Annotated in this window: 57 protein-coding genes (2 of these 57 cut by a window edge); 32 read left to right on the top strand and 25 right to left on the bottom strand. The window is 47.0% G+C overall.

Going from position 1 to position 57671, the window contains the following annotated elements; genetic code table 11:
* A protein-coding gene (locus tag EJO50_RS07065) for a phasin family protein (RefSeq protein WP_125972782.1) crosses the window boundary here: on the bottom strand, positions 1 to 506 show its 5' portion. The gene continues 64 nt to the left of window position 1, outside the view; only the first 506 of its 570 coding nucleotides appear in the window; the start codon lies at positions 504 to 506; its stop codon lies off the left edge, out of view.
* A 209-nt stretch (positions 507 to 715) separates the two neighbouring features.
* Between EJO50_RS07065 and phaR the strand changes: the two genes are divergently transcribed.
* The 3 genes from phaR to EJO50_RS07050 all read left to right on the top strand — a co-directional run bounded on the left by phaR (position 716) and on the right by EJO50_RS07050 (position 3022).
* Positions 716 to 1369 (top strand): polyhydroxyalkanoate synthesis repressor PhaR, encoded by a 654-nt coding sequence (gene phaR / locus EJO50_RS07060; protein ID WP_125972780.1) that lies wholly within the window; start codon positions 716 to 718, stop codon positions 1367 to 1369.
* A 113-nt stretch (positions 1370 to 1482) separates the two neighbouring features.
* A complete protein-coding gene (gene tcdA / locus EJO50_RS07055) occupies positions 1483 to 2283 on the top strand; it encodes a tRNA cyclic N6-threonylcarbamoyladenosine(37) synthase TcdA (RefSeq protein WP_125972778.1) in 801 nt (266 codons plus the stop codon).
* A 118-nt stretch (positions 2284 to 2401) separates the two neighbouring features.
* Positions 2402 to 3022, top strand: a complete 621-nt coding sequence (locus tag EJO50_RS07050; protein ID WP_125972776.1) for a hypothetical protein — start codon at positions 2402 to 2404, stop codon at positions 3020 to 3022.
* Between the two features lie 114 nt (positions 3023 to 3136).
* Here the strand turns inward: EJO50_RS07050 and arfB are convergent, their stop codons facing one another.
* From arfB to fnr, 4 genes are all read right to left on the bottom strand, one after another.
* A complete protein-coding gene (arfB, locus tag EJO50_RS07045) occupies positions 3137 to 3544 on the bottom strand; it encodes an alternative ribosome rescue aminoacyl-tRNA hydrolase ArfB (protein ID WP_125972774.1) in 408 nt (135 codons plus the stop codon).
* 109 nt (positions 3545 to 3653) lie between these two features.
* Positions 3654 to 6440, bottom strand: coding sequence for a DNA translocase FtsK (locus tag EJO50_RS07040; RefSeq protein ID WP_125972772.1), 2787 nt, complete (start codon positions 6438 to 6440; stop codon positions 3654 to 3656).
* Positions 6441 to 6657: 217 nt separating this feature from the next.
* Complete coding sequence (locus EJO50_RS07035; protein WP_125972770.1) at positions 6658 to 7353, bottom strand: hypothetical protein; 696 nt, start codon at positions 7351 to 7353, stop codon at positions 6658 to 6660.
* Positions 7354 to 7360: 7 nt separating this feature from the next.
* Positions 7361 to 8110, bottom strand: a complete 750-nt coding sequence (gene fnr / locus EJO50_RS07030) for a fumarate/nitrate reduction transcriptional regulator Fnr (protein WP_125972768.1) — start codon at positions 8108 to 8110, stop codon at positions 7361 to 7363.
* A gap of 132 nt (positions 8111 to 8242) precedes the next feature.
* Here fnr and hemN point away from each other — a divergent pair, with 132 nt between their 5' ends.
* The 8 genes from hemN (at position 8243) to EJO50_RS06990 (ending at position 17374) form a co-directional block, all read left to right on the top strand.
* Entirely contained in the window at positions 8243 to 9646 is a 1404-nt protein-coding gene (hemN, locus tag EJO50_RS07025) for an oxygen-independent coproporphyrinogen III oxidase (protein WP_125972766.1), read from the top strand.
* Positions 9647 to 9651: 5 nt separating this feature from the next.
* The gene (locus tag EJO50_RS07020) at positions 9652 to 10311 is read left to right on the top strand and encodes a sulfite exporter TauE/SafE family protein (protein WP_125972764.1); all 660 of its coding nucleotides are present in this window, start codon (positions 9652 to 9654) and stop codon (positions 10309 to 10311) included.
* A 119-nt stretch (positions 10312 to 10430) separates the two neighbouring features.
* On the top strand, positions 10431 to 10799 hold the full coding sequence (locus EJO50_RS07015) for a response regulator (RefSeq protein ID WP_125972762.1): 369 nt from the start codon (positions 10431 to 10433) through the stop codon (positions 10797 to 10799).
* A complete protein-coding gene (locus EJO50_RS07010) occupies positions 10796 to 11413 on the top strand; it encodes a chemotaxis protein CheC (RefSeq protein ID WP_125972760.1) in 618 nt (205 codons plus the stop codon). The genes EJO50_RS07015 and EJO50_RS07010 overlap by 4 nt, the downstream gene beginning before the upstream one ends.
* Complete coding sequence (locus EJO50_RS07005; protein ID WP_125972758.1) at positions 11413 to 12366, top strand: GGDEF domain-containing protein; 954 nt, start codon at positions 11413 to 11415, stop codon at positions 12364 to 12366. The genes EJO50_RS07010 and EJO50_RS07005 overlap by 1 nt, the downstream gene beginning before the upstream one ends.
* A gap of 196 nt (positions 12367 to 12562) precedes the next feature.
* Entirely contained in the window at positions 12563 to 14485 is a 1923-nt protein-coding gene (locus EJO50_RS07000; protein ID WP_125972756.1) for a PrkA family serine protein kinase, read from the top strand.
* Positions 14486 to 14561: 76 nt separating this feature from the next.
* Positions 14562 to 15839, top strand: a complete 1278-nt coding sequence (locus tag EJO50_RS06995) for a YeaH/YhbH family protein (protein WP_125972754.1) — start codon at positions 14562 to 14564, stop codon at positions 15837 to 15839.
* A complete protein-coding gene (locus EJO50_RS06990; protein ID WP_125972752.1) occupies positions 15836 to 17374 on the top strand; it encodes a SpoVR family protein in 1539 nt (512 codons plus the stop codon). Before EJO50_RS06995 ends, EJO50_RS06990 begins: the two co-directional genes overlap by 4 nt.
* Before the next feature lie 67 nt (positions 17375 to 17441).
* Here the strand turns inward: EJO50_RS06990 and rplI are convergent, their stop codons facing one another.
* From rplI to fdxA, 5 genes are all read right to left on the bottom strand, one after another.
* Positions 17442 to 17891, bottom strand: coding sequence for a 50S ribosomal protein L9 (gene rplI / locus EJO50_RS06985; protein WP_125972750.1), 450 nt, complete (start codon positions 17889 to 17891; stop codon positions 17442 to 17444).
* Positions 17892 to 17906: 15 nt separating this feature from the next.
* A complete protein-coding gene (gene rpsR, locus EJO50_RS06980; RefSeq protein ID WP_046351876.1) occupies positions 17907 to 18134 on the bottom strand; it encodes a 30S ribosomal protein S18 in 228 nt (75 codons plus the stop codon).
* Between the two features lie 8 nt (positions 18135 to 18142).
* Positions 18143 to 18448, bottom strand: a complete 306-nt coding sequence (gene priB / locus EJO50_RS06975; protein ID WP_164521447.1) for a primosomal replication protein N — start codon at positions 18446 to 18448, stop codon at positions 18143 to 18145.
* Positions 18449 to 18505: 57 nt separating this feature from the next.
* A complete protein-coding gene (gene rpsF / locus EJO50_RS06970) occupies positions 18506 to 18874 on the bottom strand; it encodes a 30S ribosomal protein S6 (protein WP_125972746.1) in 369 nt (122 codons plus the stop codon).
* A 119-nt stretch (positions 18875 to 18993) separates the two neighbouring features.
* Positions 18994 to 19317, bottom strand: a complete 324-nt coding sequence (gene fdxA / locus EJO50_RS06965) for a ferredoxin FdxA (RefSeq protein WP_125972744.1) — start codon at positions 19315 to 19317, stop codon at positions 18994 to 18996.
* Between the two features lie 870 nt (positions 19318 to 20187).
* Between fdxA and EJO50_RS06960 the strand changes: the two genes are divergently transcribed.
* From EJO50_RS06960 to EJO50_RS06905, 12 genes are all read left to right on the top strand, one after another.
* Positions 20188 to 23055 carry a motility hub landmark protein FimV gene (locus EJO50_RS06960; protein WP_206434471.1) on the top strand — a complete coding sequence of 956 codons (2868 nt, stop codon included), beginning with the start codon at positions 20188 to 20190 and terminating at the stop codon, positions 23053 to 23055.
* Positions 23052 to 23678: a CbiQ family ECF transporter T component gene (locus EJO50_RS06955; RefSeq protein ID WP_125972742.1), complete on the top strand. Its 627-nt coding sequence runs from the start codon at positions 23052 to 23054 to the stop codon at positions 23676 to 23678. Before EJO50_RS06960 ends, EJO50_RS06955 begins: the two co-directional genes overlap by 4 nt.
* Positions 23678 to 24460 carry a tRNA pseudouridine(38-40) synthase TruA gene (gene truA / locus EJO50_RS06950; RefSeq protein ID WP_125972740.1) on the top strand — a complete coding sequence of 261 codons (783 nt, stop codon included), beginning with the start codon at positions 23678 to 23680 and terminating at the stop codon, positions 24458 to 24460. The genes EJO50_RS06955 and truA overlap by 1 nt, the downstream gene beginning before the upstream one ends.
* Positions 24461 to 24471: 11 nt before the next feature.
* Positions 24472 to 25101, top strand: a complete 630-nt coding sequence (locus tag EJO50_RS06945) for a phosphoribosylanthranilate isomerase (RefSeq protein WP_125972738.1) — start codon at positions 24472 to 24474, stop codon at positions 25099 to 25101.
* Positions 25098 to 26327, top strand: a complete 1230-nt coding sequence (gene trpB, locus EJO50_RS06940; RefSeq protein WP_125972736.1) for a tryptophan synthase subunit beta — start codon at positions 25098 to 25100, stop codon at positions 26325 to 26327. Before EJO50_RS06945 ends, trpB begins: the two co-directional genes overlap by 4 nt.
* 2 nt (positions 26328 to 26329) lie before the next feature.
* Complete coding sequence (gene trpA, locus EJO50_RS06935; RefSeq protein WP_125972734.1) at positions 26330 to 27148, top strand: tryptophan synthase subunit alpha; 819 nt, start codon at positions 26330 to 26332, stop codon at positions 27146 to 27148.
* A 79-nt stretch (positions 27149 to 27227) separates the two neighbouring features.
* On the top strand, positions 27228 to 28094 hold the full coding sequence (gene accD / locus EJO50_RS06930; RefSeq protein WP_125972732.1) for an acetyl-CoA carboxylase, carboxyltransferase subunit beta: 867 nt from the start codon (positions 27228 to 27230) through the stop codon (positions 28092 to 28094).
* A gap of 5 nt (positions 28095 to 28099) precedes the next feature.
* Positions 28100 to 29377 (top strand): bifunctional tetrahydrofolate synthase/dihydrofolate synthase, encoded by a 1278-nt coding sequence (folC, locus tag EJO50_RS06925; RefSeq protein ID WP_125972730.1) that lies wholly within the window; start codon positions 28100 to 28102, stop codon positions 29375 to 29377.
* A 2-nt stretch (positions 29378 to 29379) separates the two neighbouring features.
* Positions 29380 to 30162: an SPOR domain-containing protein gene (locus EJO50_RS06920; RefSeq protein ID WP_125972728.1), complete on the top strand. Its 783-nt coding sequence runs from the start codon at positions 29380 to 29382 to the stop codon at positions 30160 to 30162.
* Between the two features lie 8 nt (positions 30163 to 30170).
* Positions 30171 to 30662, top strand: coding sequence for a CvpA family protein (locus EJO50_RS06915; protein WP_125972726.1), 492 nt, complete (start codon positions 30171 to 30173; stop codon positions 30660 to 30662).
* A gap of 141 nt (positions 30663 to 30803) precedes the next feature.
* Positions 30804 to 32345, top strand: coding sequence for an amidophosphoribosyltransferase (gene purF / locus EJO50_RS06910; protein WP_125972724.1), 1542 nt, complete (start codon positions 30804 to 30806; stop codon positions 32343 to 32345).
* 448 nt (positions 32346 to 32793) lie between these two features.
* A complete protein-coding gene (locus tag EJO50_RS06905) occupies positions 32794 to 33969 on the top strand; it encodes an O-succinylhomoserine sulfhydrylase (RefSeq protein ID WP_125972722.1) in 1176 nt (391 codons plus the stop codon).
* A 220-nt stretch (positions 33970 to 34189) separates the two neighbouring features.
* Here EJO50_RS06905 and EJO50_RS06900 read toward each other — a convergent pair whose 3' ends face one another.
* From EJO50_RS06900 to EJO50_RS06875, 6 genes are all read right to left on the bottom strand, one after another.
* Positions 34190 to 35074, bottom strand: a complete 885-nt coding sequence (locus tag EJO50_RS06900; RefSeq protein ID WP_125972720.1) for a hypothetical protein — start codon at positions 35072 to 35074, stop codon at positions 34190 to 34192.
* A gap of 824 nt (positions 35075 to 35898) precedes the next feature.
* Positions 35899 to 36711, bottom strand: coding sequence for a crotonase/enoyl-CoA hydratase family protein (locus tag EJO50_RS06895; protein ID WP_125972718.1), 813 nt, complete (start codon positions 36709 to 36711; stop codon positions 35899 to 35901).
* Positions 36712 to 36765: 54 nt separating this feature from the next.
* Complete coding sequence (locus EJO50_RS06890; protein ID WP_206434470.1) at positions 36766 to 37263, bottom strand: DUF4442 domain-containing protein; 498 nt, start codon at positions 37261 to 37263, stop codon at positions 36766 to 36768.
* A 189-nt stretch (positions 37264 to 37452) separates the two neighbouring features.
* Entirely contained in the window at positions 37453 to 38253 is an 801-nt protein-coding gene (locus tag EJO50_RS06885; protein ID WP_125972716.1) for a helix-turn-helix transcriptional regulator, read from the bottom strand.
* Between the two features lie 76 nt (positions 38254 to 38329).
* A complete protein-coding gene (locus EJO50_RS06880) occupies positions 38330 to 38857 on the bottom strand; it encodes a YbhB/YbcL family Raf kinase inhibitor-like protein (protein WP_125972714.1) in 528 nt (175 codons plus the stop codon).
* A 260-nt stretch (positions 38858 to 39117) separates the two neighbouring features.
* The gene (locus EJO50_RS06875; RefSeq protein ID WP_125972712.1) at positions 39118 to 40035 is read right to left on the bottom strand and encodes a LysR family transcriptional regulator ArgP; all 918 of its coding nucleotides are present in this window, start codon (positions 40033 to 40035) and stop codon (positions 39118 to 39120) included.
* Positions 40036 to 40176: 141 nt separating this feature from the next.
* On the opposite strand from EJO50_RS06875, the gene EJO50_RS06870 reads away from it, so the two are divergent.
* The gene (locus EJO50_RS06870; protein WP_125972710.1) at positions 40177 to 40674 is read left to right on the top strand and encodes a GNAT family N-acetyltransferase; all 498 of its coding nucleotides are present in this window, start codon (positions 40177 to 40179) and stop codon (positions 40672 to 40674) included.
* 73 nt (positions 40675 to 40747) lie between these two features.
* Here EJO50_RS06870 and EJO50_RS06865 read toward each other — a convergent pair whose 3' ends face one another.
* The 4 genes from EJO50_RS06865 to EJO50_RS06850 form a co-directional block, all read right to left on the bottom strand.
* On the bottom strand, positions 40748 to 40942 hold the full coding sequence (locus tag EJO50_RS06865; RefSeq protein WP_125972708.1) for a hypothetical protein: 195 nt from the start codon (positions 40940 to 40942) through the stop codon (positions 40748 to 40750).
* Between the two features lie 245 nt (positions 40943 to 41187).
* The gene (locus EJO50_RS06860) at positions 41188 to 42189 is read right to left on the bottom strand and encodes a nucleoid-associated protein (RefSeq protein ID WP_125972706.1); all 1002 of its coding nucleotides are present in this window, start codon (positions 42187 to 42189) and stop codon (positions 41188 to 41190) included.
* Positions 42190 to 42223: 34 nt separating this feature from the next.
* On the bottom strand, positions 42224 to 42754 hold the full coding sequence (locus EJO50_RS06855; protein ID WP_125972704.1) for a flavodoxin domain-containing protein: 531 nt from the start codon (positions 42752 to 42754) through the stop codon (positions 42224 to 42226).
* 51 nt (positions 42755 to 42805) lie between these two features.
* Positions 42806 to 43225, bottom strand: coding sequence for a YkgJ family cysteine cluster protein (locus EJO50_RS06850; RefSeq protein ID WP_125972702.1), 420 nt, complete (start codon positions 43223 to 43225; stop codon positions 42806 to 42808).
* 216 nt (positions 43226 to 43441) lie between these two features.
* Between EJO50_RS06850 and EJO50_RS06845 the strand changes: the two genes are divergently transcribed.
* On the top strand, positions 43442 to 43714 hold the full coding sequence (locus EJO50_RS06845) for a hypothetical protein (protein WP_125972700.1): 273 nt from the start codon (positions 43442 to 43444) through the stop codon (positions 43712 to 43714).
* 133 nt (positions 43715 to 43847) lie between these two features.
* Complete coding sequence (locus EJO50_RS06840) at positions 43848 to 45185, top strand: Fic family protein (protein WP_125972698.1); 1338 nt, start codon at positions 43848 to 43850, stop codon at positions 45183 to 45185.
* 49 nt (positions 45186 to 45234) lie between these two features.
* Here the strand turns inward: EJO50_RS06840 and ettA are convergent, their stop codons facing one another.
* The 5 genes from ettA to phbB form a co-directional block, all read right to left on the bottom strand.
* Positions 45235 to 46905: an energy-dependent translational throttle protein EttA gene (ettA, locus tag EJO50_RS06835; protein ID WP_125972696.1), complete on the bottom strand. Its 1671-nt coding sequence runs from the start codon at positions 46903 to 46905 to the stop codon at positions 45235 to 45237.
* 323 nt (positions 46906 to 47228) lie between these two features.
* Positions 47229 to 48029, bottom strand: coding sequence for a hypothetical protein (locus EJO50_RS06830; protein ID WP_125972694.1), 801 nt, complete (start codon positions 48027 to 48029; stop codon positions 47229 to 47231).
* Between the two features lie 111 nt (positions 48030 to 48140).
* Positions 48141 to 48707: a hypothetical protein gene (locus EJO50_RS06825; protein ID WP_206434469.1), complete on the bottom strand. Its 567-nt coding sequence runs from the start codon at positions 48705 to 48707 to the stop codon at positions 48141 to 48143.
* A gap of 177 nt (positions 48708 to 48884) precedes the next feature.
* Positions 48885 to 49232 (bottom strand): hypothetical protein, encoded by a 348-nt coding sequence (locus tag EJO50_RS17425; RefSeq protein WP_125972692.1) that lies wholly within the window; start codon positions 49230 to 49232, stop codon positions 48885 to 48887.
* 870 nt (positions 49233 to 50102) lie between these two features.
* Complete coding sequence (phbB, locus tag EJO50_RS06815; protein WP_125972690.1) at positions 50103 to 50837, bottom strand: acetoacetyl-CoA reductase; 735 nt, start codon at positions 50835 to 50837, stop codon at positions 50103 to 50105.
* A gap of 322 nt (positions 50838 to 51159) precedes the next feature.
* Here phbB and EJO50_RS06810 point away from each other — a divergent pair, with 322 nt between their 5' ends.
* From EJO50_RS06810 to EJO50_RS06785, 6 genes are all read left to right on the top strand, one after another.
* A complete protein-coding gene (locus tag EJO50_RS06810) occupies positions 51160 to 52023 on the top strand; it encodes an SDR family NAD(P)-dependent oxidoreductase (RefSeq protein WP_125972688.1) in 864 nt (287 codons plus the stop codon).
* A 221-nt stretch (positions 52024 to 52244) separates the two neighbouring features.
* Positions 52245 to 53897 (top strand): CTP synthase, encoded by a 1653-nt coding sequence (gene pyrG / locus EJO50_RS06805; RefSeq protein WP_125972686.1) that lies wholly within the window; start codon positions 52245 to 52247, stop codon positions 53895 to 53897.
* Positions 53898 to 53970: 73 nt separating this feature from the next.
* On the top strand, positions 53971 to 54810 hold the full coding sequence (kdsA, locus tag EJO50_RS06800; protein WP_125972684.1) for a 3-deoxy-8-phosphooctulonate synthase: 840 nt from the start codon (positions 53971 to 53973) through the stop codon (positions 54808 to 54810).
* Between the two features lie 197 nt (positions 54811 to 55007).
* A complete protein-coding gene (eno, locus tag EJO50_RS06795; protein WP_125972682.1) occupies positions 55008 to 56303 on the top strand; it encodes a phosphopyruvate hydratase in 1296 nt (431 codons plus the stop codon).
* 107 nt (positions 56304 to 56410) lie between these two features.
* Positions 56411 to 56743, top strand: a complete 333-nt coding sequence (ftsB, locus tag EJO50_RS06790; protein WP_125972680.1) for a cell division protein FtsB — start codon at positions 56411 to 56413, stop codon at positions 56741 to 56743.
* A gap of 86 nt (positions 56744 to 56829) precedes the next feature.
* On the top strand, positions 56830 to 57671 hold the 5' portion of the coding sequence (locus tag EJO50_RS06785) for an aminotransferase-like domain-containing protein (RefSeq protein ID WP_125972678.1). Its footprint extends 619 nt past the window's final position; only the first 842 of its 1461 coding nucleotides appear in the window; the start codon lies at positions 56830 to 56832; its stop codon lies beyond the right edge, outside the window.

Raw genomic sequence — 57671 nt, 5'->3', positions numbered from 1 at the left:
GCAGTACCTGCGGCTTTAACAGAAGCGTCTGCAAAGTCAGCAACCTGTTTTGCCGCTTTGGTCAGGCTGTCTACAGCCGCTGCAGTGGCTTGCAGCGTAGACTTTACAGCAGCAACAGCAACGTCGGTGCCTGCCGGGGCGGATTTTACAAACTGGTCTAAACCAGAAACAACGTGTTTATTGAAAGCAGTAGTGCGCTCTTCAACCAGTTGTGAAACCTCGGCTTGCGCTTGTGAAGCAATTTCGTAAAGGCTGCGGGAATAATTTGTTGCTTGCTCGATCGATGATTCGGTCAGTTTTTGACGTAATGTTAATGCTTCTTGAGCATCTTTTACTGTAACCAGTGCATTTGCATTTTTAGCACTGGTTTCTAAATTGTTTTTTGCAACTTCAACTTGCAGCTTCAAGATCCGTTCGGCAGAATCGATGGAAATGCGCGCGAAGCGCAATGCCACTTCAACTTGCTCGGTAGCGAACGCGGAAAATTGCTGTTGTGTCGTAGTCATTTTCAAGGATCCTTTTTGGTCTATTGAATTAGAGTTTTAACAAGCGATTTGTACGCCGCTTTACTTATGATGCAGTGCACAATCAGCACTTATTCTGGAAGAGGATAAAGCACTTGTCAAATAAATTGTGCACCGCAACATGTTGCATGAAAAGATAGTCAGGACTATCCTCATCTCACAACAATATATATACACACGAGGCAGCAGCTATGAGCGTGGAAAAACGCGTGATCAAGAAGTATCCGAACCGCCGCTTGTATGACACGGCCACCAGCTGTTATATCACTCTGGTCGATATAAAACAGTTGGTTCTGGATAATATTGATATCCAAATTGTGGATGCTAAAGGGGGGGAGGACATCACCCGCAGTGTGCTGCTACAAGTGATAATGGAAGAAGAAGCTGGCGGAATGCCTATGTTTTCTTATGATGTGCTGACACAAATCATTCGGTTCTATGGGAATGCCATGCAAGGTGTGATGGGTAATTACCTGGAAAAAAACATGCAACTCTTTGCAGAAATGCAAGCTCGCTTACAGACACAGGCTAAATCTGTGATTACGGGTGAAAACCCGATGCTTTCAAATGCCAATTTGTGGGGTGACTTTATGAAGTTTCAGGGCCCTGGCATGCAAAATATGATGAATAATTACCTTGAAAGCAGTACTTCAATGTTTGTGGATATGCAACAACAGTTGCAGGACCGAGCCCGGCATTTATTTACCGGTATGGCAATGCCAGGCTATGGAAAAGAAGGCACTGCGGCACCTGAAGATGAATTACAGCCAACAGCTCCTCCTGTTTCCCCGGAAGAAGTGGTTGTTGTTAAGCCCGCATCTCGCCGGCGTGCTGCAAAAAGTTGATTCATATTGATTCATGCCGATGAACACAGCGCCCAAAGGGGCGCTTTTTCATTGGGCTCAGGTAAAATAGTGATCTATTTATATGAAGCAAAATATTTGTAAAAGGCTGAATTTTGGAAACATCTTTTGAACGTCGTTTTGGCGGAATTGCCCGCTTATACGGAATACCCGCATTAGAGCGTTTTAGGCTGGCTCATGTTTGTGTGGTGGGAGTGGGTGGAGTGGGCTCCTGGGCTGCCGAGGCCCTGGCACGCTCGGGTGTTGGCCATATCACTCTGATTGATTTAGATGATATTTGTGTTTCAAATACCAATCGTCAATTGCCTGCGTTGGATGGCAATTATGGGCAGATGAAAGTGGCCGCACTAGCTGAGCGGATTAGAAAAATCAACCCAGAATGTGTTGTGGATAATATTGAAGATTTTGTTAGCGTTGATAATTTTGATGAAACGCTGGGACGGGGTTACGACGCAATTATTGATGCTATTGATTCGGTTAAAACCAAGGCCGCGATGATTGCCTGGTGTAAGCGTCGAAAAATTCGATTGGTAACAACAGGCGGAGCAGGCGGGCAGCGTGACCCAACGCAGATTGTCGTGGCTGACTTATCCAAAACGATTAATGATCCGCTGGCAGCTAAAGTGCGCTCTATTTTGCGCCGTGAATATGGCTTTGCTCAGCAGGGTAAAAAAATGGGGGTAGAGTGTGTGTATTCTACTGAGCAGCTGGTTTACCCACAGCCTGACGGGAGCGTGTGCGGACAAAAGTCCGATCAGGCAGCGCTGGGTTTGGGGTGCGAAGGCGGTTTTGGTGCGTCAGTTGCAGTGACGGGCTGCTTTGGTTTTGTCGCTGCGGCGCAGGTGTTAAAACACTTGGCAAAACCTGTTGCTACAGATTGTGACATGCCTATTTAGTGATGCAGGATATTTGGTAAAGGTGGGCGTTGCCCGAATGGTTGTTTTATGAAAGAGTGATTTAACGATTTATGTAATATTCATTTTAAGTAATCATACTTTCAAATGATGGGGGCATATGCTTGGAATTTCCGGGCTTGGATGTGTAGGCTTTAATCCTTTTAATTATCCAAGGGTGAGTAGGCAGAATCGTTTTGCTTTAATTAAAAAAGTGAAAAATGAAATTTCACCTTATCTGCCTAAGGTGACGATCTGTGATCGCCCGTTTGTAAATGTAAACGGTGTAATACAATATAGTTATGGGTTGGATAGAGTGGCTATTCGTCAGCGCCGGGTTGCGCTTGCAAAACTGTATGGCCTTTCATTATCAGAAGCGTCATCTGATAATCGATTTATTATTGATTTAGCCAGAAAAGTATTGGGAACAGAGGGAATGCCGGGGCAATGTGCAGAAATGGCATCAATTTCTGCTTTAAAGTTGAAAAATATTGCAGCTGCAGCAGGGCTTTTCGTTTATACATGTCAGCTGCCGGATTGTAATCATACAATTACATTATTATCGAATACATTGTATAAGCCGTATGAAAAAATAAATTGGGCCAGAGAGTCAAGTTCAATTGTTGTGGATCTATGGCAGGGGGCTTTATCGCAAGATAAAGGTGATGCTCTTGTTTCTTATGCAGCTCAAAATGGATATACAAAATCCAGGCCACGTGCCTATATTCAGTGCAAAGTTTAAAATAATATTTTTTGTGCCAAATAAAGATGCCAGGGCAGCAAATTAAAGTGGTTCTATTATTTAGGATGATCAATACTTGATTGTTATGCTTCGGGTATTTTCTATTAAATTAACTTAATCACTTACTCTGCCCCTTAGTGCCTTAATGTTTCCACGCTTGTTTTTGCTATCCAGCCGTCTGGTTTGTGATCCTTTGGTGGGGCGGGTGGCTTTGCGCGGGGTGGCGACGGTAGCGACACTTTCGATTAGTTCAAACAAACGTAAAATACCATCCGCACGGTTTTGCTCCTGGCTGCGATATTGCTGCGCCTTAATGACCACCACCCCTTCTTTACTAATGCGTTGGTCCCCAAGCGCCAATAGGCGCTCTTTTAGTGGCAGAGGAAGCGATGAGGCGGTGATGTTAAAGCGTAAATGCACCGCACTTGAAACCTTATTCACATTTTGCCCGCCCGAGCCTTGAGCGCGAATGGCGGTGAATTCCATTTCGGTGTCGGGAATGTTAAAACGGATTGTCAGCATTTTGAATGACTACTCATAAAGAAGCTCAAGCTTGATCTTATTGTGTTTTCTCAGTAAACCTCCGTGCCCTTTGTGTTATTCGTGGCTCAGAATTCGGTTTTCTGCATGATCACGATTCCATCGCAGGCGGTGCCAGGACCGTGCGGTTGCCATTGCTTTCCATCTGGCTGACGATGCCGGAGTTTTCCATTTGATCGATCAGTCTTGCCGCGCGGTTATAGCCAATTCTAAGCTGGCGCTGTACGGCCGAGATGGAGGCGCGGCGGCTTTTGAGGACCAAAGCCACGGCTTCATCGTAAAGTGGATCGCTCTCGCTGCCTTCATTATTGTTGTTGATATTTGAGGCGCTGGCTTCTGCATCAAACCCGCCATTTAGCACGCCATCAATATAACGCGGTTCACCAAATTGCTTGAGGTGCTCTACCACCCGGTGCACTTCATTATCATCAACAAAAGCACCGTGAATGCGCTGCGGGTAGCCAGAGCCGGGCGGCAGGAATAGCATATCACCTTGGCCGAGCAGCGCTTCTGCGCCCATCTGATCAAGAATAGTGCGGCTATCAATCTTGCTGGAGACCTGAAACGCCAGGCGGGTCGGGATATTAGCTTTAATTAAGCCCGTAATCACATCCACCGAGGGGCGTTGAGTGGCCAGAACCAGATGAATCCCTGCAGCTCTGGCCTTTTGTGCCAGGCGGGCAATCAGCTCTTCAATTTTTTTGCCGGCTACCATCATCAAATCGGCAAATTCGTCGACGACCACCACAATAAACGGTAAATGCTCCAGGGCTTCCGGCTCGTCTGGTGTTAATGAAAATGGATTGGTCAGCCGCTCGCCACGTTGCTCGGCCTCACGAACCTTCTGGTTAAAGCCAGCCAGATTGCGCACACCAAAGGTGCTGAGTAAGCGATAGCGTTTTTCCATTTCAGCGACGCACCAGTTCAAGGCATTGGCGGCCAGCTTCATGTCGGTGACCACCGGTGCCAGCAGGTGAGGGATGCCATCGTAAACCGATAATTCCAGCATCTTTGGGTCGACCATAATAAAGCGCACTTCCTCGGGTGTGGCTTTATACAGCAGGGATAAAATCATCGCGTTTACGCCGACTGATTTACCCGAGCCCGTGGTTCCTGCCACCAGCATATGTGGCGCTTTGGCCAGATCGGTCACAATCGGCGCGCCGGTAATGTCTTTACCCAGCGCAATGGTGAGCTTACTTTGATTTTGTTGATAAACATCGGAGGATAATATTTCGGATAAGCGAATCATTTGCCGGGTGGGATTGGGTAATTCCAGCCCCATGCAGGTTTTGCCCGGAATGGTTTCCACCACCCGAATTGAAACAAGGCCCAGCGCACGCGCCATATCTTTCATTAGGTTGACAATTTGCGCGCCGCGCACGCCAACAGCGGGTTCAATTTCGTAACGGGTAATTACCGGGCCTGCGTAGGCATCCAATACCGATGCTTTAACCCGAAATTCGGCCAGTTTTTCTTCAATTAGAATGCCACGGTCTAACAAATCGTCCTGGCTGATGGTTTCAATTTCCGGGGCTGGCGGGTGTAGCAGGCTAAGCGTTGGCATAAAGTCGTCGCTATAGTGCACAGGCTCTGCAGGAGGTAATGGTGCAGGAGCGGGAGGCTTGGACCAGGTAAGCGGGGCTGAAGGCTGTAGTCCTGCGACGGGTTCTTGTTCAAGGGAAGCCGTTATTGGCTCGACCGGGTAGGCGGCAACTTTTGCTTTGGGTAATTCAAGGCGTGGCTCGGGTAATTCTGGAAAGGGCTCGGAGATGGTGGATTCGATCACCTCAGACTCAATAATGGGCTGTAAGGTGATGGTTTCACCGGGCTCCCAGGTTGTTTCAGCAGAAGGCTCGATCCGTATCTTGGCAAGGGCTGGTCTCGTAGCAGCACTTGGTGGGTCTTCATTTAAAGTAGGCTCAATGCGTGGAGCTGGTTCGGGTTTAGTCTCTAGCTGAAATAGGCGCGGGCTGGATTTAATATTATTGTTGGTTTTGGGGCTGCGGCCAGTCACTGGTGCAGCTTCGGGGGCTTTACCATGAATATGCAGTAAACGCTGATGAATTTCTTCACTGGCAATGAGGGGTAAAGCCGCTGGCGCCGCAGGAGGTGGCTGCTCGATATGGCGTTTTACCCTGTGATCACTTTGCAAGTGCTGTTTAATTTGCGGTAAATCAATGAGTGGCAAAGGGGGGGCAGCGGTGGTGGCAGGCTGGCTTTTAAGGTGAGAGAAGAGCTCCTCCCGGCAAATAGCTTGTGAGTTTTGCGTTGTTGTTTCAATAGATTTAAGAGAGGCAGATTTAAGCAGATTGACTACCGGGCGTCTTGCCACAATGGGCATGGCAGGGGCGGTGGGCGTGGCTCTATCGTGTTCTGGTGTTTTTACTGCTGGTAAAGTAGACACCGCCGGAGAGCCAATAGATTCATCCCAATCCTCTTCTGCGGGCTCTTCAGTTTCATCCAGATGCACGGGATCAAACTGGGCCTTGATACTATCAATAATAGCTTTCGCACCGGTTTCTATCGCCAAGCCCGTTTTTTCCAGAATGACACTCCAGGGGGCCTGGCGCCAAAGCGGAACACCCAAGCCCAAACCAATGGCAAATAAGAGCGCTGATAAAATGGCTGAATAGCTTAATAAGCTTTGCCCTGCTGCTAACGTGCTGAGCGCAACAGTGAAACCAAGGTATTCAGTTGCAGACTGCTTTTGCTGTTTCCAGGCTCGCTCTAAAGCAAAAAATGCGCACAACCAGGCGGCGAGGGCAATATGACGGTTAAAGCCTAACAGTGCGATCAAAATAAACGCAGGGCAAAGCCAGGCTAAACGGGCTGTTTGCAATAAGTGATTGATTCGGGATATGAATCGAATTGACATGTTTTACAAATCCAAGACAGCAAAAATAAGCAGACTCGGCATTATCCGCTTCCTTGGGAAGAACGCCAATCAGCAAAAAGGCCAGAGCTTGGTGTAACTTGTCGTGGTGGTACGAGTTAAAAGCACACCCGTTCTATATAGGGCGGGCATTTTGTATGCGAATGCCTGTGATTTAGCTTATTTGATTGGCGTTTATATGGGACAGATATTGATTTGTTTATGGTTGATTTTTGCAATTTAAAAGTTGTATTAATAGCTGGGCCAGCGCAGCAGCAGGTTCCTGGTTCTCAGCCAGATCAAACAGGGTAAGCTGATGATGGAAGGCTTGATGGCTTCTGTTGTTTGCTAATACTGAATATGCTTTGCAAAGCGCGGCAATTTCCTGTGATTGCGTGGCCTGTAATTTAGCGAATGCATTTAAATCTACTTTAGAAGAGGGCTTGCCATCGGGGGAGATGATTTTCCAGCTCTCAATAAGTGGTTGCATCATAGCGTGTTGCAATAGCGCCAGAAAGCTTGCTGCACCCGCACCTCCGGCATGAAGCCAGCTATTGCGTCCTGCTGGTGCCAGAGCGTCGATAAGTGGTGCGGCGACTTTCAGTGCGGCCTGTGTGCCACTGGCTGCAATCATCCAGCCTAGCTGGGTGGCATACTGAGGTTCTCCAGTGAGGGACAGATCAATATGATGCCAGCCTTGTGTTTCGGCCCAGCGTGCACAGTGTAAATAATCTTCTAAGTTTTGATGTCCGGCAGAAATAAGCAGACCTTTTATGGCGAGTGCAGGAATCTTTGCCTGCATATCGAGCGGGAGCAGCATGAGTTGTGGTAGTTGTAAAGGAGTAAGCCGGGATTGCAATGACTCTAAAATGGCCGCAGGGGCTAAAAACAGAACTGGGCCATTTAAAAGGGTCATGGGAGGCTTATTGTTGGCTGTTATTGATGAGTTGCTTTAGCGCATCGGAGTCAATAATTTCAATCAGGCGGTTCTGTACTTTAATCAGGCCATTCTCTTGAAACTTGGAAAGTGAGCGGCTTACGGTTTCTAGTTTTAATCCCAGATAACTGCCGATTTCTTCCCGTGTCATCCGTAAATGAAAACTGCTGGCAGAATAGCCACGAATTGCAAAACGCTGTGACAGGTTCAGTAAGAAGGCGGCGATGCGCTCTTCTGCCTTCATGTTGCCGAGTAACAACATTACGCCATGATCACGGACAATCTCACGGCTCATGAGTTTATAAAAATGATGTTGCAAGACCGGGATGCGGCGACTTAATTCTTCCATATCAGAGAAGGGCAACTCGCAAACTTCGCTGTCTTCCAGAGCAATGGCATCGCAAGTGTGCAGATCAGAGCTGATAGCATCCATGCCCATTAGCTCACCTGCCATATGAAAACCTGTTACCTGTTCGCGGCCATCTTCTGAAATGACACTGGCTTTGAAAAAGCCCAGGCGGATCGCGTAAAGGGAGCGAAAAGGCTCACCAGCGCGGTAGAGAGCCTCACCCCGCTTGATGGGTTTGGCTTGAGTAATTAAGGCATCAAGCTCGCGCATTTCTTCCGCTGAAAGACCGATCGGCAGGCATAACTCACGCAAGCTGCAATTGATACAGCTTTGGCGAAGATGCTTAAGGCTAAGATCACGTAATGGGATGTGAGATGTCGTTGTCATGAGGCGTTTCAATTCATGTTCTCGATATCACGTAGTAAGCACAATTTCTTGTGTAGACTTTGATATCGATCAAGGTTATGAAAAATGAATCTGGGCAAGCTGCACCGATACAATAAAAAGGATGAAACTAGGATGCTCCAGGATAATGTTGCTGTATTACAGCCACTTGATTTTGATCGAAATTTAATTAGCCAGCACAATGGGAAAGGCCCAAGGTACACATCCTACCCCACTGCGGATCGATTTGCTGTAATGGATGCACATACTTACGAGCAAAGTGTACTGCAACAACAGCCGGGCACTCGGATCAAGCCCCTTTCCCTGTATTTTCACCTGCCATTTTGCAATACTATCTGCTATTACTGCGCCTGTAATAAAGTGATCACCAAGGATCAAAGTAAAGCAGATCAATACCTCGATTATCTCCTTAAAGAGGTAAAGTTACAGTCGGCATTATTAACTAAGCGTGGCACGGTTTCCCAGTTGCATTTTGGCGGCGGGACACCTACGTTTTTGAATGACTTGCAATTGAGCAGGTTAATGGAGGGGATTCGCACCCATTTCGATTTAAAGGCTGACGGTGAGTTTTCGATTGAAATTGACCCTCGCAAGGTGAGTGCAGCGACAGTAGCGCATCTAGGAAGTATTGGTTTTAACCGTATGAGCGTAGGGATCCAGGATTTTAATTTAGAAGTTCAGCAGGCGGTTAACCGTGTGCAAAGTGAAGAAGAAACGCGTATTGTGATTGATGCTGCCAGAGCAAATGGTTTTAAATCGGTAAGCATTGATCTTATCTATGGTTTGCCACATCAAAGCCAGGCCAGCATGTATCAAACTATAGAGAAGGTGCTCACCTTACGGCCTGATCGGCTGGCCTTGTATAGTTATGCTCATTTGCCCGAACGGTTTATGCCGCAAAGACGGATTGATGCTGGGCAATTACCCTCAACTGAGGGTAAACTCGATATTCTGCAAAGCAGTGTGAATCAGCTACTGGCTGCAGGTTATGTATATATTGGCATGGATCATTTCTCCCTACCTGATGATGCTTTGGCTATTGCTCAGAGACGCGGGCAATTGCATCGTAATTTCCAGGGTTATTCTACTCACGCCGATTGTGACCTGATGGCTTTTGGTGTGTCGGCAATTGGCAAAGTCGCCAATTGTTTTGCGCAAAATGTAAAAGATTTAGATACGTATTATCAGTATTTAGATGCGGACCGCTTGCCTGTTGATCGCGGTTTGTTAATGGGGCACGATGATTTTTTACGTGGCTCGGTAATTCAATCACTTATGTGCCAGTTCGAACTTGGTTTTCGGTCAGTTGAAGTATCTTATTTAATTGATTTTAAAAGTTATTTTTCAGATGAGTTGAAATTGCTTGCCCCCTATCAGGACGATGGTTTGCTTGTGCTGAGGGATGATTCAATCACGATTACTGCGAAGGGGCGTTTTCTGGTTCGTTCTATTGCAATGGTTTTTGACCGGTATTTACGTCATGCCGCACCTGCAGGGCGCTATTCTAAGTTGATATAAATTGAATGCTTGAATTTGATCTTTTTGCATTATTTCTTGCTGGTCTATTAGGCGGCGGGCATTGTGTCGGAATGTGTGGTGGCATTGTTGCTGCATTTAGTTTGCAACTTCCGGATGGTGCCCGTTGGCATTACCACTTTGGGTTTAATTTTGGGCGCTTATTGGGCTATTGCCTGATTGGCATGCTTGCAGGGCTACTCGGCTCTTTATCCGTGCTGCTTGCCTTGCAGGGGGTTAAGAGTGGCTTATCTATCCTGGCTAATTTGCTGCTGATTTTATTGGGCAGTTATATGGCAGGCTGGTCTTCACAGATTCTTTTTCTGGAAAAAGCAGGGCGTCCGTTATGGAGTAAGATTCAGCCTTATATGAGGCTGTTTTTACCCGTTAAACGTTGGTCAGATACGCTCATTGTTGGCGCACTCTGGGGGTGGCTGCCCTGTGGTTTGGTTTATACCGCGTCATTAAATGCTCTTGCAAGCGCTAGCCCTTGGCATGGTGGGCTGATTATGCTGTCTTTTGGTTTAGGCACTCTCCCCAATTTATTATTGATGTCTGTATTTTCTGAGCAGCTACGGCATCTGTTCAAAAATAAGTATTTACGCTGGTTTTTTGGTGGTAGTTTGATGCTGTTGGGGTTTTATAGATTGATTCAGCTTATTGTTTGAATATAAATCAGTGTTTTGATCGCGATAGATATAAAAAATTGAAGTCATTGATGTTTTTTAAAAATAATTCGTGTGCTTTAGGTGTAGTGTCTGTTTATAAAAAAGGATTTCCCAGAAAAATGCCTACCCCCATTTTGGTTGTTGATGATTCAGCTATGGCCAGAAAAATGCTGATTAGAGCCTTGCCTGCTAACTGGGATATTGAAATTACTCATGCGTGTAATGGAATTGAAGCACTGGCTGCATATCGCAAGGGCAAAGCCGATGTGATGTTTCTGGATTTAACTATGCCGTTAATGGATGGGTATTCTGTATTGGAAGTCTTGCAAAAAGAGGGGTTAAATAGCTATGTAGTAGTAGTCTCGGCAGATATTCAGCCACTTGCACGTGAGCGTGTACGGCAATTGGGGGCTGCGGCTTTTGTTCAAAAACCAGTGAAAGCTTCTGATATTGAGATTATTTTGCGTGAATATGGAATTGCTTTATGAATGAAGAATTGTTCTTGACTGAAGAGCAAACGGATGCTCTGCAAGAAATTACCAATATTGCAATGGGTCGTGCAGGTGCGCAATTAGCTCAAATTCTAGATACTTTTATTAAATTATCCGTTCCTCGTATTAATATTATCCAAGCTTCTTCCGTGTCCAGTAATATTTTGAATATGATTGGCTCCAAAAATGCAGCAACAGCAATTCGTCAGTCGTTTAATGGTTCTTTATCAGGGGAGGCCATGGTGGTTTATGACCAGCATGGTTGTAGAAATCTTGCCGATTTGATGGGGTATGATGGTGTTATTGACCGAGCTTCAGAGCGTGAATTACTTTTGGATGTCGGTAATGTGCTGGTGGGGGCCTGTTTAAACGGCGTGGCTGATTTATTAGGCGCATCCCTCGTTTATTCGGCACCGACGATTATGGCAGAAAATGTTGAGGTTGATAAACTTATCAATATCAAGCAAGTTACCTGGAATTATGCTCTGCTGGTTGAAGTTCACTTTACTTTAGAGATTCGTGATTTTACTTGCCATTTGCTTACATTGATGCCGGAAGAGTCTATTTTACGATTGCAACTGGCAATTGATGCGTTTATGGAAAAAATATAATGCAACAAAAACTGTGTGATTTTATTGTTAATGAAGTGAATGTTGGTATTTTCTCGCTGGATAAGAGTCATCGTATTTTACTTTGGAATCGTTTTATGGTTCAGCATAGCGGTATTCGTGCTGAGCAGGCGATTGGTGCGAATTTATTTGAGTTGTTTCCTGAATTACCACAAAAATGGTTAAGTAAAAAAATTGAAAGTGTTTTTGTATTAAAAAATTTTGCTTTTACCTCTTGGGAGCAAAGACCCTATTTATTTAAGTTTTCATATCATCGTCCTATTACCGGGGGGATGGATTTTATGCAGCAAAACACTACTTTTATGCCTGTACGTAATGAATCGGGAGAAGTAGATGCGGTCATTGTTAATTTGTTTGACGTTACTGATAATGCGATCGCCCAAAACCTATTACAAAATGCGATGGGAAAGCTTGAAGAGTTTTCTAACCGCGATGGTTTAACAGGAATTTATAATCGCCGCTATCTTGATATGCGCTTCACTCAAGAGCTAGAGCGGATGTCTCGTTATCAGGCTGCTTTTTTCACGGTTATTTTATTTGATCTGGATCGCTTTAAGCTGGTGAATGATCGGTATGGGCATATTGCCGGGGATGAAGTATTGCGGGTGGTTGCCTCACGTGTGCTGACTATTTTGCGTGATACCGATATATTTGGCCGCTATGGCGGTGAAGAGTTTTTGCTCTTGTTACCACAAACTGATTTAGCCGGTGCGGAAATAGCCGCAGAGCGTATTCGGGAAATATTGTGTTCATCACCCGTACAGGTTGGGGAAACTAAAATTCAGATATCAGCCAGCCTGGGAGTATCTGCGTGTCATTCTGGCTGCAGTAACCCACAGCAGGTGATTGAAGAAGCTGATTTGGCGCTATATGCCTCAAAGCAAAATGGGCGGAATCGAACGACTGTTTTCTCTGCAGATTTACGTGAATCTTGATTTGTTTATGACGTTTAATAGAGCCCTTTGGGCTCTTTTTTTTGGGCTCTTTTCTGAGGATAAATGAGTAACATAAATTTATCAGCAATGTAGTTGTAATTTTTTGAAATAATTGACTTCTCTATGTCTATAAAGAGTGCAGAGGTGTGGCAATCGTCACGCTGCCTGAACGACATACACGGTGAGGAGAGGCGTCATGGATGTCTTTAACAATTTTGCTGCACGTTACGAGCGCACACGTGAAGAAGAGATGTCACTGCGGGACTATCTTGAGCTGTGCAAGCACGACCAGGTTGCTTATGCCACTGCAGCAGAGCGCATGCTGATGGCAATTGGGGAGCCGGAATTAATTGATACCCGGCTTGATTCGAGTTTGTCGCGTATTTTTCAGAATAAAGTCATTCGTATTTATCCGGCATTTCGTGAATTTTATGGTATGGAAGAGGTGATTGAGCAGGTGGTTGCCTATTTTCGCCATGCGGCACAAGGTCTGGAAGAAAAAAAACAAATACTCTATTTATTGGGGCCAGTCGGTGGAGGGAAAAGCTCTATTGCTGAGAAATTAAAAGAATTAATGGAGTGCGTGCCTTTTTATTGCATTAAAGGCTCGCCGGTCAATGAATCCCCTTTAGGTTTATTTAATGTTGAAGAGGATGGTGCTCTATTACAAGAGCAATTTGGCATTGAGGGGCGGTATTTAAAAACAATTCCTAGCCCCTGGGCGGTTAAACGGCTGCATGAATTTAATGGGGATATTAATCAATTCAGAGTGGTAAAGCGCCATCCTTCAGTGTTACGCCAGGTTGCAATTGCTAAAACCGAACCAGGTGATGAAAATAATCAGGATATCTCTGCCCTGGTGGGGAAGGTAGATATTCGTAAATTAGAAAAATATGCGCAGGATGATCCTGATGCATATAGCTACTCAGGTGGGCTTTGCCTGGCGAATCAGGGTTTGCTTGAGTTTGTGGAAATGTTTAAAGCTCCGATTAAAGTATTGCATCCCCTGCTAACGGCAACGCAAGAAGGCAATTTTAAGGGAACAGAAGGTTTTGGTGCGATTCCTTTTGATGGCGTGGTGCTTGCTCATTCAAATGAATCAGAATGGAAGCAATTTAAAAATAATAAAAATAATGAAGCATTTTTAGATCGTATTTATATTGTAAAAGTGCCGTATTGCCTGCGGGTGAGCGAGGAAGTAAGGATCTACGAAAAGCTAGTGCAAAACTCCTCTTTATCTAAAGCACCTTGTGCACCGGGCACGCTTAAAATGATGGCGCAATTTGCTATTTTATCCCGCTTGTGCGAGCCGGAAAATTCAAGTATTTTTTCAAAAATGCTGGTTTATGATGGTGAAAATTTAAAGGATGTTGATCCCAAGGCAAAATCTATTCAGGAATATCGTGATTTTGCGGGGGTTGATGAGGGCATGAATGGTCTGTCGACACGGTTTGCATTTAAGATTTTATCCAAAGTATTTAATTTTGATCATGCCGAAGTTGCCGCCAATCCTGTGCATTTATTGTATTTGCTTGAGCAGCAGGTAGAGCGTGAACAATTTTCTGCCGAGCTGGAGCAAAAATATATTTCATATATCAAAGAATTTATGGCTTTGAAATATGTTGATTTTATTGGCAAGGAAATTCAAACCGCTTACCTGGAAAGCTATTCGGAATATGGGCAAAACATTTTTGACCGCTATGTCACGCTGGCTGATTACTGGATTCAGGATCAGGAGTATCGCGATGCAGATACGGGCGAATCATTTGATCGAACCAGTTTGAATAATGAGCTGGAGAAAATAGAAAAACCGGCAGGTATTTCTAACCCTAAAGATTTTAGAAATGAAATTGTTAATTTTGTATTACGTGCCCGTGCTAATAATGGGGGGAATAATCCTGCATGGACATCTTATGAAAAACTGCGCTCGGTCATTGAAAAGAAAATGTTTTCCAATACTGAAGAATTACTGCCGGTGATTTCGTTTAATGCCAAGGCCAGTCACGATGATGCACGTAAACATGAGGACTTTGTAAATAGGATGGTTAGCAAAGGCTATACGCCCAAGCAGGTCAGGCTGTTGTGCGAATGGTATTTAAGAGTACGCAAATCATCTTAATCCAGTGAGGTAGGGTGTGATATCGAGAGTCGCTCGAGATTATCCCCTGCGCCTCACTCCTCACTGGAGTTGCAAAATGATTCATATGATTGATCGACGTTTAAATGGTAAAAATAAGTCGGCGATAAATCGGGAGCGGTTTCTTCGCCGTTTTAAGGGGCAAATTAAAGAGGCGGTAACACGTGCTGTAAATGGTAGATCAATTACTGATATAGAACGTGGCGAGAAAGTATCTATCCCTGTTAAAGATATTAATGAGCCGGGTTTTGCCCATGCATCGGGGGGGATTTGGGAGCGGGTTTTCCCCGGAAATGATCGCTATAGCCGCGGGGATGAAATTGATCGTCCCTCAGGTGGCGATGGTGCAGGGGGGGATGGCGGGGCGGGTAATGGCGGGGATGGTGAGGATGATTTTGTTTTTGAGTTAAGCAAAGAAGAGTTTTTAGAGTTTTTCTTTGATGATCTTGAATTGCCTAATTTGGTTAAAACCCAATTAAAACAGAGCATGGTCATGAAGCCAGTCCGGGCTGGTTTTACCTCGGATGGCACGCCGACCAATATTCATGTATTGCGTAGTTTGCGTGCGGCATTAGGGCGGCGTATTGCTTTATCGGCAGGGCCGTTAGAAGAATTAAACACCCTGCAGGAGCAATTGGATGAATTGCTGGAAACGCAAGGAGAGCGCTCGCAAGAGGTGCAAACCTTGCAAGCCATTATTCGCGAATTAAAAGCGAAACTGGTTTGTATTCCCTATATCGACCCCTTTGATTTGAAATACACCAATCGTGTTCGTGTACCAAAACCTACTACCCAAGCTGTGATGTTTTGCATTATGGATGTTTCTGGTTCAATGGATGAAGCAAAAAAAGATATTGCAAAACGGTTTTTTATTTTGCTTTATTTATTTTTAGTGCGGGCTTATGAAAAAATTGAAGTTGTTTTTATTCGTCATCATACACAGGCAACCGAAGTTAATGAACATGATTTTTTTCATGCAAGGGACACGGGGGGTACGGTTGTTTCATCAGCATTAAAACTTGCAAAGAGGATTATTGATGAGCGTTATCCTGATGCAGATTGGAATATCTATGTCGCCCAGGCCAGCGATGGGGATAACTGGGATTCTGATTCGCCACAGTGCCGCCAATTATTAAGCACTGAAATTATGCCGCTTTTACAATATTACGCTTATGTGGAAATTACCGAGGGGGAGCCGCAGAATCTCTGGTTTGAATATGAAAAAGTGGCAGAACAGAATACGCATTTTACGATGCGGCGTATTCGCAACCCTTCGGAAATCTGGCCAATCTTTAAAGAGCTATTTAAAAAAGTCAGCGCAAGGGGGGGAGCATGAGTGCAAATACACGCCAAAAAAAAACGCGCGCAAAAAAAATATTATCAGTGGGTTCAGAATGGTCATTTGAATTAATTGATGACTACTATCGGGAAATAGCGCGCGTTGCCAAAGGGTTTGGTCTGGACACTTATCCAAATCAGCTGGAAGTCATTTCTGCAGAGCAAATGATGGATGCCTACGCTTCGGTGGGAATGCCGGTTATGTACAATCATTGGAGTTATGGTAAGCATTTTTTATCTACACAGAAATCATATCAGCGCGGGGCAATGGGGCTGGCTTATGAAATTGTAATTAACTCCAGCCCCTGTATTGCCTATTTGATGGAAGAAAACACCATGACTATGCAGGCGCTGGTGATTGCGCATGCTGCATTTGGGCATAATTCTTTTTTCAAGGGCAATTATTTATTCAGAAGCTGGACCGATGCCACGGCCATTATTGATTATCTGGTGTTTGCAAAAAACTATATTGCCCAGTGTGAACAGCGATATGGTGAAGATAAGGTAGAAGAGCTGCTTGATTCTTGTCATGCACTGATGAATTACGGTGTTGATCGTTATAAACGTCCGCAAAAATTATCACTATCATTGGAGCTGGCAAAGCAATCGGAGCGGGCAAATTATCAGCAATCGCAGATTAATGAGCTGTGGCGCACAATTCCCAAGCGTATTGAAGAAGAAGAAACGCATGAAGAAAGCCGCTTTCCTTCAGAGCCACAAGAGAATTTATTGTATTTTATTGAGAAATACGCACCCTTATTAGCGCCATGGCAAAGAGAGATTGTGCGAATTATTCGTAAAATCGCTCAATATTTTTATCCGCAGCGCCAAACTCAGGTAATGAATGAAGGCTGGGCTACTTTCTGGCATTACACTTTACTGAATCAATTATACGATGAAGGTTTGGTAGATGATGCTTTTATGCTGGAATTTTTACATAGTCACACTAATGTGGTTTTTCAGCAGCCTGTTACGAGTAAATGGTTTAACGGGATTAATCCTTATGCTTTGGGTTTTGCAATGTTCCGTGATTTGCGGCGAATTTGTGAGGAGCCCACCGATGAAGATAAAGCGTGGTTTCCTGATCTGGTGTATACCGACTGGAAAAAGACGCTGGATTTTGCAATGCGTAATTTTAAAGATGAAAGCTTTATTTTGCAGTATCTCTCTCCTAAATTAATGCGCGAATTTCGTTTTTTTGCCATTTTAGATGATGATTATTTGCCAAAATTAAAAGTAGCAGCAATTCATGATGATGCGGGTTATTTAGATATCAGGCAAAAGCTGGCTGATCAATATAATCTGGCAGGAAGAGAGCCTAATATTCAGGTTTATGAGGCCAATACACAGGGAGATCGCTCATTAACTTTAAGGCATTATCAATATCAGCGCAGGCCGCTAGGAAATAGCGTGCATGAGGTGCTTAGGCATATTTCAAGGCTTTGGGGTTTTTCAGTCAAGCTTGAAAGCGTCGATGAAAAAAACCGCATATTGCTAAGTTATGAATGCAAGCTGGAAAAACGAGGGGGCTGAGAGATAAAAAAACGGCAATCCGAAGATTGCCGTTTTTTTTATTGAAGCGCTTAATTAATCGTAATGATTAGTTAATGCCAACAACAGTTACTTTTACTGCAGCAACAATTTCGTGGTGCAGAGCAAGTTCAACTTCATATTCGCCGATTTGCTTGAAAGGACCTTCAGGCAGACGAACTTCAGATTTAACCACTTCAAAACCAGCAGCAACGAATGCCTCTGCAATGTCTTGTGTGCTAACCGAGCCGAACAGACGGCCATCAACACCGGCTTTTTGTTCGATAGTAACTGCAGAGCCTTCCAGCTTAGCAGCGCGAGCTGTAGCTGCGGCAATGATTTCAGCCTGACGTGCTTCAAGCTCGATACGGCGAGCTTCAAATTGTGCCAGGTTAGCTGCAGTTGCGCGCTTTGCTTTGCCTTGTGGTACCAAGAAGTTACGTGCGTAACCATCTTTTACCGTAACCACATCACCAAGACCACCTAAGTTCGCTACTTTTTCGAGCAGAATGATTTGCATTTTTATTCCTCTCGCTTAGTGTTGATCGGTGTATGGCAGAAGCGCAAGCAGGCGAGCCACTTTGATCGCTTCAGACAATTGGCGCTGGAACTTAGCTTTAGTACCAGTAATGCGGGCAGGGATGATCTTACCGTTTTCAGAGATAAAGTCTTTTAGCAGAGCAATATCTTTGTAATCCACGTGGGCAATGCCTTCGGCGGTAAAGCGGCAGAATTTTTTCCGCTTGAACAGATGACGCGACATGATAAACCTCAATTCAACAATTCAAATTCTTCGAGATGCAACACAAGTTCATTGCGATAACGATTACTTTTTGCGGCGATAAAACCTTTGCTGGCTAGTCGTTGCCCTATCTGAACAGGGTCAAGCTTCGCTGCAATATCACCAAGTGCCATCATGGCCACTTCACACTCTACCTTGCGGTGTCTTCCTGCTTCAATCTGCTCTGAAAGGTGAGTGATCACAAGCTCCAGAACAGGCATTCCAGCAGGTGTGTAACGTAAATCGCTTCGTTTTATAACGGTACCGTCAATGAGTACTCGGTTACGTTTGTCCAATTTTAGTAGTCCGGTGAAACGTAGCAAAACAGATCGCTTGGCAACGTTTAACGTACCTTAAGCTTCAGCAGTGCCTTCGGCAGTAGCTGTAGTCAGGGACTTGGACTTCTCTTCCTTCATCATTGGGGAAGCTTCAACAACAGCGTGCTCTGTGCGCAGAGTAATGTGGCGCAGAACGGCGTCATTGAATTTGAAGGCGTGTTCGAGTTCGTCCAAAATCAGCTGGCTGATTTCAACGTTCATCATGACGTAGTGAGCTTTGTGGATCTTTTGGATCGGGTAAGCTAACTGACGACGACCCCAGTCTTCAAGGCGGTGAATTGCACCACCACCGTTGGTGATCAGGGTCTTGTAGCGATCAATCATCGCTGGAACCTGTTCGCTTTGATCCGGATGCACGATAAATACGATTTCGTAATGTCGCATGACATCTCCTTATGGATGTTAAGCCTGCCGCGTGCGACTACGGTCAGGCAAGGGTTGTTAAGAGGGGCGGATCATACCGGATAATCAGGTGCGACTCAAGGAATATAAAACGTGGGCGTTTAACGCTCGATTTGATCAATCTTTCCATTTACCGCAGCCCATGTTTCGTGATCAGGTAGCGGATCTTTTTTTTCTACGATGGCGTGCCAGATTTTAGACATTTCAGCATTTAGCTCGATGTAGTCCTGCATGTCGCTTGGTACATCATCTTCTGCATAAATGGCTTCAACAGGGCATTCGGCAACGCAGAGTGTGCAATCGATGCATTCGTCGGGATCAATAACCAGGAAGTTGGGGCCTTCACGAAAGCAGTCTACCGGGCATACATCGACGCAATCCGTGTACTTGCACTTCACACAGGCGTCGGTCACTACGTACGTCATGATTGAATCCTTTTATATATTAGAATGCTGTACTTGTTAGGGCTGGAGCGTGCCTGATTTTAGCAGAGCTGCGCGCTTTAGATTCGATGAGCTGGTTATTTGTAAAGAATTGGCAGTGATAACTCCGGTAGGTGGTGGCGGTGGGGCTAAAGTTTGTACAGAATGTTTTTCTTTTGTGTGCATGAATGTTTTCGAGTCTTTGATATGAAAAAACATGGATAAGGAAAGGCGTGTTTCTAAATAATGGGTGATTAAATCAGATTTGTTTGTGCCTGCCTTTGCTCGGGTATTCACCTTACTGCGGCTGTGGGGCTTAAATGTGGATTTGGGCGTGGTCAAAAAGGAGCGTTATAATTGTTTGCACGGATATTTGTTTGTACCAATTTATAAGATAATGGTTTGAGTTTTTTATCATTACTTTGGAATATTAAATCTTTGGTATGGTTTTGATTAAATCAAGCTTGCCTAAATGTGATTAAGTAAAATCAATGACTTATGCCTGTTTGATGGCTTATTTTATAGATTTTGTTGTGTCTTGCCGGGGGAAGAACGTGGTATTAAAGTTGAATTTTTGATTTGTTCTGATAACTATTGGAATAGTGCTATATTCTTTGCTATATATTTTGATAGTGTTTTTTATTAGCAAATTGATGTATTGCCTGTTTTGATTGTCTGTATTTTTGTGATGCCTTGGCTTGATCTGAATATGTAAGATCTAGTAAAAAAAATGGATTTAGCCGGGTGAACATGTGGTACAAATTAAGTGCATGACTTGCGCCATGCTTGGCTCAAATGTTATGTTCGTCAGGTTGTAAGTGCCGGGTTTTATGTCATTCCCGGTTAAAAATAAAGTGAAGTGTTGGGGGAATTGTGCCAATCAAACCGAAACTCAAGGCGTGTGTCCTTGCTCTTATATTGACTTTGCCGCCTTCTGCAGGTGCAGTGGGACTGGGGAAGTTAAACGTGCTTTCCGGGCTTGGTCAGCCATTTCGGGCTGAAATTGATCTGGTTTCAGTTCAGCCGGGAGAGTTCGAAAGCCTGCTTGTTCGCCTTGCCTCGCCAGAAGCGTTTACTCAGGCCCAGGCGGCTTATCCTCCTGCGTCACTGGGTTTGCGTCTTGTAATTGAAAAGCGTGCAAACGGCCAGCAATACGTTTTTGTTAGCTCTACACAATCAATCTCGGAGCCTTTCCTGGATTTACTGGTTGATCTGAATTGGTCTGGTGGAAAAATTCAGCGAAGTTACACCGCTTTGATTGACCCGCCGGGCTACCAGAATATCCGGGCTTCTGCCGGAAATGAGATCAAGGCAAAAGAGCAGTTTGCACCCTCTGCTTTGCCTGGTACTCGCCGCAAAGGCACAGTGCTGACTCCTGATAAAAAGAATGCGCCGGTCGCTGCTCAGGCAGAAAAAACAATATCTGATCAGCAGTATAAAGTCCAGGCCGGGGATACCTTATCCAGTGTGGCGCGGCAGACTGCGGCCGAAGGCGTAACACTGGAGCAGATGCTGGTCGGGCTGTATCGGCAAAACCCCGGTGCTTTTGATGGCAATATGAATCGCTTACGCCGTGGCAAGATCTTAAATATCCCGACAAAAGAAGAAATGCAGACCGTGCCTGCAAAAGAAGCGGGTAAAGAGGTACGTTTGCAGTCCAAAGACTGGCAGGCTTACCGGAATAAAGTGGCAGAATCCGTGCAAAAACGAGCCGCTGTTGCAGGTAATGAGTCTGTAAGTGCAGGTCGTATCAATCCAAAAGTAGAAGAAAAAGTAAAGCCAGGCGATGCAAGCCAGGATGTCCTGAAACTCTCTAAAGGGATCGCTCCGGGTAAAGCGAAAGCAGATCAGCAAGGAGAGCAGGCACGTATACGTGCGCTGGAAGAGGAAGTGATCGCCAGACAAAAGGGTCTGGATGAAGCCAATGAGCGAGTTGCCGCATTACAAAAAAATGTTCATGATATGGAAAGGCTGCTGGCGCTTAAAAGTAGCGCCGGTGCTGCATTAGCAAGTAAGGCCAGCGAGGCTGCTGCAGATAAACCTGCTGCTGCGCTGGCTTCTGCCCCTGTTTTGGAGGCGCATGCGTCTGAAACCGTGGCACTGGCAAGCGCGCCACTTGTTCAGCCGACCCAGGAGATTGCAAGTCGGCCTAAAAAACGCCGGGTTATCACGCCTCCGGCACCTGAGCCCGTGGCAGAGCCTGGCCTGATAGATATGGTTGCGGACAATGCGCTGCCTATTGGTGGTGGTTTGGCTGCTGTTTTATTGGGTGGTGTGGGCCTTTGGTGGGCTCGCCGCCGTAAGCAGGGGTCTGCCTTTGCTGATAGTGTTCTGACTGGTGGGGACCTGAAATCCAATACGCTTCTGGGCAATACCGGCGGTGCGGTAATTAGCACCCAGCCAACTGAAAACTCTTTCCTTACCGATTTTAGTCGTCAGGGTTTGGGGACAATCGATACGGATGAGGTGGATCCGATCGCTGAAGCCGAAGTGTATATGGCTTACGATCGTAATGAGCAGGCTGAAGAAATTCTGCGTGATGCACTACTCAAAGATCCTGCGCGTCATGAAATCCGGATGAAGCTGCTGGAAATCTTTGTGGCAAAGAAGGACCCAACATCATACGAAGAAATTGCCGCTGACTTTTTTGCCATAACAGGTGGCAGGGGCGCGCAATGGGAGCAGGCTGCATATCAGGGAAGTGTTCTTGATCCGGGAAACCCTTTGTATAAGCGAATTGAGCCTGTAATTGCACCCGTAGCAGCTATGGCTGCTGCTGTGGCTGCACAGGTAGCAAAACCGCTTGCTGATAATTTGCCTTTTGGTGATTTAAATCTGTCTGCGGCACCGGCAGCCGTTAGTGATTTTGATGCACTAATGAGTGAAGAAATTGCCGAGCCACTACAAGTCAGCACTCCTCATGATTTGGCCGATCTGGACCTGTCTCTTGACTTTGATGTGGCTGCAGGGGCTGCTGCGGAGCCTGTGCAGGAGGTTAATCCTTTTATGGATGCTGCTCAGCAGCAAACCACATTGCCTTCGCTTGATTTACCTGAAGTGACGCCTGCGCTGGGTGTGATCGAAAGTGCTCCTGCTTCTGATGACTTTGCGGCAGGAGTGGATTTTGGTCTGGACGACTTTTTAGTTCCGGAAGAGCCCGAGTCTGCCGCGGCTGCAGATGGTATGCTGTCACTGGATATGCCGGTTGATTTTTCTGGCGCTGGAGCTGCTGCACCGGCTGATGGAGTGTTTGATCTGGATTTTAATGGCCTGGACAGCATACCGGAAGCTGCCGCGATGCCTGCTGATTTCTCGGCTGATTTGCCCGATCTTGATTTGGGTGGAACATCTGCTGCTGAGGGCTCGGTGCTTATGCCGGTCGCTTCCCTGGCAGACGCCTCGGAAGACGTGCTTGAGGCAACGAGTGCGGATAATGGCCTGGGGCTGGATTTTGATTTCTCCCTAGATGCGCCTATCGAAATGACGGTAGCAGCCTCTGCGGCAGAAGAGTCGATTGATCTGGCTGAAATGAATCTGGACTTTGCTGCAGATACAGGCATGCCCTCAGACCCTATGCAGGAGTTTGCAGGGGATGACCCGGTACAAACCAAGATTGACCTGGCGAAAGCTTACGTTGATATGGGGGACACTGAAGGAGCAAGGGAAATTCTGCAAGAGGCAATCGCCGAGGGAAAACCGGAGCAGAAAAAACAGGCTCAGGCATTGCTGGATAATCTTTGATTAGAGTTCATTCTGCAAATCAAATTGTAGTGTGGCTTTGGGTGGCGTCTATTTTGCAAACTTTGCAGGGTACGCCACTCATTGTTTTTTCTGCGGCATGTATTTCCCTGGCCTCTTATGTTTGCCCTGACCGTTGCTGGCTAACTTTGAAACGGACGCGTTTTTTGCTGCTGGCCATTGCACTGGTTTATGGCTGGTCAACGCCGGGGCAGTATCTGTGGGTGAGTCGCTGGTCTCCCACAGAGGAAGGGATGTATTGGGGTGGGCTGCAGCTTGTGCGTCTTCTGGGCGTGCTGGCAACTTTACAGCTGTTGCTGTCGCGCTTAAGCGCTAACCGTATATTTTCAGGGCTTTATACCCTTTTTGCCCCATTAGCCTGTCTTGGGCTCAGACGTGAGCGCTGGGCTTTACGTTTAAGCCTAACAATGGCATTTTCGGCCGAGTTACTGCTGGAGCAAAAGACTTTAAACCGTGAAAGTTTTTTACTGCAAATGGCAAAGGTGGAGCAAGCTGGCAGCTTACACGAAGTCTCAATTCTGGTAGAGTCGCTGTCTTTTTTTGATTTGGCACTGCTTTGGGTCTTGTTTGCCGCAGTGCTATTCACTTTTTTGATGATGGTGTAATGAAATACGCACTCGCAGTGGAATACGATGGCCGTGCCTTCCATGGCTGGCAAATCCAAAAAGATCTACCTACGGTGCAAGCTGCTCTGGAGGCTGCGCTTGGCCAGATGGCAGGAGAGGCTATTCAGGTTCATGCGGCAGGCCGCACGGATGCGGGTGTGCATGGAGCCAGGCAGATTGTTCACTTTGAAACCACGGTTAATCGTCCTTTAACTGCGTGGGTGCGGGGTATTAATAGTTTTCTCCCTGATGCCGTGGCTGTGCTGTGGGCTAAGCCTGTTTCTGAAGTATTTCACGCGCGTTTTTCAGCATTTTCCCGTCATTATCGCTATTTATTGCTGAGCCATCCGGTGCGCCCCGCATTATGGTCGGGCCGTATGGGATGGACGTTTTATGAGCTGGATTTCGAGGCGATGCAGGCTGCGGCACGCCATCTGCTGGGACAACATGATTTTACGAGTTTCAGGGCTGCAGAGTGCCAGGCTAAGTCTCCCGTTAAAACGATGACACAGGTTCAGCTTCAAAAAGAGGGGAATCTTTTTATCTGCGATTTTTCTGCCGATGCTTTTTTGCATCATATGGTCCGTAATATCATGGGGGCCTTATTGCATGTTGGAAAAGGGCATGAATCCCCTGAATGGATGGCCGATTTGATCCTTGCCCGGGATAGAACGAGTGCGCCTCCCACCTTTATGCCAGACGGACTCTACCTCGCTGGTGTAAGCTACCCCCCTGAGTTTGCTCTGGATAGCGAGCCGGTGTTGCGTCATGGCTTGATTTAATGGGAAGAGAAATGAATCCACGCATCAAAATTTGCGGCTTGCTTGATCCGGGCATGGCAAAATGCAGCGCTGAATTAGGGGCTGACGCTATTGGTCTGGTTTTTTATCCACCCAGTCCTCGTTATGTAGAGGCGGCAACTGCAGCGCAAATTGTTGCTGCTTTACCTGCTTTTGTGAGTAGTGTAGGTTTGTTTGTTAATGCAGATGTTACGTTTGTTCGTAATGTACTGGCTAAGGTGCCATTGGATTTACTGCAGTTTCACGGTAATGAAACGCCCGAATATTGTCGCCAGTTTGGACGCCCTTATTTAAAAGCGCTAAGGGTAACACCTGATCTTAATTTGGTAGAATGCGCGCAGCGCTTTGTAGATACGCTTTGCAAAGGGATTTTGCTTGATGCTTTTGTAGAAGGGGTGCCTGGCGGAACGGGTGAAGCCTTTGACTGGAATCTTCTTCCTGAACATCTGCCATTGCCACTGGTTCTATCGGGGGGGTTACATTCTGGTAATGTCCATGAAGCGATTTGTAAGGTTAGACCTTGGGCTGTGGATGTATCAAGTGGCGTAGAAAGCAGCAGGGGAATCAAAGATGCAGCAAAAATTGCTGCCTTTATTAAATCAAGCAGAGAGAAAAGCGCATGACTGAGACTACACACGAGCAGCAGCCCTATCAGCAACCTGATTCCCTGGGGCATTTTGGTCAGTTTGGTGGCATTTTTGTGGCTGAGACCTTGATTCCTGCTCTGGATAAACTACGGGTTGAGTATGAAAAAGCCCTGCAAGACCCTGATTTTGTTGCCGAGTACCATAGCGAGCTAAAACACTATGTTGGCCGCCCAAGCCCGATATACCACGCCAAGCGCTGGTCCGAGGCTTTAGGTGGCGCACAGATTTATTTGAAGCGTGAAGATTTAAATCATACCGGCGCGCACAAGGTGAACAACACTATCGGCCAGGCGCTGCTTGCCCGCCGTATGGGTAAAAAACGCGTGATTGCCGAAACTGGTGCGGGCCAGCATGGCGTAGCGTCAGCTACGGTTGCCGCACGTTATGGCCTTGAGTGCATTGTATATATGGGAGCTGAAGACGTTAAACGCCAGGCTCCGAACGTGTTCCGGATGAAATTACTGGGCGCAAAAGTGGTTGCTGTTGAATCAGGTACAAAAACATTGAAAGACGCCATGAATGAGGCGATGCGCGATTGGGTAACAAATGTCGATTCTACCTATTACATTATTGGGACATGTGCAGGCCCTCATCCTTATCCGCAGCTGGTGCGCGATTTTCAGCGCGTGATTGGTGATGAATGTAAGGTACAGATGCCAGAAATGATCGGCCGCCAGCCTGATGCGGTTGTGGCTTGTGTGGGCGGCGGCTCGAATGCGATTGGTATTTTCTACCCCTATGTGGATGATTTAGCTGTACGCCTGATTGGTGTAGAGGCGGGCGGAGATGGCGTAGAAACTGGCCGTCACGCGGCACCTCTGACCTCTGATGCCAAAGTCGGTATTTTGCATGGCAATCGTACGTTCCTGATGCAGGACGAAGATGGCCAGATCGCAAATACGCACTCTATTTCTGCCGGGCTGGATTATCCGGGCGTAGGACCGGAGCACAGCTACCTGAAAGATATCGGCCGCGCTGAGTATGTGGCGATTAATGATGATGAAGCCATTGCCGCTTTTCACGATCTTTGTCATTTTGAGGGTATCATTCCGGCCCTTGAGTCAAGTCATGCTCTGGCCCATGCTGCAAAAATGGCTAAAACAATGACTAAAGATCAGGTGATTCTGGTTAATTTATCGGGTCGTGGTGATAAAGATATCCCGACTTTAGCCCGTCTCTCCGGCATCGAACTGGGAAATTAAATATGAAGGCTAATCATCCGTCCAGAATTCAGCAGGCATTTTCGCGTTTACAAAGTCAGAATCGCCAGGCGCTGATTCCATTTATTACCGCCGGAGACCCGCATCCTCGGGGCACGGTTGAGGTGATGCATGCGCTGGTTGCGGGCGGCGCGGATATTTTAGAGCTGGGCGTGCCATTTTCTGATCCAATGGCAGATGGCCCGGTGATTCAACGCGCATCGGAGCGTGCACTTTTGCATGGCGTATCTTTGCGCCAGGTTCTTGGTATGGTGGCTGAATTTCGCCAAAAAAATGCAGATACACCGGTTGTGCTGATGGGTTACGCTAATCCGATGGAAGCCATGGGTTACGAGGTTTTTTCAAAAGCAGCACTACAAGCGGGTGTGGATGGTGTGCTCACCGTTGATTTACCACCGGAAGAAGCAAAAGAGCGTGTGGTTATTTTAAAAGCACATGGCATCGATCCTATTTTCTTGCTCGCACCGACAACGCACGCCTCAAGAATTAAAGCGGTTGCAGAGTTGGCGTCAGGCTATGTGTATTATGTTTCCCTGAAAGGGGTAACAGGCTCGGCAAATCTGGATATTGCAGATGTCACTGAAAAACTGAGCGTATTAAAGAAATATCTCACCATCCCGATTGGTGTTGGTTTCGGGATCAGTGATGCAGCTACTGCAAAAGCAGTGGCTGCCGTAGCCGATGCGGTTGTGATCGGCTCGCGCCTGGTACAAGAAGCTGAAAGAGGTGAAGAAGGCCTTGCTGATCGATTAACTGATTTTCTTACCGGCATTCGTGCCGCGATGGACACTGCCCGCATTTAAACGTGTTGTTAAACCCCCGTTATCTGTAAAGAAATGGGGGTTTAATGCCCGTTAAAGCGGTGCTGATGGAGGAAATACAATGAGCTGGCTGCAAAAACTGCTTCCGCCGAAGATTAAAATTCGTACCACTATGAGTAAATCCGGCGTTCCGGAAGGTCTTTGGCACAAGTGCCCGGCCTGCAGCGCGGTTTTATACCGTACTGACCTGGAAAATAATTTAGAAGTTTGCCCTAAATGTGATTATCACAATGCCGTTTCTGCAAGACGTCGCCTGGATATCCTGCTTGATCAGGAAGGGCGGTTTGAAATTGGTGCGGAAGTTAAACCGCTGGATATTCTGAAATTTAAAGACAGCAAAAAATATAGCGACAGGCTCAGTGCTGCCCAGTCGGCTACCGGCGAAGAAGATGCGCTGGTTGTGATGCAGGGCGCCATTCAGAATGTGCCGGTTGTGATGGCTGCGTTCGAGTTTAAATTTATCGGTGGTTCTATGGGCTCGGTTGTCGGTGAGCGGTTTGTACGTGGCGTACTGACCGCCATCGAAAACAATGTGCCCTTTATTTGTGTTTCAGCTTCAGGTGGCGCGCGAATGCAGGAAGGTTTGAATTCGCTGATGCAAATGACTAAAACCAGCGCCATTTTAACAAAGCTTGCGGATAAAAAATTACCCTTTATTTCCATTCTGACCGATCCGACGATGGGGGGGGTTTCTGCTTCATTTGCCTTTCTGGGCGATATAGTGATGGCCGAACCGGGTGCTCTGATTGGCTTTGCAGGGCAGCGCGTGATTGAGCAGACCGTTCGTGAAACACTGCCGGAAGGCTTTCAGCGTGCTGAATTCTTGCTGGAAAAAGGCGCTCTGGATATGGTGGTTGACCGCCGCGAGATGCGCCAGAAATTAGCTCAATTAATGACCCTTCTTTCTAAACAGCCCGCTCTTAACTGATATCTATGTCGTTTGATTCTCTCTCCCTTGATGCGTGGTTATCCCATCTGGAACAGCTGCACCCCAGTGCCATTGATATGGGGCTGGAGCGGGTTGTTTGCGTGCGTGATGCCTTAGGCCTGAATCCGGATTTTCCTGTGCTGCTGGTGGGAGGGACCAACGGTAAGGGTTCGGTGTGTACCATGCTGTCCACTATTTTGTGCACTGCAGGTTATCGGGTCGGCACGTATACATCACCCCATTTGCTGCATTATCGGGAGCGGGTTGCCATTAATCTTGTGCCTGCTTCCGATGCTGATATTGTTGCTAGTTTTCAAGCAATTGAGGCTGCACGGGGTGATAGCTCACTGACCTACTTTGAGTTTGGTACACTGGCCGCGATGCAGCAGTTTATGACAGCAGGCGTAGATGTGGCGGTGCTGGAAGTCGGTTTGGGCGGGCGTCTGGATGCCGTTAATGCGTTTGAGCCTGTTGCCTCTGCCGTTGTTAATGTGGGCCTGGATCATCAGTCTTTTTTGGGTGATACCCGCGAAGCTATTGGGCACGAGAAAGCAGGTATCTATCGTCAGGGTAAAATTGCGATTTGCGCAGACCCCGAGCCGCCAGCCACACTGATTGCCCAAGCGCAGCGAATTAGTGCGCATCTGCAGTTAATCGGGCAGGATTTTGGCTTTGAAAAGCAGGCCGAAGGGCAGCAGTGGACATGGTGGAATAAGTCGGGTGTACGTCGGCACGCGCTACCTTTTCCTGCGCTACGCGGCCAGTATCAGCTGGGTAATGCCTCGGTGGTACTGGCTTTGCTCGATGCGGTAAAAGATCAGTTGCCGGTAGGGATTGGTGATATAAAGCGTGGCTTGCTGGAAGTCGAGCTTGCTGCGCGTTTTCAGGTTTTACCCGGTCGTCCTGCCGTCGTGCTGGATGTAGGGCATAATCCGCATGCAGCGAAAGTCTTACGCGCCAATTTAGATAGCATGGGGTTTTATCCGGTAACCCATGCGGTGCTGGGGATGATGGCTGATAAAGATATTGCGGGTGTGGTTGAATTATTGGCAGATCGTATTGATGTCTGGCATTTAGCCGCACCACAGCTGCCGCGAGCAGCGCCTCCGGAACAACTTTCCGACATTGTCGGCAAGCTTGCTCCGTTGGCGAAAATAAATATTTATGAGAATGTCGCTCTTGCTTTTGCTTCGGCCTGTAAGCTGGCAGGGGAAAGTGATAGAATTCTCGCCTTTGGATCCTTTTACACAGTTGCCGAAGTGATGGCAACGCGTGAGCGCTGAATATGATCAACCGAAACGTCAGCGATGATTTGCTGCAACTTAAAAAACGTGCCCGCCGGCGTCTGGTGGGGGCAATTGCACTGGTGCTGTTTGCTCTGATCGTTTTATGGACTGCACTGGACAGTGCACCGCCTGCCGTTATTGCGGGAGGTAATAATATTGAAATTATTTCCAGCTCGCCAGCATTGCAGCCGCGCTCACCAGAGCCTGTCGCTGCCCAGGCGTCATCTGTGGTTGAGCCTTTACAAACAGCATCTGCACCGGAGCTGCTTCAGCCTGCCGAAGCGACTCCTGTGCCTGCAGATCATGTAGCCAGCGCTGCACAGAACGTGTTGCCGGGTAAGCTTGTCAATCATCAGAAGAAGGTTGTGATTCCTACTCCAACCCCTTCGCCAAAACCGACAGCAGCGCCTAAACCTACCTCTGTGCCTGCCCCCAAACCCACCTCTGCACCTACCCCCGCACCTAAGCCTGCGGTTGCCAGGCCAGCGGTTGATCCACAGCGTATTTTAGAAGGGCTGGATGCAGCTCCTGCTGCAAAAACGGTGACAAGTAATAAACGTTATTATATTCAGGTTGGCGCTTACGCTGATACTGAAAAAGCGACTCAAGTGGTGGGCAAGCTACAGGGAGTGGGTATTCCTGCTTATTCTGAAAAAACGACAACAGAAAAGGGCGCTTTAACACGGGTACGTGTTGGTCCTGTAAATGATGAACTAAAAGCTCAGAGTTACCTCAAAAAGATGGGAGTGCTCGGGTTTAGCGGGCACTTGTCCAGTAAATAGGTTAAAGCATGACTGGCTTTGATTACACCGTCTTAGGCATTATGGGGCTTTCCATGATGCTTTCAGTGATGCGGGGCTTAGTGCAGGAAGCACTGGCACTGGCGGCATGGGTATTGGCTTTCTGGCTGGCTAGTCATTACTCAAGCCAGGTGTCGGTATGGATGCCTCAGAGTTTGCCTAACGATGAGCTTCGCTATCTGGCAGCTTTTGTGGCCATTTTCTTTGTAGTCTGGGTGGCTTCCGCGATATTAAGGGTAACGCTGAATCAGTTTATGCAGGCAACGGGCTTAAAACCTGCGGATCGCCTTTTCGGTGCCGGCTTTGGTTTGGTTCGTGGTTTTTTACTGAGTTTAACGCTGGTATTACTGGCCGGGTTTACTAGTTTGCCTAAACAAACAATATGGCGAAACGCCATGTTTAGCCCCCTATTTGAAGAAGCTGCCGTAAAGGCCAAAATCTGGCTGCCAGCCGCTTTGGCAGCCCGCATCCATTACGATTAACCGCATGTATCAGACATGTGCCGGGTTTGGGTGTGTACTTCGTCCCTCATTTTAAGCCACTGCCGTAAAGGCTAAAATCAATTACCAGCCCTGACTGGTAGCATGCATTCGTTACGATTAAGAACTCAAAGGGGCACGCCAATGTGTGGCATTGTAGGTATCGTCGCCAAGACACCCGTTAATCAGCTGTTGTACGATGGCTTACTGGTTTTACAGCATCGTGGGCAAGATGCCGCAGGGATTGTAACGGCAGAGGGGCTGACGCTCCATATGCACAAAGGGCAAGGCTTAGTGAGTGATGTGTTCCGCACTCGCAATATGCGCTCTTTAATGGGCAATGCCGGCATTGGGCATGTACGTTACCCAACTGCAGGATCAGCATCCAGCCTGGCAGAATCGCAGCCTTTTTATGTCAACAGCCCCTTTGGTATTGTGCTGGCACACAACGGTAACTTAACCAACGATAAGCAGCTAAAAGAAGATATGTACCGCACTGATCTGCGGCATATCAATACCAATTCTGATTCTGAAGCGCTGCTGAATGTCTTTGCTCATGAGCTATCCCGCCGCGTAAAAGGCCCACAGCTTAATGCGGAAACCATCTTTGATGCGATTGCCGCTGTGCATGACCGGGTTAAAGGTGCTTATGCTGTTGTTGCCATGATTGCAGGCTTTGGCCTTGTGGCATTTCGTGATCCTTATGGCATTCGCCCGCTTTGCCTGGGCACACACGAAACCCCGGAAGGCCTGGAATACATCGTTGCTTCCGAATCTGTCGCTCATGATGTACTGGGCTTTAAATTTGAGCGTGATATTGCACCGGGTGAAGCTGTATTTGTGACTTTTGATGGTGAGTTTTACAGTAAGCAATGCCACGCCAACCCTGTGCTGGTACCTTGTATTTTTGAACATGTTTATTTTGCCCGCCCTGACTCCGTGATTGATGGTATTTCGGTGCACGAGGCACGGTTAAATATGGGTGAAAATCTGGCCGATAAAGTCACCGCGGTGATTCCAAGGCTCGATATCGATGTGGTGATTCCTATTCCGGATACCAGCCGTGATTCTGCTTTGCAACTGGCAAATAAATTAGGTTTGCCCTATCGCGAAGGCTTTATGAAGAACCGTTATATTGGCCGCACTTTTATTATGCCCGGCCAGGCCAGCCGTAAAAAATCGGTTCGTCAAAAGCTCAATCCGATTGCAGTTGAATTTCGTGGCAAAAATGTATTACTGGTTGATGATTCAATCGTACGGGGCACTACCAGCCGGCAAATTGTGCAAATGGTCCGGGACTGCGGTGCAACTAAAGTCTATCTGGCGTCCGCTGCCCCCCCTGTGATGTACCCGCACGTTTATGGTATTGATATGCCAACACGTGCCGAGCTGATTGCAACGGGCCGCACTGATCAGCAAATTGCCGATGAAATTGGTGTTGATGCCATTATTTATCAGGAGCTGGATGCCCTGATTGATGCATGTAGTAAAGCCAGTGGCGGGGCAATTACTTCCTTTGAAACATCATGCTTTGACGGTAAATATATCACTGGCGATATTACACTTGCGTACCTGGATGAATTGGAAGCGAAGCGCCTGTCGCCTCTATCTGCCAAAGCCAGTGACGCGGCAGAAAGCCATTTACTGGATATGAATATCGGGGTGGGCGAGCAGAATCTGCTCTGATTTTGCCCTTTTTGTGTAAAACGCCAGCCTTTGGACTGGCGTTTTTTTTGTCTCTGCCTCGTAATGGGCGAAAGCCTTATTGACCAGATTGTTTCCGGGCTGGGTATGACTGAAAACATGCCGGCACGTGTAATGCGAAATATTGTTGCAGGCTGTGCCCTTATAAGCAGGCATGGAGAGAATATTTGGTATGGAAAGAGCTTCAAGTGGCACAGGGGCGCCTGGGTGCGGAGTGGGTTAATGCTTTGCACCGTGCCGATCAGGAAAAGCGTGCGATTCAGGATCCGCTTTGCTGATGAGTTATACGGGTGTGACAGCGAATGAAAAAGAGGGAATACCCAGGAAAAGACCGGTGGGGCCAGATGCTTACGTTACAATAAGCTTATCCAGGCACCGCTGCCTGAAAAGCATTGCCCTTCCTTAGACCGTGACCTGAGTAGAGAAAGCCATGTTTGAAGATGAATTCCTGCACCCCGATACTTTAGCCGTCAGAGCGGGCACTACCCGCAGTCAGTTTGGCGAGCACTCTGATGCGATGTATCTGACATCCAGCTTTGTGGTTGGCAGCGCTGAAGAAGCTTCATTAAAATTTACCGGCCAGATGCCCGGCTTTATTTATTCGCGCTTTACCAATCCCACCGTGACTGCCTTTGAAGAAAGACTTGCAGCCTTAGAAGGGGCAGAGCGCGCCGTGGCCACCGCATCAGGCATGAGCGCGATCTTGTCGCTGTTTATGGCGCATTTAAAATCTGGGGACCATGTGGTGGCCTCGGCCAGCCTGTTTGGCTCCACTATTCAGCTGCTCAATGTGTATCTCAGTAAGTTTGGCGTGAGCGTCACCTATGTGTCCGCCACAGATATCACCGAATGGGCGGATGCCTGCCAGCCAAACACCAAGCTGCTGTTCCTGGAAACGCCATCCAATCCGCTAACAGAAATCAGCGACATTCGCAAGATTGCCGACATCGCCCACGCACGGGGTGCTTTGCTGGTGGTGGATAACTGCTTTTGCACGCCCATCCTGCAAAAGCCATTAGCTATGGGGGCCGATCTGGTGGTGCACTCGGCCACCAAATATATCGACGGCCAGGGCCGCGTGCTGGGCGGGGCAGTAGTGGGCTCGTCGGCACTGGTCGATCCCGTGTATTTATTCCTGCGCACCGCTGGCCCAAGCCTGTCGGCCTTTAATGCCTGGGTCTTACTCAAGGGGCTCGAAACCCTGCCGATCCGTATGCGTGCCCATTCGGAAAACGCTTTAAAGCTGGCCACCTATCTGCAAGCGCACCCCGCAGTAGAGCAAGTCTACTACCCCGGCCTGCCTTCGCACCCGCAGCACGCGCTGGCTATGACCCAGCAAAACGCTGGTGGCGGCATGGTGTCTTTTGTGGTGAAAGGTGGCCGCGAGCAAGCATGGAAAATCGTCGATGCCGTGCAACTCATCAGCCGCACCGCCAACCTGGGCGACACCCGCAGCACTATCACCCACCCCGCCAGCACCACCCACGGCCGAATCACCCCCGCCGCGCGTGAAGCTGCCGGCATCACCGAAGGGCTGATCCGTATTTCGGTTGGTTTGGAATATATTAATGATTTAATTGCCGATTTGGAGCAGGGGTTGGCATAGTACTTTTGTTTGAATGATGAAAGCCCAGCTTGGTTAGCTGGGCTTTTTTATTTTTGTGATGCATCAGCCGATTCTCCACGTTCCAGTTCATGATTGCCACAAGAGCCGCTAAGACGGGTTAGGGAATAATTCACCAAGACTGATAATGAAAATGGTGAAACCATAGGAGGTCAGCATTGGTGCTCCGCATTGAACTGACGGTTAGACAGCAATCGCTGAATCATGGAATGGTAGGTTCAAGTTTATGCTGACAAAAATATGTCGGGCGAATAAGCGAGTGGTAAATGTAATGAGCGTATGCAAGCATATAGTTCAATAAATTGTTAAGGCGATCTATGTGAAAAGGGGTATCTGTTACTTGGATTTCCAACATGGTAACGTGATAGCCCTTTTCATCAGAGGTGACGAAGTTATAAATTAACTGAGATTTCTGGGAGTCATACTTTCCGTTATTCGAAATTCCGGCTCGCCGAAATGTTTCAGCTGTAAACTTAGTTATGTCATTTATTCGTCCATTGTTATGCACAATAATATGGCGCAACATTTCAATCAAACAGATTGTGAAGCGTAGATCTATTTTGAAGTAGTTCGTTTTTTCAATAGAGACTAACGCGGGGAAGAGTTTTCGGATGCACTCAAGCTTTTTATGCAAAGCCAATTGGCCATCTTTTGCTTTTTGAATAAACCATTCCAATGGTTTTTGTGCCAAAGATTCAGTAGTCTCTAGTTTTTTTTTGTCTTGTGGCCAAACACTTGGCTCATTGTGCCCAATGTGAGCGTACATGAGTTCCACAAGATCTTCGAAATATTCAAATGCTTCAGCAAGCAGCCATAGAGAGTGTTTGTTATGACGTTTTATTAGATCTTTGACTCGCTGCTCAAAGTCCAATGACATGTGGTCATACAAAATTGCTTCCCCGCTGGTTAGTGAGCGAAAAAACATATTGTGATGAGAATTTGAATAGCGTTCCTTGGTGTTGCCAGCTAGTGATTGATGATTTTTAACCATCAACTCATACTCTATTTCAGTGGATTTTTTTATTTGACGCGAAATCAATTCAATTTTTGCGATGTTTGAGAGAAACTCTTGGTATTGGATGTCCATGCAAGGAAGCCTAATTGAGTGGTCTATTAATTTGAGTCAAGGGGCTGACTTTAGCCAGTTTAGCTTGTGTGGCGGGTTAGGTGCATTAATGAGATTATTCATGCTAAGAATTACTTTGTTTTGGAGTGTAAGGTAAATCAGCCGCTTAGTATTGTGATGTCAGAATTAGATCGGCAGGTTATGTCTTTGGGTAAAGGCCAACATATATCGGAATTGTTTAGTTAATAATTAGTTAGCTGATGTTAAACAGTGATTATTTTTTTAGTGCCTTCGGCACATTGATTTAGGTGCGGCATTCCCGCGGGGACTCACTTTCTTGAACGGCCAGAAATCCTAGTACGCAAAGAAGGCCGCCCCGACCAGCACGAAGGCCCCTCACTGCGGATAATCGGCTCGGCGAAAAAGGCTGCTCGGGAGCAAGCCCGCTACCCCTTTTCCGAAACCCCGATCCGCTTATTCCTCGCTTCGGCGTGCTTCAAGGGGGATTTAAGCCCTATGCCACTAGCTGCGATAGAGCCCAGATTTCAATGGTTTTAAAACGAAAGCTGGGGTCAGTCCTTGCCTTTTGCAAAATTACGCTACTTACAACCAAAGAAACTTAATCTCCTCACCCTTAGGGTAGAACTTGGCAAAAGATAAGGACTGCCCCCTACTTTTGGGACTAGCTGCCCCAATCCTATTAACTTAAGAAAAAACTCGATGTTTTTGTAGGAGTGGCTTTAGCCACGAAAGCGCTGAGTATAAAAACATTCGCGGCTGAAGCCGCTCCTACGGTACCAATCCATATGTAGATCGGGGAGCTAGCAGCCCCCTTTTTTGAATTTTTAATCCAAATACTGCGCCGCCCGCCCGCTCATTTGCGCTGTAATGGCTTCTTTGATGTCGGCAGAGAGCAGCATGCCGCCGTTCCAGGTGGCGACGTATTCCAGGCCATCGCTTACGCTGTGATCGCGGCTGTAGTTCAGCACCTGCTTGCTGCCACGCACGGCCAGCGGGGATTGGGCGGCGATGACGCTGGCGGTGTGCATGGCGGCGGCAAGGCATTCTTCCGGGCTGGCTAATACCTTGTTTACTAAGCGCACATGCAGCGCCTCGCTGGCGGACATATCCATGGCGGTGAAGGTCATTTCACGTGCGATGCCTTCACCCACCACGCGGCCTAAGCGCTGCAGGCTGCCTACGTCGGCAACTAAGCCCATGGCCACTTCACGCACGCTGAAGCTGGCGTCTGTGCTGGCGTATCTGAAATCTGCTGCCAGCACCAAATCTAAGCCGCCGCCCACACATGCGCCATGGATTGCGGCAATCACGGGTTTTCGGCAGTGCTCCAGACTGCTGACCGAGGATTGCAGGTTTAAAATCAGGGCGCGGATGGTTTCGCGATTACGCGCTTCGCACTCGCTAGTCAGGCTGGTTTGAATTTCGGCCAGCATCATCAAATCAATGCCTGCACAGAAATTACGCCCGGCACCATTGAGCACCACCGCGCGCACTTCTGGGCGTTGATCGCACCAGTTCAGCGCCGCTTTAATTTCCTGCCACATCAGGGCGTTGAGCGAATTGGCTTTTTTAGGGCGATTTAGCGTAACAAGGGCGATGGCATTACTGACCTTCACTTCAATTGTTTCGTATTGCATGGGGCATCCTTGGTGAGCAGAAGCTTGCAGTGGTATTAAATTGATGTGAAAGGCTTAATCGCGCTTTTTAGGCAGCCATGCCCAGACCATTTCGCACTGAATAGGCGTGTCCCCCGATTCATCGCTGATCTCTACATTCACAGAAAAATTGCCTTTTTCTGCCGTGTGTAATAGCTCGATTTGGTCCTTGCTTAAGGTGGCCACGGCGCGCATATCGCCCTGCGAGCGCTTCTGGTAATCCACATGCATGGATTTAAGTAGCAGCAGTTTATCGTCCGGCACATTCATGCCCATCACAAAGCCGGTGCTGGTTTCGGCCAGCAGCGCCATCGCCGCAGCGTGTATGCCCTTAATGTGGTTTTGTACTTTGCGGCGGTTTTTAATGGAAACCACCAGTTTTGTGGCACTCACTTCTTCAAACTGCACCGATGCCGTGGATAAAAAAGGCACGATACGGCCAAACAGGCGCGTCAGGATAAAGCTGCGCAGGCCTTGTGGCAGGCTTGCAGTCTTGGCCGCAATGCGGCTCATTTTGTTGGGTGGGCGGCTCATTTGGGCGGGTCTTTTTTTGCGACAATAGTGACAAAATAGCAAGAAATTGCGTTGCTTGTGATCGCGGATTATCCTGCCTTTACAAACGGTCGTTTTAATGTCTTGGTTTGTCGCATAGCTTACGCGAGTGTTTGAAGTGTAATAAGCCCGGCAGGCTTGATGTCTGCCAAACATCTTGCTCAGGCCCTGCTACATTACGCTTGCTCTGAGCTGCAAGGGCTTCATTCCAAAGTGCGCATGAAAGCGGTTGCTAAAGCGGGAGGCTGAGGCAAAACCGCATTGCCTGGCGATTTGCCCGATTGGTTGCGTAGTGGTTTGGATCATTCCAAGTGCAGTATTTAATCTGACATGCTCGAGTATTTTTCGGAACGAGCTGCCTTCCTGTCCAAGTTGCCGGCGCAGGGTTGATTCACCGATATGTAAATGCCGTGCCATATGCTCCACTGTCCACTCTTTGCCGGGTTGCAATAAAACCTGCTGTTGAACCCGTTTGACCACCGGTGAGCCGCGGTCAATAAAGAGTGCACCACCGAATCCTGCCAGTACCAGCCCCAGCAATAAGCCTGTGGCCCGGTGCTCCAGCAGCTCAATGGCCTCACCATGATGGCTTGCGGCAAATAACTCATCCCATAGCCGGGCGATAACGGGGCTTAGCTTGACGCATAATGCGGGCTCGGTGTATTGCAGGGCTTGTACTGCAGCGGGGTAAGCTGTGCGGCAAAATTGGATAATTTTGGGGTCAAGCTGCAGCACTTCGCAAACATAGCCATGAGCATCCGGCTGGTTGGATAAAGTCATTTCCAGCCCTGCAGGCACAATGACCAGATCCCCGTTACGGGCAATCTGCGTTTGCTCGTTCAGATAAATGTGCTTGGCACCATGGCGCACCCGCATGAGCGTAAATTGCAAGCAACTTACTTGTCGTAATGACTGTACCGCTTTGGCTTGAATCACGCTTTGTTGAATACTGCGGGTTTTAAGCTGGCTCATTAAAGCTTCCTGCCTGCCTGGCCTGATCAGCGCTCTGGGGTGATATAAACGGGCTGATCAAGCCTGGCAGCTTATTTTATTTTTTTCGTTGATATGTGGCGGTCAGTTGAGCTTTGCCCAGCTTATGCTGGTTCAGCATAAAGCCAACCAGTGCACCACTGGCCTGCTCATCAAGTGGAAGGCTTTCGACATCCAGGGCCCAGACGGTGTAAACGTAACGGTGGGCCGCATCTCCGGCTGGTGGGCATGCGCCACCAAAGCCTGGTGAGCCAAAGTCTGTACGTGTTTCCAGTGCGCCCTTAGGAACGCTGCCCGTAGCTACAGATAGTGTGCTTGCTGGGATGTTAACTACATTCCAGTGCCACCAGCCACTGCCTGTCGGTGCATCCATATCAAATACTGTAATTGCAAAGCTTTTAGTTCCGGTAGGGGCATTTTGCCATTGCAGTTGTGGAGAGAGGTTGCTGCCGCTGCAACCAAAGCCATTAAATTCGTGCTTTGCTGACATTGGTGTATCCGCTTTGATATCCGTACTACGGACACTGAAATCTGCAGCAAAAGCAGAATGGCTGACAAGCAGGGCAGTTAAGAGTATTGCTTTCATAATGTGGCTCCTTGATTTGAAGAACTCATCATATAAAATTTTTATTCGTTATTTTATCCTTAAACGCTCTATTTTTAGCTTGTTTTGCTTTAAATGTATCATTTTAGGATAAAAGTGTTTTTTTAATGCCTTGTCTGAAGCTAATGCAAAGTAAGGAAGTACTCTCTCGAAAACAAAGTGGTAGCTGCCGAAGAGAGCTCCTGTATGTGATTTTAGCCGGATTTGCTTGCACAAATGCATCTGTAAGTTTTTTCGTGCCTTTATAAAGCGTTTAGATACAGGGAGGCTTCCTGGGATGGTAAAACGCGGCGTCCAAAGGCAAGGACTGCGTCACTGACCCGTTTGGCTTCCTGTGTTTGTTTCTGCCAGTGGTGCCAATACAGCGGAATATGAATACGCTCGCTGCTGGCAAGTTCAATGACTTTGCCCGATGTAATGGCCGGTTTGGCCTGAGCGTAGGGAATGGCTGCGTAGGCCAGGCCAAAGCACACGGCATCAAACAGGGCATGGCTTTCAGGAATCTGATGGCAGGGGAAATGATCATCCAGAATGCCGTAGCGCTCGCCCAGCCAGCGCCGGTGCAGGGAATCCCGATGACCAAAAATGGCGGTAGGGGCATGCATCAGAGCGGTTTGAGTAAACCCTTGAGAGAAATACCGCTCTGCAAAAGCAGGTGTTGCCACAAACACATAGGGCATGTTGCCAAGGCTTTGTACGGCGCAGCCCGCTACGGCAGAGGGCTGGGTGCTGATGCAGCCTGCTACATCGCCTGCCCGTAATAAATCCAGCGTATAGCCTTCATCATCAATCACGCATTCCAGCAGTAAACGCTCGCTTTCCAATAGCGGGGCCAGTGCATCCAGTAAACCGATGGCCAGGCTGTCGGCATTCACCCCCAGACGCACACTTTGCCAATCCTGCTCTTTAAAATCGATTTGCTCTGCCAGGGCAGCTTCCAGCTGGCGGACTTGTCTGAAGTGCACAATGAGCATCTCGCCAGCCCGGGTGGCATGCACAGGGCTTTCACGCACGACCAGTACCTTACCGAGTTTTTCTTCCAGTGATTTGATGCGTTGTGATACGGCCGATTGCGTTAAAAACAGGCGTTTGGCAGCCCGCTCAAAACTGCTTTCACGCACCACCATATCCAGCGCTTCCAGTAATTTATAGTCAAGCATCAGTTTGGCTTATGCAGCATAAGAATTGCTTGTTTTACCATGAATCAAGCATGTGATTGAATGCTAAATAACAAGTAAATAAAAAATACCGACCTAATTAAGACGGCTACCCTAATTTACGCATGACTGGATGATGAAAAAATGAACACGCTATTAAATGATGGAACGACACTGACTATACGCCAGGCTAAGTTGGATGATTTGCACGAAATCTGGCGTTTATGGGGTGCATGGGCCTTATTTGATGAGTATCGCCAGTACTTTAATCAGAAGGCGGATCTGGAAGCGGGGCATCAATACCTTATTGAGCGCTTAAAAAATGGTGATTCGATCCTGTTTACGGCCTGCGAAGGCACTAAAACAGTTGGGTTTGCCCAGCTTTACTGGAATCTGTCTTCACTGCGTATGCAAAAAACACTGTTGCTGAATGATTTGTTTGTAACAAAAGATGCCCGGGGCCGTGGTGTTGGCCGTGCCTTGATTAAAGCAGCAGAAGATTTCGCCGCCACCCATAATGTGGCCTATATGGAAATGGAGTCGGAAGCAAATGAGGCCAAGGCGCTAACGCTTTATCAGGATGCAGGCTGGAAACCCAATCGTAATTACGTAGTTTATGAGCGAAAACTGCAGGCGGCATAAAGAGGTACTCTTCGCTTTCAGGGACGTTAAAAAAGCCACGAATTGATTCGTGGCTTTTTGCATTTTTGGTTAATTACTTAACACTTTCAAGATAATCCAACTCTTTTTCTGCCTTGGCTGCTGCGCGATCTGCCAGCTCATTACGTATCTGACGCCTTACTTCAAACTGAGCGCGATGCAGTCCCATCATCACAATTTCCATATTTCTTTGCGATTGTTCCAGCTGACGGCGCTGGCGGGGAGTTTTAAACGTAGTCGACAGAGTCATGGGAGTACCTTTTTTGAGGGTTACCGTTTGATCACTGAGGTTTCAGCTAATGAAACCGGGCTAGTATCGCTATACAGATTACAGATTAAAGGCTGAGGATACTACGCCAAATAGTTCGTATATGTAATATTGCATTTTAAGGTTTGTAGAGTCGGCAAAACAGGTAAGTGATTGATCTCACATGTTTTGCCTGATTAGTTTAGCCTAAATTTATTGCATTGCAACATCTATCGCAAAGCATTTTCTTAGCTGGTTTCAGCCAGTAGCTCTTTACGCATTTCTTCCGGAATATTGGATAGAACCAGGGTGTCGTTTTCCGGGTTGTAATGCACAGCGCCGCTTCGTAAGCTGCTGCGATCAAATTCCAGCTTCCAGTGCGGGGCCTTGGTTTTAAAGGTGCGCAGCGGTTTGATGGCGCGGCGGTCGGGTACAAAGCCATCTGTCAGCGCTAAATCCTGATGATCTAAGACGTTTTGCAGCTGCATCGGGGCATCGGGCCAAATCTGCTCGGCCACTTGCTCCAGCGTAACCGGGCAGCTGGCATTGCCCAGTTCATCCAGGTATTCATGGGCGCGCTCGAACAGCTGATCACGCTCTGCAGGCGGTAAGTGCTGCTCTTCGGCAAACTGGCTAAGGCCATGCACCAGTTTTTGTGTTTCTTTTAGCGCGACCACAATATCATTGCAGCCTAAAAAAGATTTGAAATACGCAGCTACATCTCCACGCCCACGCAAAAAGCTAATGTAGCGTTCTGCGCCGTTTTGCCAGGCGTGTAAATCAATTTTACCTGCGACTTTCAAGTTGGCGGTGTCCAGATAAATGCTGTCGGCTACATTTAGCTCTTCATCGAGCATGGTGCCCATGATTTCGGACAAAATAGTAAAGAGGATAAAATCCGTGCCATTGCCTTTGATGCGGGCAATCAGCACATGCCCACCGCTGGCAAGGGGCTCTTGCTCCAGGCGCAGCAGCAGGTGCTGCATCATTTGCTGCGAGCTACTTAAAAAATCTGCACCTTCCATCAGCTGACGAATCAGGCCTTGCATGGGGAAAGCTTCCTGGTCTTCTTCAAAGCTGCCAAAGCCTTTGCCTAATTTCTGGGTATAGAGTTTACAGAGCTGATCAATTAATCTTTGTGCTGCAGGGGTATGGGTAATTTCTTTATTGCTTAAACGTAAGCTCACCGGGCCGTGGGCTTCTTTATTGATTTGATGGCTGATCAGATGACTGATGGCATTGGTGGTCATGGTTTTCTCTGTGAGGGCTTTGAGGTGCAGTTTACTATCCGGCGGCACTTCTCTGGTGAAGATGCGCTGTGATTTTTTGTGCAAAGGCAGTCAGTTGTGGCCAGTTGGTGTATTCAACACAGCTGATTCCATCGTACGGGCCGCCCGTTATACGCATGATCAGGCGAATAATTTGCTTATCCAGCCAGCGATAACGCGGGTAATCAAGTTTGCCAGCAATGGAAAGTGCTGCAATGGGGGAGAGCTGATGCTGCTGAATGAGTTTTTTTAAATACGTATTGGGTGAGCCATCGCCTTTGCGGGCGCTTAAGCTGACCGATGCAATAGCAAGTGGCGTTTGGGTCAGCTGTGTATGGCGTTTGAAAAACTGCACCGCCTCAGGCAGATGCCGCCCATAGCGCACTGAAGCAACAACAATAATTGCTGTGCTAGGTATGGTCTGAGCCGATGGGTCTTTTAAATCACAGAGTTGTACAGGCCAGGTATTAAGGTGCAGGGCCAAGGTTTGCGCAATGCGTTCTGCCTGGCCATCACGGCTGGCATAAAGAATGAGGATGGGTTTCATCTTTTGCAGGGTAACATCGCAATGGCCGGTGTATGTTGAGCCTGATCAGCGTTATTCCGAGATTAACAACTTGGCAGGGCGGCTGCGGTAAGCACAGTAACCGGGGCGCGGGCCGATTCGCGGATGGTTGCGGCAGGTATTCGGACGGTTTTCATAAATAGTACAGAGGCGTGTTTTTAAATCCAGATAACGGCAATCGCCATTGGATTTTCGCTTCAGGGTGTAAATACTATTTTTAAAATTAAAGTGATCAATAATGCCTGCTTTAGTCAAACGCTTGGCAATTTGCTTAGGTGGTTCGCCTTCCGCTTCAAAAGCATCGACCAGATTCATGCGTACTAAATCGCTAAGTTTCACTTCAACCGGCATGGTACAACAGGAAGACTGGCAGTTTTGGCACAGTTCATCACGAAATTTAATCCAGGTTGCCGGGTTGTCTGGATGAGCATGATAAATTAAAGGGATAGTCATAAAAAAATGGCTGGGCTGTCTTTGAGGGAGCGTAGTTTGCCTGTTTTTTGAATGACAAGGCGGATAAATCGATATTTGGGGGCAGGATGTATTAATTGCGCCTTGCGCAGTTGGGCAAAACACCGCATTCTTCGCCCTTGGATTTTTTAGCCTTGGACAGGCTGCCCGGCGGATATGTCTGGGCTTAGCAGCTACAGATTGAATGGGGAATTGAGCATGGCAAGTAAGTTTCAGTTATACAAATTAGACGGATTTAAATCCGACGAACAAAATAAAAAAGAACGCACCCCGGGGCGTTTTGGGCAAGAGGCTGCAAAAGTAATGGATAAGCGTGAGCAACGTAAGGCCGATCAGGCCGCAGGTTTGGTTCCTTTTGCTGTAAAGCTTAATGGCGATTTGATTAAAGAGTTGCATGCTACTGCCGCAACACGGGAAGTAACGCTGGCTGAATTAGTGACTGAGCTGTTAAAAAAAGGCTTACAGGCTTAAAACAGTTTCTTTTATTTAAAAAGGCAGCAAACGCTGCCTTTTTTTTACGCCTGGCGATTGGGCGTGTATTTGTGTTGCTTGTGCTGTATCTATGCCGTAAAGTCAGCAAACGCAAAATATTGGATTTGAGATAATGGCTAAGCCGAGGGTAGAAAGAGCACCAAAATTTGACTTGGTGAATGTTGATTTTCCTATGCTACAGAAGTATCTGCCCTTGTATGATTTAACCGATAGCAAAGGGCGTTATCTGCATTGGGATAAATTAAAATGGCGGGTCCCTAGGGATGAAGCGCAAAATATCTGGTTTGCGATCAAGTTTCAGCGCTTTATTCAGATGAAAGAAGTTGATTTATTTGATGTGAATGGCGATTCATTTAGTTATTGCATCCCCAATTCCATGGAGGCCAAACTGCATCAGGTGATAAAAACCGCTGGCGGCAGTGTGGCCGTGGTGGCTGGCATGGCGGCTACCATGCAGATTCAGGCTAAGTTTCTGGTGTCCTCTTTGATTATGGAAGAAGCCATTAGTAGTGCCCAGCTGGAAGGGGCCGCTACAACGCGTGAAGTAGCCAAAAAAATGCTGGAAGACGAAAGGGCGCCGCTTAATGAAGATGAGCGAATGATTCTGAATAATTTCTTTTTGCTTAAAAAAGCCGAAAAAAGTTGTAAGGAAGAATTAAGCGTTGATTTGATCCTGGATTTTCATCAGGTTGCAACTGAAGGTACTACAGAAAACAGCGTTGTACCCGGCAGATTCAGAGATGCAGATGATATTTATGTTGAAGATGGCAATGGGGGAATTGCGCACCAGCCCCCCAATCATGAGTTAATCCCCGAGCGATTACAGGCACTATGCGATTTTGCCAATGCCAATCATTCTGGTTTAGATGGTTGCGAGTTTATTGCGCCGGTTGTAAAAGCGATTATTCTGCATTTTATGTTGGGTTATGAGCATCCGTTCAGAGATGGTAATGGCAGAACTGCCCGGGCTTTATTTTACTGGTATATGTTAAAAAACGAATACGATCTTTTTAAGTATATTTCAATTAGCAAATTACTGAAAGACAGCCCGAAGGATTACGGATTATCTTATCTTTATACAGAAACAGATCAGAATGATTTAACTTATTTTATTGATTATCAGCTGGATATGATTATTCGGGCATTTGATGAATTAAAAAAATATCTCGAAGAGAAAACACAAGAGTTTAATCAGGTGGTTGCGTTGCTCGAAAAATCAAAGTTTGGCCGATCGCTCAATTTTGTGCAGAAAGATATTATTAAAAAGGCAACTAAATCGCCGGGCAGGTATTTTTCTGTTAAGGAGATTGTCAGTGATTACGGAATTGCCGATAATTCAGCCAGAAGTTATTTAAACAAGCTGGTTGAATATCGCCTTCTTTTACCAAGTAAAGATGGCAGAAGCACTTTATATATTGTACCTTCGGATTTATTACAAAGACTGGTTTAGGTGTTGTGTAATAAAAAAACGGGAAGACAAGCCTTCCCGTTTTGGTTTTTTAGCGGCTGATTGGCTTGTAACGAATGCGTTTTGGCTTTGCGCCTTCTTCACCCAGACGTTTTTTCTTGTCGGCTTCATATTCCTGATAGTTGCCGTCAAAAAATTGCCATTTGGAGTCGCCTTCACACGCCAGGATATGTGTAGCAATCCGATCCAGGAACCAGCGATCGTGCGAGATCACCATCACGCAACCGGCGAATTCCAACAGCGCATCTTCCAGCGCACGCAGAGTTTCGATATCCAGATCGTTGGACGGCTCATCCAGCAGCAAGACATTACCACCGGCAATCAGTGTTTTGGCCAGATGCAGGCGGCCGCGCTCGCCGCCGGATAATTGGCTGACAATTTTTTGCTGATCCGCGCCTTTAAAGTTAAACCGGCCGATATAGGCGCGGCTGGATGTTTCGTAGCGGCCTACAGTCAGAATATCGTGGCCGCCGGAAATCACTTCAAAGACGGATTTATTGCCGTCGCCCAAGGCTTCGCGGTTTTGATCCACATAGGCCATTTTGGTGGTCGTGCCGATTTTAACCGTGCCGCTGTCGGGTTGCTCAAGGCCTGCCAGCATTTTAAAGAGGGTGGATTTACCCGCGCCGTTTGGCCCGATAATCCCCACAATTGCGCCAGGTGGTACTTTAAAGCTGAGGTCATCGATCAATAAGCGATCGCCAAAGGCTTTGCTGACGTTCTCGAACTCCACCACTTCATTACCTAAACGCTCGGCTACAGGAATAAAGATTTCCTGTGTTTCATTACGTTTTTGATAATCCTGGCTATTGAGTTCTTCAAAGCGGGCAATCCGTGATTTGGATTTGGCCTGACGTGCTTTAGGATTCTGACGCACCCATTCCAATTCTTTTTTAATGGTTTTTTGGCGGGCAGATTCTTGCGATTCTTCCACTTTCAGGCGGTCTTGTTTTTGATCCAGCCAGCTGGAGTAATTGCCTTTCCATGGAATACCGTGGCCGCGATCAAGCTCTAAAATCCACTCGGCCGCATTATCAAGGAAGTAACGATCATGGGTAACGGCCACAACGGTGCCCGGAAAGCGGCACAAAAATTGCTCAAGCCAGTCTACGGATTCTGCATCCAGGTGATTGGTTGGCTCGTCCAGCAGCAACATATCTGGCTTGGACAGCAATAGCTTGCAAAGCGCTACACGGCGCTTTTCACCGCCAGACAGATTGCCAATGATGGCATCCCACGCCGGCAGGCGCAGTGCATCGGCGGCGATTTCTAACTGCAGCTCGGCATTGTCGCCGGATCCGGCAGAAATAATGGCTTCCAGGCGGGCTTGCTCTTCGGCCAGCGCATCAAAATCAGCGTCAGGTTCGGCATAGGCTACATACACGGCTTCCAGCTTGGCCTGTGCTTCAAATACTTCCCCAAGGCCGGATTCCACTTCTTCACGTACTGTTTTGGCGGGGTCGAGCTGTGGCTCTTGCGGCAGGTAGCCAATATTCAGGCCCGGCATCGGCGTGGCTTCACCAATGATATCTTTATCAATACCGGCCATAATTTTAAGCACGGTGGATTTACCTGAGCCGTTTAAGCCCAAAACACCAATTTTGGCGCCAGGGAAAAAGCTTAAAGAGATGTCTTTTAAAATTTGACGCTTAGGCGGGACAATTTTTCCGACACGATTCATGCTGAAAACATATTGAGCCATTTGTTTTCCTTGTAAGTTAAGGGAGTGAATAGTTTGCGGGCAGCGATGCATTTTCTGCCAATGGGCATAAGCATATCATTCATGCTCAATCAACACCGCTTTGGCAGGTGTTTTGCAATGAAAAAAGCGTTGCTGAATAGCCATCATGCAAAAACCAACTTCACACTGAAAGCGTCCAAATACCAGGACTGCTGACGTTTTCGCATTGCTGCAGAAATACGGATACGCCAAAATCAACAGTGTAAGCGGGGGGGCTGGCCGTAGTGCCCAAATTAAATAGCGTGAAGCTATCCAGTTTGAAGCAATGCCAGGCGCAACGATAGTCAGGGCATGGTGTAATTCGAGCAGTCGGGTTCAGGTTTATTAGCGACATAAGTACGGGTTGCCAGATCAAATCGATATAGTCTTTGATAGCTGCATTGGGGGTCAGTTACAGTAATAATGTCGCGTTTACGAAGAGCTCGTCCCGCCAGTGAATCTTTGTACCGCGAGACGGGCCCCGGAAAAGTGGTAGCCTTGCTGCGATAGCGCAGCACCGGCATTTTTGCTGCAGATGTTCCCGCTAGGATGAGGCTGGCGTCAAAGTGGTATTCGTCATGGCAGGCTCCGGCACGCTGCTTCATGTTTTGCTCGCTAAAGCACGCCCGGATCAACGCGCTGGCGTGCTGCGGAATACTGAGCACTCTGAATGGTGCCTGGCCGGGCAAAAAAGCGATGAGGTGTAGGGTTGTCGAACTCGCCCCGCCGCCAGAATACATGTTGTGCAGCTTTGTCTCTGCACCTGCCAGAATGCCATCCCCGAAGCGGATAAGCTTTGGCCACAGCTGCAGTGAAGCATCTTCATTCGGGGATGCCAGCTCCGCTAAACGATAGCTCGAGTACACCGGATTGCGCTGGGTGCCAGTGAGGCTTAATACCTTGCCACCGGCCTCGCCACTGGCGCATACCTCGCTTTCGCAGCCTGCTTGCGCTGGCACGATTTCGGCACAGAGCTCATTTCGTATACAAGCACGTGTCAAGCCAGCTTCAGATTTGATCACCAGCGAATTCATGCGTGGCAGGGTAGCGAGGGCTGGGGATGCCGACCAAAGCATCAGCATTATCAAAGATATCAATCTAAACATGATCAAAAACCGGGTGGGGTGGATTAAAGCTTAACGTTTTAATTCAGCGGTGGCCGCGAAGACGACTTGTTGAAATGAAAGAAGAGCGAAGTAAGCGGTTTGAAATGTTTATTAAGTGCTTCCAAATAGTTGATGGTATAACTCGTTTATAGTTTTTAATTTAATAAAGTTGCCTTTGTTCAAAATGCGAATATTCGACCTTTCCGATTTGAGACCGATAGCATTGCCTTTTGTGTGTTTGGCGGTTTTTAGGTTTTCTAGGCTCGGTAGCGGCTGGCCCGGAGCAGCACCAAAATAGCAATACGGTCCGAGATCCAGTGTTTCATTATTAAAATAAACCCAAACTACGCAGCCAGACGGTTTTTTTGTCAGCGAAATATGGATTTTTTGTGTTGTGGTTGCCGAACCAATAAATGTAGTTTTAAGTTGAATATGCCTAATAATACCATTTGCTTCGGCAATAAGATCATAGCCAGCGTTGTCGACTTCAGGTTTAGAAATTTCGAGACTAAAATTTTTGTTTTTCCAGGAAAGCTTGAGCAAATTACCAACGAGCAAGTGTTCGATTAGTTTTTCACGATATGAAGAATGGAGTGAATGCTCTGTCATGTTTGCTTGTCTGAATAATACTGAGAAATCCAATAGTATCATAAGCCAAAGGGGGGGGCGCAAACGCATTCTAGTGGCCAGAAGGATGGGGATATGAGACGGAATCTGGTTAATAATATTGAGAAAAAGCACTAAAAAACAAATACATAAATATATGAATAGAAGACTTCTGCGTAACAAAGCCCCGACTTCAAATCGTTCCAGCATCGTAGGTGCGATATTGGAACGATTTGTTAGAGCTTTTTATTACTTACATTTCCCAGCCGCTTTTAACAAAGCATTGCACGAATTATTTGATTTAGTTGAAGATTTAGCTCCTGCCCCCATTTCAGTACACATTGCGTCAGACACATTGCGGCCAATCATTGAAATTACGCCAGTGACATAACAACTATAATTTTCACCTGCTTTTGTTTTTACTTTGTATGTTGTTGTTATCCCGTCATTTTCACGATCTGAAATTGTGAATGCATTCTTTTCAAGGCCAATAGCCATAGATGTATTTTTTACAATAGCGTCATCGGTTACGGCTATAGAGGCGCAACCAACAAGTAAGATAGAAGCTAACGAAGCAACAAATAGTGATTTTTTCATTTGTTAAATACCTTTTTAATTTAGAAATTGATTTTAGTTTGCTTGAGCTGATGCAATAATTTTAGCAATTTATTTATCAGTTTTTTTATTGGCTAAACGCATATACAGACCCCCATTTGCAGCTAAAATCCAGCTAGTAATTGTTATCTGTAACCGATGATGAATCTAGCATATTTTAACGTTAAAGCGAAGCCGAGAACAAAGGTTTGCCGATGCAAGCCGGGCTGGGCGACAGGCTAGATCACACCGCGCAAAATTTAGGGCCACTACACACAAACCTATCTTCTATTAGGGTTTTGATGAGCGCTAGAGTGTGTCCCCTGTGCGACTTTGACCTATCGAAGGTGTTCCTTTTGGGTTTTGTGAGGTCTAACAAGATGTAGATTTCCTAAAATGCCAGAAAAGCCAGCACCTTTGATTCACAAAATACTTAGTTCCTTGGTACGCCGGCGCGGCCTGAACATTTTATGTCAAGATACTCGCTCAGTTAAGCGAAAATTTCCACCATGACCGTATTATTGAATCCAGGCTAGCGCTGCTGTTTCTCTGCCGTGAAGTGCTGCAGATTTAATTTCGCACATAATAGGCCAGCTAGCGCCTGCCGGTGGTGTTAACACCGAAGGTGGTGCAGCAGCAGGCGGTGGGTATTGTATGGCACGGGTTTGCGGCTTTGAAAGGGCAGCGCTCACGCGTTAAGGATGGGAAGCAGAAAAAGGCGGGCTAAAGATAAGAAGGTGTGGCTTCAATATCATTAACCCGCCTCGCTGCCATTAATTTAATAGGTATGACTTTGTATCGTCAGTAAGTGCGGCGTTAATAAAATTAGCAGGTGCGGTTTTAATGTCATCAGCAGATGTGGCACTAATATGATCAGCAGGTGTGCTGACCACCGTTGATGGCGATATTTGCACCTGTCATAAAGCCTGATAAGTCGGAAGCAAGATAGCCAACCAGACCGGCAATTTCCTCTGGTGTACCAAGACGATTGACCGGAATATTTGAAATAATTTTATTTCGTACATCTTCGGGAACAGCCATCACCATGTCAGTGGCGATATAGCCAGGGGAGATGGTATTAACAGTTACGCCTTTTTTTGCAACTTCTTGCGCTAACGCCATGCTAAAGCCGTGCACGCCCGCTTTTGCTGCGGAGTAATTGGTTTGTCCAAATTGACCTTTCTGACCATTAATTGATGAAATATTAATGATTCGGCCCCAGTTGCGCTCAACCATCGCATCCAGAAATTGCTTGGATACATTAAACAGCGAGTTAAGATTAGTGCTGATTACGCTGTCCCAATCCAGCTTACCCATGCGTTTAAAGGTGGCATCACGGGTAATGCCAGCGTTATTTACTAATACATCAACAGGGCCGATCTCTTCATTGATTTTTTCGGCCATGCGTACACAGGCATCAAAATCAGTGATATCACACTCATAAGCACTAAAAAGATAGCCGGAAGCTTTCATTTCTGCCAGCCATTGCAACTCTCTGCCAGCTTTGGAGTAGGTTGCTACAACGTTAAAACCACCATCTGCGAGTGCTTTACAGATAGCGGAACCAATACCACCCATGCCACCGGTGACGAGTGCGATCTTTTTCATAGACTTTTCCTTTCGTTGCTTGTCGCATGATTTGTGCAAAACCCAGTAAAATCTTACATTTTTTGTATATATAAGCAAAGCATGTTTTTTGTATAAAGTGCTGATATCCGCGATTTCATTTACTTAGAGAGAAAAAATCAAATTTAGTTCTTGTAAGCATTTGGCATTTTATAAAATTTTTATGTTGTATTTTACAAATGCATATTTTTCATTAGGGTTTTACTTTATGTTAATTGCTTAATCTATTTGCAAGTTTAGTTGTTTATTTTTGAACCTTATTGGCGCAATATTGCGCGGGCACAATTTTAAAAGGACGTGCGCTGTGGCTGCTGGAGTGATTTTAATTACGGGGTGTTCAAGTGGAATTGGCTATGTCACGGCCCATGGGCTGAAGGCGAAGGGATGGCGTGTTTTTGCAACAGCCCGCGCTACTAAAGATGTTGAGCAGCTAAAAAACGAGGGTTTTGAAACTTTATTGCTTGATGTTGCAGATTCCGTATCAATACAAAATGCCGTGGCGGCTTTACTGAAAAAGACAGGCGGGCGCATTGATGCACTATTTAATAACGCAGGTTTTGGTGTACCCGGTGCGGTAGAGGATTTAAGCCGGGAAGCGATGCGTTATCAGTTTGAAACCAATGTTTTTGGCGCCATTGAGCTAACTAATGCTGTTTTACCGGCCATGCGGCAACAAGGGCATGGCCGTATTATCTTTAATGGTTCGGTATTGGGCTTTGCTGCGATGCCTTATCGCGGTGCTTATAATGCAAGTAAGTTTGCCTTGGAAGGCTTTGCAGACACCTTGCGTCAGGAAATGACGGGGAGTTCTATCCATACTATTCTTTTGCAGCCTGGCCCCATTACAAGCCGTTTCAGAGCTAATGCACAGCAGCAATTCGTACGCTGGATTGGCGCAGATCATAGTTTTCATCAGCCTTCCTATTTAGCAATGCAGGCACGTCTGGCAAAAGCGGGGCCTGTTGCACCATTTACGCTGCCTGCCGAAGCCGTGATGGCTGTTGTGCTAAAAGCGCTGACTGTTCGCCGTCCATCTGCCCGTTACCAGATAACAACGCCAACAAAAGTATTCTGGGTGCTTAAAAAAATTCTGCCGAGTCGTGTACTTGATTACATTTTGTTAAAAGCATCGGGCGATGAGCCCGGATACAGCTATGGGCGCTCTTAAATATCTGGTTATTTCTACACTTGATTTTTAATTTTTAACGCAAAAAAGTGTGCAATTGTTACTGAAGCAGCACTTTTGTTACGTTTAATCGCGGGTCAACCCTGTTTGGAGAAAAAAATGAGTCTTTTTTTAGACGGACGCACAAAGTCAGGCGCTTGTCGAGAATTGAGCCGCCTCTTCCTATCGGGTAAAATAGCGAATTCCAACCTGCTATTCATGCCATGACCAAGTTTATTTTCGTAACCGGTGGTGTTGTTTCTTCACTGGGCAAGGGCATCGCCGCTGCATCGCTGGCTGCTATTCTTGAATCTCGTGGCCTTAAAGTCACCATGATGAAGCTCGATCCGTACATCAACGTTGATCCGGGCACAATGAGTCCATTTCAGCATGGCGAAGTTTTCGTAACCGAAGACGGCGCAGAAACCGATCTGGATCTCGGCCATTACGAGCGGTTTATTCGCTCGAAGATGCGTAAATCTAATAACTTCACAACCGGACAAATCTATGAATCCGTGATTACCAAGGAGCGCCGTGGCGATTACCTGGGCGGCACGGTGCAAGTGATTCCGCATATCACCGACGAAATCAAAATGAAGGTGAAAGAGGGAGCGGGTGATGTTGATGTTGCAATTGTAGAAATCGGCGGCACTGTTGGCGATATTGAATCGCTGCCATTTCTTGAAGCAATTCGTCAAATGCGCTCTAACCTTGGTCGTAAAAACACGCTTTACGTTCATCTCTCGTATGTGCCTTATCTGGCAACAGCGGGTGAAATCAAAACCAAGCCAACTCAGCATAGCGTAAGGGAATTACGTCAGATTGGTATTCAGCCTGATATTCTGCTGTGCCGTATGGACAGGGAATTGCCTGATGAAGAGCGTCGTAAGCTAGCACTATTCTGTAATGTAGAAGAAAATGCCGTAATTGCCTGCTATGACGCGGGTAGCATTTATCAGGTACCGGGCATGCTGCATGCCCAGGGCATTGATGATATCGCGTGTGAGCTGCTGCAGATTAATGCGCCTAAGGCTGACTTGTCGGCTTGGGATAAGATTGTTTATGGTTTAAATAATCCAACACGCAGCGTCAATATCGCGATGGTAGGTAAGTATGTTGACCTGACCGAATCGTACAAATCGCTGTCAGAAGCGCTAATTCATGCTGGTGTACACACCACGAGCAAAGTTCAGATCCATTATCTGGATTCCGAAGAGCTTGAAAAAAATGGTACGGACAGCCTGAAAGCGATGGATGCTATTCTGGTGCCGGGCGGTTTTGGCAAGCGCGGCGTAGAAGGCAAAATCCTTGCTGTGAAATATGCGCGAGAAAATAATGTGCCTTACCTTGGTATTTGTCTGGGGATGCAAATTGCGCTGATCGAATATGCGCGTGATATGGCCGGCATGAAAGGTGCTAACTCAACAGAATTCGATCTGGATACCGAATTTCCTGTTGTAGCACTGATTAATGAATGGGTAAATCACGACGGTAAGATTGAAACACGCGATGCAAACTCCAATCTGGGTGGCACGATGCGCCTGGGCGCGCAGGAATGCCGTTTGAGTGAAGGCTCGTTAGCAGCTCATGTGTATGGTGCACCAGCAATTACCGAGCGTCATCGTCATCGTTATGAAGTGAATAACTATTACCTGCCACGTCTGGAAGCCGCAGGCTTAACCATTAGTGGCAAATCAACAGGCGCCGAGCAACTGGTTGAAACTGTAGAGTTGAAAGGGCACCGCTGGTTCTTTGCCTGTCAGTTCCATCCTGAGTTCACATCTACACCGCGTGATGGCCATCCACTGTTTACTTCCTATATCGAAGCAGCATTGTCGTATGCCAAAGAGCAGGGTCGTGAAGGTCTGAGCTGCTAAAACTGTGAGGGGAGGTGCCAGGGTCAGAAAAAATGCCCTCACATCTTACCCTTCACTTATCCCGGAGCGAAAAATGAAATTATGTGGCTTTGAAGTCGGTATTGATCGGCCGTTCTTTTTGATCGCGGGTACCTGCGTGATTGAAAGCGAGCAAATGGCGCTGGATACAGCAGGTCAGTTAAAAGAAATAACCGATGCACTGGGCATTCCTTTTATCTATAAATCGAGTTTTGATAAAGCAAACCGCAGCTCGGGCAAATCATTTCGTGGCTTAGGGATTGATGAAGGCCTGCGTATTCTGTCTGAGGTTAAAAAACAGATTGGCGTTCCTGTTATTACCGATGTGCATACCGAAGCTGAAGCGCCTGTTGTGGCAAGTGTCGTTGATGTATTGCAAACGCCGGCTTTTTTAGCCCGCCAGACTGATTTTATTCACGCAGTTTGCGCGACAGGCAAGCCGGTTAATATCAAAAAAGGCCAGTTTATGGCTCCCGGTGATATGGTCAATGTGATTAATAAGGCGCGCGATGCAAACGGTGGGCTGGATAATCTGATGGTCTGCGAGCGCGGCGCCTCTTTTGGCTATAACACTTTAGTTAGTGATATGCGTGGTTTAGCGATTATGCGCGAAACAGGTTGCCCGATTGTATTTGACGCCACCCACTCGGTACAACAGCCGGGCGGGCAAGGGGATCGTTCGGGCGGGCAGCGTGAGTTTGTGCCTGTTTTGGCGCGTGCTGCTGTGGCTGCAGGGATTTCTGGCCTCTTTATGGAAACTCATCCAGATCCGTCCAAGGCGCTTTCAGATGGGCCGAATGCTTGGCCTCTGGCAAGAATGAAAGAGCTGTTAATTGTGCTAAAAGACATTGATCGCGCTGTAAAAGGGCATTCTTTCATCGAGCATAGTTTGTAATATTGCTTGCCGATAACTGACATGTCAGTTATCGGCAGCGAATGAAATATTTGCTGATCGTACTCAAAGACAGCAACCGTGCGCTTAGTGCACACTTCCCTATTGAGCACTCGCTGTAATACTAGGCGTGTAATTTATTGCCGGATTGCTCCGGCAAGCTAATCTTCAGACCAACTCTCCATATAGGTGTTTGAAATATGAGCGCAATTGTTGAAGTTATTGCCCGCGAAATTCTTGATTCTCGCGGTAACCCGACTGTCGAAGCGGATGTATTGCTCGAATCCGGCGTTATGGGCCGTGCGGCCGTGCCGTCTGGCGCATCAACAGGTGAGCGCGAAGCGCTTGAGCTGCGTGATGGCGACAAAGCCCGTTACCTGGGTAAGGGCGTACTGAAGGCTGTTGAAAATATCAACACCGAAATTTGCGAAGCCATCATCGGTCTGGATGCAGCTGATCAGGCGTTTATCGACAAAACCATGATCGATCTGGATGGTACTGACGACAAACGTAACCTGGGTGCAAATGCAATCCTGGCGGTATCGATGGCTGTTGCTAAAGCTGCTGCTGAAGAAGCAGGCCTGCCACTTTACCGTTACATCGGTGGTTCAGGCCCGATGAGCCTGCCAGTACCAATGATGAATGTGGTAAACGGCGGTGAGCACGCATCTAACAGCCTGGATTTCCAGGAATTGATGATTGTTCCTGTTGGCGCGCCAACTTTCCGTGAAGCACTGCGTTACGGCGCAGAAGTATTTCATAACCTGAAAAAAATCCTGCACGACAAGGGTATGCCTACCCAGGTTGGTGATGAAGGTGGTTTTGCTCCGGACGTAGCCAATGCAGAAGAAGCATTGGAAATGATTATGTCTGCAATCGAAAAAGCAGGCTACAAAGCGGGTACTGATTTCTGCATCGCTCTGGATTGTGCTGCTTCTGAGTTCTTTGATAAAGAAACCGGCAAGTATGTTTACAAGAAAAGCGATAATCGTGCACTGACTTCCGAAGAGCAAGTGGATTACCTGGAAAGCCTGGTTAATAAATTCCCGATTATCTCGATCGAAGATGGTATGGGCGAGCGTGACTGGGCTGGCTGGAAAGTATTGACCGATCGCTTGGGTAAACGTGTACAGATCGTAGGTGATGATCTGTTTGTAACCAACACCAAGATTCTGGCCGAAGGAATTCGCTTAGGCGTTTGTAACTCCATCCTGATCAAGGTTAACCAAATTGGTTCGCTGTCCGAAACACTGGCAGCAGTTGATCTGGCTAAGCGCAATGGCTACACCTCGGTAATGAGCCATCGTTCTGGCGAAACTGAAGATGCAACCATTGCTGATCTGGCTGTTGCAACTAACTGCATGCAAATCAAAACAGGTTCATTAAGCCGTTCTGATCGTATTGCCAAATACAATCAATTGATTCGTATTGAAGAAGAATTGGGTGAAGCGGCGGTATATCCTGGTATTGGGGCTTTTTACCAAATTAATAAGTAATGATTGGCGGGTTGCCGGGCGATTAGTTTTAAGCTTGGCAGACAGCTAGAGTAATATATCAAACCGGAGCCATTAGGCTCCGGTTTTCTTCTATATAGAAATAAACTATGCGCCTGCTTGCTATTATTTTTTCTATTATGATTGCTGCCCTGCAATGGCCTCTTTGGATTGGCAAGGGAAGTTGGTTGCGTGCCTGGCAGCTGGACCATCAATTGGTAGAAAAAAAACAACATAATGAAAAATTAAAAGAACGTAATGATGCACTGGATGCTGATGTGCGTGATTTAAAAACCGGATCGGATGCAATTGAAGAACGTGGCCGCAATGAGCTGGGCATGATTCGGCAGGATGAAGTGTTTTTTCAGGTATTAGATAAAAATCATCCCGCGTTAACAACGCCATCCTCAGCCTCCGTCGCTAAAGCCTCTCCCGCTAAATAATTGGCCATTACACTTTTCTTTTAAAAGTGACATTTTTAAACTGTAACGGCTTTACTCAGGTATATTGGAGCAAAAAAGGAGGGTATATGGCCGATGTTCCCGTTGCCAGGCGTAAGGCAGATACGCTGTATTTTCAATTGGCAGGCGAAATTGCCCATGCTATTGCTACAGGCGTTTTACAGGCAGGGGAAAAGCTCCCTTCCATTCGTAAATTATCTTCACAAAGACAGGTCAGTCTTTCCACGGTCATGGAGGCTTACCGAGAGCTGGAAGATTGCGCGTTAATTGAAGTTCGCCCCCAGTCCGGCTTTTATGTGCGTCACAAACCTTCTGTTTTATTTGTTCCTGAATTAACTCAGCCTCCACAATCTCCAAGCGATGTCGTCATTGATCCGATGTATTTGCCTGCCACTTTGGCGCGCCTGCATGATATTAAGGTCGATTTTGGTTTTGCTATTTTAGCGCCTGCTTTATTTCCCAATCAGCAATTACAGCGTTTATTGGCACAAGTCACCCGGCAGGATCCTGATTTAATTGCCGATTATGGCCGACCAACAGGTGATGTCGAATTGCGCCGCCAGATTGCCCGTCGTTCTTTGAACTGGGGTGGACAGTTTGAAGCTGATGAAATTTTAATTACCCAGGGAGCAATTGAAGCACTTAATTTATGTTTAAGGGCAGTAACGCAGCCGGGTGATGTGGTGGTTATTGAATCGCCTTCTTATTTCGGGTTATTACAAATTCTGGAAAGTTTTCAGTTAAAAGCCCTGGAAATACCGACTCATCCTCAAACAGGGATTTCTATTGAGGCTTTGGAATTTGCCACCCGTAATGGAGAAGTAAGAGCCTGCGTATTACTGCCTAATTTTTCTAATCCATTAGGCAGTTTAATGCCTGATGAAAATAAAAAACGCCTGGTTGAATTATT

Origin of the sequence: Iodobacter ciconiae (assembly GCF_003952345.1) — a bacterium.
Taxonomy (GTDB): Bacteria; Pseudomonadota; Gammaproteobacteria; order Burkholderiales; family Chitinibacteraceae; genus Iodobacter; species Iodobacter ciconiae.
The sequence above is the reverse complement of the archived record's forward strand: the minus strand, read 5'-3'. Positions and strand labels throughout refer to the sequence as shown.

Excerpts from the sequence above, each read along its gene's own strand:
- trpB (WP_125972736.1), top strand. The coding sequence starts at position 25,098 with ATGACTGAGACTACACACGAGCAGCAGCCCTATCAGCAACCTGATTCC.
- arfB (WP_125972774.1), bottom strand. The coding sequence starts at position 3,544 with ATGCTGACAATCCGTTTTAACATTCCCGACACCGAAATGGAATTCACC.
- EJO50_RS06865 (WP_125972708.1), bottom strand. The coding sequence starts at position 40,942 with ATGACTCTGTCGACTACGTTTAAAACTCCCCGCCAGCGCCGTCAGCTG.
- EJO50_RS07050 (WP_125972776.1), top strand. The coding sequence starts at position 2,402 with ATGCTTGGAATTTCCGGGCTTGGATGTGTAGGCTTTAATCCTTTTAAT.
- trpA (WP_125972734.1), top strand. The coding sequence starts at position 26,330 with ATGAAGGCTAATCATCCGTCCAGAATTCAGCAGGCATTTTCGCGTTTA.
- EJO50_RS17425 (WP_125972692.1), bottom strand. The coding sequence starts at position 49,232 with ATGAAAAAATCACTATTTGTTGCTTCGTTAGCTTCTATCTTACTTGTT.
- fdxA (WP_125972744.1), bottom strand. The coding sequence starts at position 19,317 with ATGACGTACGTAGTGACCGACGCCTGTGTGAAGTGCAAGTACACGGAT.
- EJO50_RS06845 (WP_125972700.1), top strand. The coding sequence starts at position 43,442 with ATGGCAAGTAAGTTTCAGTTATACAAATTAGACGGATTTAAATCCGAC.
- pyrG (WP_125972686.1), top strand. The coding sequence starts at position 52,245 with ATGACCAAGTTTATTTTCGTAACCGGTGGTGTTGTTTCTTCACTGGGC.
- EJO50_RS06840 (WP_125972698.1), top strand. The coding sequence starts at position 43,848 with ATGGCTAAGCCGAGGGTAGAAAGAGCACCAAAATTTGACTTGGTGAAT.
- EJO50_RS06990 (WP_125972752.1), top strand. The coding sequence starts at position 15,836 with ATGAGTGCAAATACACGCCAAAAAAAAACGCGCGCAAAAAAAATATTA.
- EJO50_RS07010 (WP_125972760.1), top strand. The coding sequence starts at position 10,796 with ATGAATGAAGAATTGTTCTTGACTGAAGAGCAAACGGATGCTCTGCAA.
- EJO50_RS07015 (WP_125972762.1), top strand. The coding sequence starts at position 10,431 with ATGCCTACCCCCATTTTGGTTGTTGATGATTCAGCTATGGCCAGAAAA.
- EJO50_RS07005 (WP_125972758.1), top strand. The coding sequence starts at position 11,413 with ATGCAACAAAAACTGTGTGATTTTATTGTTAATGAAGTGAATGTTGGT.
- EJO50_RS06880 (WP_125972714.1), bottom strand. The coding sequence starts at position 38,857 with ATGAAAGCAATACTCTTAACTGCCCTGCTTGTCAGCCATTCTGCTTTT.
- truA (WP_125972740.1), top strand. The coding sequence starts at position 23,678 with ATGAAATACGCACTCGCAGTGGAATACGATGGCCGTGCCTTCCATGGC.
- EJO50_RS06830 (WP_125972694.1), bottom strand. The coding sequence starts at position 48,029 with ATGTTTAGATTGATATCTTTGATAATGCTGATGCTTTGGTCGGCATCC.
- EJO50_RS06945 (WP_125972738.1), top strand. The coding sequence starts at position 24,472 with ATGAATCCACGCATCAAAATTTGCGGCTTGCTTGATCCGGGCATGGCA.
- hemN (WP_125972766.1), top strand. The coding sequence starts at position 8,243 with ATGCTCCAGGATAATGTTGCTGTATTACAGCCACTTGATTTTGATCGA.
- phbB (WP_125972690.1), bottom strand. The coding sequence starts at position 50,837 with ATGAAAAAGATCGCACTCGTCACCGGTGGCATGGGTGGTATTGGTTCC.
- EJO50_RS06915 (WP_125972726.1), top strand. The coding sequence starts at position 30,171 with ATGACTGGCTTTGATTACACCGTCTTAGGCATTATGGGGCTTTCCATG.
- folC (WP_125972730.1), top strand. The coding sequence starts at position 28,100 with ATGTCGTTTGATTCTCTCTCCCTTGATGCGTGGTTATCCCATCTGGAA.
- purF (WP_125972724.1), top strand. The coding sequence starts at position 30,804 with ATGTGTGGCATTGTAGGTATCGTCGCCAAGACACCCGTTAATCAGCTG.
- ettA (WP_125972696.1), bottom strand. The coding sequence starts at position 46,905 with ATGGCTCAATATGTTTTCAGCATGAATCGTGTCGGAAAAATTGTCCCG.
- EJO50_RS06885 (WP_125972716.1), bottom strand. The coding sequence starts at position 38,253 with ATGAGCCAGCTTAAAACCCGCAGTATTCAACAAAGCGTGATTCAAGCC.
- rpsR (WP_046351876.1), bottom strand. The coding sequence starts at position 18,134 with ATGTCGCGTCATCTGTTCAAGCGGAAAAAATTCTGCCGCTTTACCGCC.
- ftsB (WP_125972680.1), top strand. The coding sequence starts at position 56,411 with ATGCGCCTGCTTGCTATTATTTTTTCTATTATGATTGCTGCCCTGCAA.
- EJO50_RS07020 (WP_125972764.1), top strand. The coding sequence starts at position 9,652 with ATGCTTGAATTTGATCTTTTTGCATTATTTCTTGCTGGTCTATTAGGC.
- rpsF (WP_125972746.1), bottom strand. The coding sequence starts at position 18,874 with ATGCGACATTACGAAATCGTATTTATCGTGCATCCGGATCAAAGCGAA.
- EJO50_RS06825 (WP_206434469.1), bottom strand. The coding sequence starts at position 48,707 with ATGCGTTTGCGCCCCCCCCTTTGGCTTATGATACTATTGGATTTCTCA.
- eno (WP_125972682.1), top strand. The coding sequence starts at position 55,008 with ATGAGCGCAATTGTTGAAGTTATTGCCCGCGAAATTCTTGATTCTCGC.
- EJO50_RS06890 (WP_206434470.1), bottom strand. The coding sequence starts at position 37,263 with ATGAGCCGCCCACCCAACAAAATGAGCCGCATTGCGGCCAAGACTGCA.
- EJO50_RS06995 (WP_125972754.1), top strand. The coding sequence starts at position 14,562 with ATGATTCATATGATTGATCGACGTTTAAATGGTAAAAATAAGTCGGCG.
- EJO50_RS06855 (WP_125972704.1), bottom strand. The coding sequence starts at position 42,754 with ATGAAACCCATCCTCATTCTTTATGCCAGCCGTGATGGCCAGGCAGAA.
- kdsA (WP_125972684.1), top strand. The coding sequence starts at position 53,971 with ATGAAATTATGTGGCTTTGAAGTCGGTATTGATCGGCCGTTCTTTTTG.
- EJO50_RS06900 (WP_125972720.1), bottom strand. The coding sequence starts at position 35,074 with ATGGACATCCAATACCAAGAGTTTCTCTCAAACATCGCAAAAATTGAA.
- EJO50_RS06870 (WP_125972710.1), top strand. The coding sequence starts at position 40,177 with ATGAACACGCTATTAAATGATGGAACGACACTGACTATACGCCAGGCT.
- EJO50_RS07040 (WP_125972772.1), bottom strand. The coding sequence starts at position 6,440 with ATGTCAATTCGATTCATATCCCGAATCAATCACTTATTGCAAACAGCC.
- EJO50_RS07035 (WP_125972770.1), bottom strand. The coding sequence starts at position 7,353 with ATGACCCTTTTAAATGGCCCAGTTCTGTTTTTAGCCCCTGCGGCCATT.
- EJO50_RS06895 (WP_125972718.1), bottom strand. The coding sequence starts at position 36,711 with ATGCAATACGAAACAATTGAAGTGAAGGTCAGTAATGCCATCGCCCTT.
- EJO50_RS06860 (WP_125972706.1), bottom strand. The coding sequence starts at position 42,189 with ATGACCACCAATGCCATCAGTCATCTGATCAGCCATCAAATCAATAAA.
- EJO50_RS06920 (WP_125972728.1), top strand. The coding sequence starts at position 29,380 with ATGATCAACCGAAACGTCAGCGATGATTTGCTGCAACTTAAAAAACGT.
- EJO50_RS06875 (WP_125972712.1), bottom strand. The coding sequence starts at position 40,035 with ATGCTTGACTATAAATTACTGGAAGCGCTGGATATGGTGGTGCGTGAA.
- EJO50_RS06850 (WP_125972702.1), bottom strand. The coding sequence starts at position 43,225 with ATGACTATCCCTTTAATTTATCATGCTCATCCAGACAACCCGGCAACC.
- accD (WP_125972732.1), top strand. The coding sequence starts at position 27,228 with ATGAGCTGGCTGCAAAAACTGCTTCCGCCGAAGATTAAAATTCGTACC.
- EJO50_RS07000 (WP_125972756.1), top strand. The coding sequence starts at position 12,563 with ATGGATGTCTTTAACAATTTTGCTGCACGTTACGAGCGCACACGTGAA.
- phaR (WP_125972780.1), top strand. The coding sequence starts at position 716 with ATGAGCGTGGAAAAACGCGTGATCAAGAAGTATCCGAACCGCCGCTTG.
- EJO50_RS06905 (WP_125972722.1), top strand. The coding sequence starts at position 32,794 with ATGTTTGAAGATGAATTCCTGCACCCCGATACTTTAGCCGTCAGAGCG.
- rplI (WP_125972750.1), bottom strand. The coding sequence starts at position 17,891 with ATGCAAATCATTCTGCTCGAAAAAGTAGCGAACTTAGGTGGTCTTGGT.
- fnr (WP_125972768.1), bottom strand. The coding sequence starts at position 8,110 with ATGACAACGACATCTCACATCCCATTACGTGATCTTAGCCTTAAGCAT.